The organism is Pseudomonas spelaei, assembly GCF_009724245.1.
GTDB classification, from domain to species: Bacteria; Pseudomonadota; Gammaproteobacteria; order Pseudomonadales; family Pseudomonadaceae; genus Aquipseudomonas; species Aquipseudomonas spelaei.
In genome coordinates, this window is the sequence record NZ_WNNK01000034.1 from 1 (window position 1) to 44,943 (window position 44,943).

A 44,943-nucleotide genomic window follows, 5' to 3' on the forward strand; every position below is an offset into this window, starting at 1 on the left:
GGTCAGAAAACGGCCAAATGCTGCCTTCCGCGACCGGCTGCAACCGACCCAGCGGACTGTCGCAAAAAAAAGTATAGCGGCCAATATGGAGGGGCAGCTATCGACCCGTATCGACCTTTACATCATCAATTTCAACGCACCTAGCTCCCTGAACCCCGCCTGGCGAAACGAACGATCATTCATCGTGATCATCTATCTCCAGAAAAAACTGCATCTCACGCGGAACAATAGCCTTGGTAACACCCAGCTTCCGATCACGTAAGTGATCGAAAAATTTGTCCTCTAGTTTCCCAGGTCCCTCATTCAAGTTTTCACACAAAAACATGCTGCAATAGAGAGCACGAGCAGCTAGTGATCTCGCGACCTCAACGTGTTTACCAGTAACAGAGGAAACACCAGAGTGGACTATTGAAGACCTCAAATCGTATGCTTCGCGGAGCATACGGTGCGCGTTTAGGCGTTGCTCGGCAGGGAAGCAAAGTAAAGATGAGAAGTCAGCAAGCGTTGCTTTAATTGGGGAGCTTTTGTCTCGCGAAAATATAGATTCAATGGATATAACGTAAAATAGAAAGCTTGCCACCTTGTCGTCAGCGTTGAACGCCATTGAGAAAAATTTAAATGCGTTCCGCATGCGGGAATACATGCTCTCCTTGGAAGAGTTCAAATGCTCAAAGAAAAAAACGAAATCGGGCTTTCTAAGAAATTTTAGTAGCTCTTCACTCAATTCAAAGTTGAATGACAGCGACTTTGTGGTTGGGAATCTTCTGAATTCACCTGTTGTTTTGCTAAGAAGGAAAAAATGATTAACCGCCCCTGTATGGCCGAAGCCGGCGTCGGTACCTGTGAATAGGTTGGCGAAAACCTCTATCAGTCTACTTAGGGTTCTAAATTTTGACTCCACGCTAAAACGAAGACGATCCTCATCTCCATGAGCATCCACAGTTACCAAGATTTCGCGGGCGAGTGCTTCGTGTGAGGTCCGTGCTGCATGCATAAAGTCCGTCACGCTTACAGGGGGGAAATTGTGCTTTACGATTATCTTGTTGAGGAGCTTGGCAGAGGTTGCTGGCGGAGAAAAGGTGAACTCCCCCAACTTAAATTGTCGCAAAAGAGGAGGCTTAATTAGATGAGGGAATCCAAATGGTTTTCTGAAGCCCAATGGGATGATCGCCAAATAGTCCCGCTGTCCGGTAGTCCCAATTATTGCCTCCTCAAGCTTTTGAGCGAATTGCTCGGCGCTCAGCGGGGAGTGGTGATCAATTACAGCATAAACTATTTCGAGAACATAGAGCCAGTCTAAGTGGCGAGAAACATAACTTGATTTGAATATTGCCTTGAACAGTTCCTCATCTTCTTCCCAGTTGCCTGGGCGCTCGACACTCCCATCATAGCCATTTTGGCCTAATGCCTTATAATACGCCTCAAGGGGCTTCCGGATGGCGCGCGCTACTGCTTTTTTGTCAATAGTGATTTTGTCACGACCGTCCATGATTTGCTTCCTTCATAGCTCAAAGATCTTGATATTTATCCGGAATGCCAGCCGTAGTTATCGATTTAAATGACATACTCGGTGAGCATTAAAAATGTACTAATTATTTGCTTAGGCTGGGAAAATCTCAGAACTCCGAGCCGATACGAGCTTGGGTGCGCCGAACATTTTCATAGTAATCGCTCGCGTGATGGCCAGCGAATTATACCACTTAATTGTCAAGCTTATCTGTGCATCTCTACTAGGTGCCTATGACGGTCAGTAAGCATGTCTGAACCTCCGCTCTTGTTCGTTTGCTGCCTGTTCGGAATGGCAGCAAACGATCAATGCTGGAAACTAATATTCAAATTCAGTGGCTGCGACGCAGTTCGCTGAGTTGACTGGCTAGACTGTTACTAAAGGCCAATTGCTGTTTGAATTGCCTTAGCTGCGACGGTGGCTCCAATCTTCGTTGCCACGTCAAGCGCCCACTTCCCAGCGGATTTCAAATGCTCCAATGCCCCTGCGCCATCCTGTCTCTTCGCCGCGTTCTCCGCTGCACCAATGCTAGCAACTGCCTGGTCGTGTTCGACTTCGGTAGCTTGATTACGCATTGAATTGCGAAGTGTCGCAAGCTCCGCAGTAAGCGCAGGTAGATCGAGATTGGATGCTGCTTGTTGCATTACTTGGTTAAATGTATTGTTTTCCGCTTTGGCGTTGGGCCCGATCGCACCAACCTGCCCTGTTACGTTGTACTGGTCACCCATAGAAATCTCCTGAGAAATGAACTGCTGAACAAAAACCTGATTATGTTTTGGAAACAAACGCTTATTGGCATCAATTTCTTTTGAATTGAAATCATGGACTTGATTGTAAACACTACAATCTAAAAAGTGGCAGGGAGATATAAAGCCCCACTCATATCGCCAATCGTTGGGGTTTTTTTCCCTTTCAGCAATCCTGCGCCCGCAGTCGCTATCAATTTCATCTACGTATTTCGCCAAGTAGCTTGCGTAGTAATGAAGATAAGCGAAAGTAACCTCAGGGCAAAAATTTGAAAAAACGCTCCAGTTTCCTTGAATGCCATGTATGCAAGTTTCCTCTTCAGCAATAACTGGTAGCAGCTCGGAGCTAGCCCAAAAAGCATCCAAAGACGCTTTTTTATCATCGTTTATAGAGGTGATGATTCTTGCTTCGCCAAGCATATATATGCTCGCATAGTATCTTGGGCATTTATGTACATTTGCGTAGGGGCACGAGGCGGGAGCATTTTTCTCTGAGCTTTTGCTTCTGTACCATGAAGAATCAGGGATGGTGATAGGCATTGCTAATGTCCTGGAAAAATCTAACTATAGATATTTGCTACAGATCAATTGCTGTTTGAATTGCCTTAGCCGCGACATTGGTTCCAATATTCGTTGCCACATCGAATGCCCACTTTCCAGCAGATTTCAAATGTTCCAATGCCCCTGCGCCATCTTGTTTTTTCGCCGAGCTCTCCGCAGCGCCAATGCTAGCAACCGCCTGGTCGTGTTCGATTTCGGTAGCTTGATTACGCATTGAGTTGCGAAGTATCGCAAGCTCCGTAGCAAGCGCAGGTAGGTCGAGACCGCATGCCGCTTGTTGTAAGACTTGGGTGAACGTATTGTTTACAGCTTGGGCGTTAGGGCCGATTGCTCCGACTTGTCCTGTTACGTTGTATTGATCATTGGAAATGAACTGAAAAACAACTTGTTTAGGCTGCGGAGACGAGGATTCATGAGCGCTGATGTTTTCTGAGATTGGAGTTAAGTTTAATTCGTTCCCCTGCTCTAGCTCATGTCGGATACTAAATTCGCTCGTCAATAGCCCCCACATTCGCTGAGCAGAAATGCTATCAGGTAAAAAATATTTTGCATCATTAATGATTGGTTCAATGATCTTGCCAGAGATAAAATCAGACTTTAAATCTCGTTTAATTGCGCATGCAAATTCCATTAATGAGGACGCGTTTTTAAAACGTTGAATATTCCCTTCAATTTGATTGGTACTACAGTGAGGTGGCAAGTAGGAAAGAACTCCTTGCCTATCTATTAGCACCAATGTTTTATCGATTCGATGGATCTTGTTTTTTTGGATAACCGAATCAACTATGTCTGATTCTTCGATAGTGTGACGCGTTAGGATTTCGACTAGACGATGTAACGTATCTTCCGCCTCGCTACCTAAATTCATAATTTGAATGGCTGGAAAGATTTTAGGGGGCGCGGAAAGTTTTTTTATACTAGCGGTGCCGGTAGTAGTGATCGCAAGAATTTCAGAAACGAATTTAAACAACCCATGATGGGATTTAATATCTTGCAGGCCGGCAATGGTAGCAAGGCATTCGACATCAAAAGCCTGTACTTTTACTGAAGCGCAAATGCAAGATAAATATCTTCGCAAGCTTACTGTTACTTGAAGGCGTTGTTGTACCTGCTCAAAAAAAACTGTGAAGGTAAATTGTTTTCCTTCAACACCTAGCTCGCTCTTCGACGACCGCAATGCGTGATGAAAGTTCTTTGTTGGCTCAAGTGTTGTGGGCGCGTAAGGGACGCGTGGATTGCCTCCAAGCGTACGCAAAAAAGAGCTAGCCCCTTTGATATTGAAAAGCGGGTTAGCCAGCCTAGTTTTTTCAATCCCTTGTGGGGAAAGACTGGAGAAGATTTTCCAACCTAATTCGACATGGTATGACACATTTCAAACCTTCATTGGGTTGGCGAGGGAGGAGTCGAACCTCCTTGTTCTAGCAACCTAGAATCTGTCGGCTCAATGTCTCCAAAGCGCCGTCCACACAGCCCGCCGCCGACGAGAATATCACGCCAGTATTTGTAAACAATATGAATTGTCCTCAAATTTGTTGACACATCCGGATGACAGCACTTGGCCGTCTGCTGCCTGTTACCACGGGCAGCTTTTGGCGGATTCAGCCTATTCTCTACGGTCGAATGCGCTTATGAAGGCACGGAAGAGCGCAATTTCCCCGCGTGCGCCTTTCGAATTTTTTCGAAAGGCAGTCTGAAGCTTGGCACCAATCATTGAAAACTAAAGCTCCATTTCAGCTATCCATTCCAGTGCATCAACACCAATATTGTTGACACATCAATCTTCGCCTGCTTCGGCCAATATGGGCCCTTCTAGGTCATCATCCGCGACTGGCAGAGCGGCAGGTGCCGCTGCGTCATTCGCTACCGCAGGCACCCGTCGTGCCTCAGGAGTCGGGATGCGGTTGCAAATTATCTCGTCCATAGCGGTTACCATGTCTTCCAACGCTTTAATCCATCGCTTGACCTTAACCTCGTCAATATCTTGGATGCGGTTTGCCTGATTGTAATCTCCGGCATGAACGATCTCATGGCGTCGAATGATGAGGTCCCCCACCCGGCTCTTGATGTGAGCCTGACGAGTCTTCCTGAAAGCGGCGTCAGTTAGCTTATTTAATCGATACACAAGAAATACGGAGTCGATGACGTCAAATCGCTGGGTGGTATATTGAGCGTAATATGATCGTACTAAATTGCGTATACGACGGTAGGGGCGCTCCATAGTCAGAAGGCTTAATGCTTCACGCGTATCTAGGCCTGCTTTCAAAAGCAGTTCAACCAGCGAGTCGTCGGGGCGCTGCCTTTTAAGGTACGTGGCTAGCTTTTCGACGAACACGTCGGTCACATAGGCGTCCAGAGCCGCCACTGCAAGCACGACCGCTCCGCGGATTATATCCTTGGGAGCTGACGGGACGTTTTCATCCGCCGCGTTCATCGTGTGGATCGTCGTATAGGCGTCTACTAATGTTTCGCAACGCCTGGCGGTCTTATGGAATTTTGCAAAAGCTTTCGATGCCATCCTTGCCTCAGTTACTGCTTTGAAAGGCGTCATATTGACATCATTCAAAATGCAGCCGCTAGCACAGACGTCACTCTTGTCAGGTGCCACTTCCGGCGACAACGTCGCTGATGCCTCGAAAGGCCCGGGTTCGATTCCACAGAAAGCCATAACTAGCTGATTTATTTATAGTTACTAGTTGGGGTACGCCAAATTTTCCACAGACTTCCAGACCCGCAGAAAACCTAGCCCCGCCGACCACTACCGTTCGTCTGGTGCCGCACCATACAAAACGAAGCCCTCGCAGAAATGCGGGGGCTTTGTTGTTTCTGGGGCGTGCGTTGCTGCGCTCCCCCCTCCGCGCCGCGCCTTCGTGGCGATCCGACCGCATGCTCCGTGAGCTTCGTCTTTTAGGCAGTCTTATTCTGTGCGAAAAATGAATCGGTCTCCGTTTCCCGATAGAAGTTTTCCGCGATCACACCCCGTACCGCTTATTACCACCAGAGGTGATGCAATACCGTCCACCTCGCGGGCCAATACACACACTGCCCGACGAACATGAGCATGACGCCCCATAGCTGGGTGATGCCTGCCGATACTGTTTAGGCGCGCTTGAAGGCGGAGGTGTAGGACGTTTCGAGGCAATGTAGCAAGCCGCACCATCACAAAGATTCTTAGACGACAGCCACCTAGCCGGTTGCCCGTCGGCGCTTACTCGAACCCACTCATTCTGTCTCTCGTACACATGAATTTGTTCTCCACGTTTCAGACTAGAGACCACTTTACCGGCTGGCCGGTCGCGCTGGTTGAGCTTATCTGCGTTTACAAATTGATAGCTCTCAGGCTGAGGCGAAGGCACCAAAGGTTTGGCCACAGAGGGAGCCGGAGTTGAAAGAAGCCCTTGAGAGGACGTAGCCACGCTAACAGCAGGTTCCGGCGCAGTGGGTGTCTTTTTACCGAACAGCCAAAAAACTGCGACCAGGATGATGAGTGGAAAAAACCAGGGCTGAGACTTCTTGCGCATATCCATTGCTCTCGAGTGATGGCACAAATACAAAAATGTGCCATCAAGGTAGGCGACTTTTAGCGCCTACACAAAGTGCAGATATGTCCTGCTCAGGAAAAGGCGCCGGATCCATTTTCTCAAGTTGCACCCCTCCCCCCACCACGCTAACCTCCCTCCCGTCGCTGCCAATTCAGCGACCGGGCCTGAGAACCCGACATGATGCAGGCGCACCAGCGCCCCCAACCACGATTTGCAGGCGTTTTTTTATGCCGGTAGTTTCGTGCAATGGCGGCTGTGCGTGGGAGACCTTCGGGTCTGCCGGGTTCCTGTATCTCCGGTTCTCAGCCTGCGCACAGCTGCCACCCATTCGCCTGAGAACGAACGTGGTAGCTCTCACCTGATATGGGAGTTTTACCGATGCGCGCTCCAGATCCGTCCGATAGCTGCCCAACCCGCAACAGGGGTGGCGCCCAATGACCAAACCCGAAAGCCTTACCACCCTTGGCCTTACGCCGTTCTCCTTTCACGCTGACCAACCCTTGTTCCGCGTTAACAGTGGCGTTCCCATTTCCACTGCCCTGACTCACGTTTCCGACTTGCTCCACGTCGCCAAGCTGCTCGCCGAAGACGCGGCCATGACTAAACACACCGATCGCTATGCCTGGGCTTCGCATTTCTTGCAGGAGATGAGTAAGGCGGTGATCGACGATGTGGTGAAGGTGCTGGCTTCGCCGGGCAATAGTGTCTGCGAATAGCCTTCCTTCTGGTCGCGTATGGCTTTGGCTTGCGCGACCGTCTCATGCATCAGCATGCAAAGCCGATAGCACTGGCTTGGGGGCGATAGGGTCGTGGGCGCTGTGTTTATCCCGTAGCCCTGCGTTTTCGTTGACGATCTTCGCGGGCAAGCCCGCTCCCACAGAGGGGCGGTTAAAGCCTGTTTTCCTTGATTGAGGCCATGGAAAATGCGCAGCCGGTGCAACCCTGCCCTCCTACGCTTTTCAAAAACGATGATCTTGTCGCGGCATAGACCATCGTATTTACTATGCTGTCAAAAACGCGACCGTGGAAAAAATTTTGCCCAAGTGTTTCCCCGCGTACCAAGCCGGTTTTCACGTGTATTGCCCTTAAAAACAGGTGCGAACGTTTATGACGCATGCGACGCCATCCATCAAACTCAGCACGCTTCGGCAAGTTGCTCCCTATCTGAGCATGCGAGGGGTGTCGCCGCTGGAGTTCTTTCGGCGTTTTGGTATTTCCCCTCATGTTTTTCAATACCCTGAAGCATGGGTACCGCGAGCGGCCTGTTTTCATATCGCCAATGAAATGGCTGCAACGGCGCAGGATCCTTTCGGCGGTGGGATGGTGGGGCATCTGACGGATGTGCGCTCAACGGGTGCATGGGGCGAGTTGGTATTGGGCTCGACCAGTCTCGCTCAGGCGTGTGCGGCGGCGGCGGTTCATACGGATTTGCTGCATCAGGGAAGCGAAGTAAAGATCGTCACCGAAGGCCGTACGACGAAACTGATCCAGCACTTTACCGGGCAGCACGAAGTTGACCCCAAGCAAGTCATTTTCGGCACCCTGGCGGTGCTTAGAAAAGTGCCTCTGCTGTCCGGTGCGTCTGGCGCCATTCGGGTACATCTGAAAAACCCGCGGGAAAGGGGCGACGAGGCGCTTGAGGAATACCTGGGGCCTAACCTGGTCATGAACGCTGAGTACAACATGATCGAATTCGATCGTGAGTTGCTCGAAATCCCCTTGCAGCCTGTTCGGGATGTGGCCTGGAAAACCACTCAAGCGTTGAAGTCGACCACTGCAACAGCGCACGCGCTCGCCGAGCAGATTGCGGATCAGGAACTGTCCCGGCTTGCCACTATTTCAAGAAAGATCGGACTGTCTGTTCGAACGCTGCAGCGGCGCCTCGAACATTGTGGCATCGACTTCGACGCGTTACGTGACGAGACGCGTCGCAGTGAGGCATTTCAGTTATTGGCCAGCGGCAAATACACCGCGACCGAGATTGCCTATATGGTCGGCTACAGCGATCCCGCGCACTTTACGCGTGCCTTCAAGCGCTGGACCGGGAGCCCGCCGTCGCGCTATCGCGCCATCTTGTTGAAACAAGATCGTTAACCTCTCCGCCTGACGCCTCACCTCTTCTTGCCCAGCCCGTTAGTCCCTTGCAGGGACGGCCTTCGCGTGCGCGCTCGCTGTGCTTTTGGCACCAAATGGCAAGTTTGCGTCAAGGCGTTCTTATACAGTCAAAAAATTAACGCCAACTTATAAAACCAAGAGGTTTAAATGTCCCATTCATCCACGGCCCGCCTCTTCGCCATGGCACTGGCAGCGTTTGGAAGTGCGAACGCTCAGTCGTCCCCGGACGCGGCGATACCGGTGGGTGTCGATAACTTCGTCCGGGCCGAGTCTGATCTCTACTTGGGAAAAATGGTGGCCACTGGCAGTTTGGGGCGGTTTGTTCATAGCCGCGAAGCCGTGCCCATCGACGCCCAGAATGTGGTCCGGATGAATCGGGACACGCTCTACTCGTCAGCGGTGTTCGATCTCGACGCAGGCCCCGTCACGATCACCTTGCCTGAGGCCGAAGGACGGTTCATGTCGATGGCGGTGATCAATGAAGATCACTACGTGCCCCTCGTCACTTACGGCGCCGGTCGCCGGACGCTGACGAAAGAGGCTGTCGGCACACGCTATGTGTTTGTGGCTGTGCGCACGTTCTTTGACCCCTCCGATCGCAAAGACCTCAAAAAAGTGCATGCACTGCAGGACGCAATCACGGTCAGCCAAGCCCAGGTTGGAGAGTTCGTCGTACCAAAGTGGGACCAGGCCAGCCAGGCCAAGGTACGTGAGGCCTTGGAGGTCCTGGGCTTGACCATTCCCGACTACAACCAGTCCTTTGGGCCCAAGGGCAAGGTCAATCCGATCCATCACTTGATCGGCACTGCGACAGGGTGGGGCGGGAACCCGGCCAAGGACGCTATCTACCTGGGCGGTGCGATAGCGCAGAACGATGGCAAAACCGTGTACCGGCTCAAGGTTGGGGAGGTTCCGGTGAAGAGTTTCTGGTCCGTGAGTGTTTATAACGCAGACGGTTACTTTCAGAAGAACCCCTATGACGCTTACTCGTTGAACAACCTCACCGCCCAGAAAAGTGAGGATGGCTCGATTGTCATCCAGTTCGGTGGTTGCGACGCAAAGACCGCGAATTGCCTGCCGACGACACCCGGCTGGAACTACACGGTCAGGCTTTATCAGCCGAGCGAACAAATACTGAATGGCCAATGGAGCTTCCCGAAGCCGCAGCCCGTCACGCTCTAATTAAAAATCTCGGACTTTTATCACTACGCACAAACACCAATACGTTTGGTGTTACACCATAGGAAAGCAGCAATGACAGCCATCGGTGGTTCAACCTTTCTTAAGCATCCGGTGATGCTCATTACAGGTGCGACGCTCGCACTTGCGATGGTGTTGCCGGCACACGCAGACGATTCAAGTGAGCCCTCCGTAACCGTCGGTGGCGGGCTTGCCGTCGGCCCGTTGTACGAAGGCTCTTCACACTATGCCGCGTTCCCTTCACTGAAACTCAAAGCGGTCTTGCCTACCAACGACTGGGGCACGTTTACCGCAGCGTTCCCGGACGGATTGCGTTGGGACTTGCCGGGGCTGTCACCTTTCGGGGTGGCTCTGCTGATCGGTTATGACCAGGGGCGCAAGGAAAGAATTCATACCCTGGACGGTCGTGATGACTACCTGAGGGGAATGGGCAACCTGGACAGCACTGCCTTGGTCGGAGCCGAAGCGTACTGGATCCTGCCGGCCGGCCGCCTGTTTGTTCGCGGCCTGCAAGCGAGCCAGAGCCGCAATTACGGTGGCGAGCATCTGGGGCGTACGGCGTACCTCGAGGCCGGGGTTGCTACGGCATACCCACTGTCCTCGACGTTGACCCTGGACTCGACGCTGTACGGCACCTGGAGCAATGAGAACGACATGATGGCGCGCTTCGGCGTCACGGCCCAACAAGCGGCACGTACCCGTTTCGATGAATACCGTCCAAGCGGCGGGATGCGCGACGTGACCTTGAAGCTGGGCCTCACCTGGCAATGGCAGCCACAGTTGGCACTGGAAGGCGGCCTCAAGACCTACGCCCTGGTCGGCGATGCCCGCAACAGCCCGCTGACGGGTGAGAAGGTCGGCGCAGGCGCCTATCTGAATGCTCTGTACCGGTTTTGATCCGTTGGCAATACCGGGATAGATAGGAGAACACTCGATGAAAACAGTACATAAGCAGTTGGGGCTGGCCGGCCTGCTCTGGTCGGGGCTGGTGCTTGCCGAAGATGCCGCCACCAAGGTCACGGACCCTCACTTCAAGCTGGCGCCAGGCTATCTTGACCCGGCGGACTTGCCAGTGCGCTTGGCGTTGCTCGGCGCCCCACCCAAGCCGGACTCTGCGGCGCTTGCACGGGATGAGGAAGCACGCCGCGCGGCGCTGGCACTGCGTGGTACGGCCCGGGAGAAGCTTGCCGCAACGGATGCGGAATTATCATTTCCTGGCCCGGCGAAAACATTCTCCTGTGCGCTGGGCACGCCAATCACCGAAAAAAGTACACCGCATCTTTATACCTTGATGCAGCGCACCCTGACGGATGCGGGCGGCTCCACCTATGCCGGAAAAAATGCCTACAACCGTACCCGTCCATTCGTGGTGCATGACGAAGGCACATGCCGCAAGGACATGGAGCCGCTGTTGCGCACGGACGGTTCCTGGCCATCCGGCCACTCTGCGGCCGGCTGGGCCTGGGGGTTGGTGCTGGCCGAGATTCAGCCTGCGCGAGCCACCGAACTGATGACCCGCGGGTTGTCGTACGGCCAGAGCCGTGTCATCTGCAATGCACACTGGCAGAGCGACGTGGATGCGGGCCGCATCATGGGCGCGGCCACAGTGGCGAGCCTGCATAGCAATTCGGCGTTCCTGGCGGACCTCGCGGCGGCGAAAGAGGAGGTCAAGGCGGCTCAAAAGGCAGGCCTGAGGCCTACAGAAGATTGTGCGGCCGAGGGCGTGGCGCTCTCGCTGACCCAGCACTGATCGGAGAAACACATGATTCACAGTAACAACCCACGCTCGCCGTTGCGGCATAAGCACGCCCGCCTGGTTCTGCTGGTTAGCGCCTTTACGAGCGCCGGATCCAGTTTGCCGATGGTGGCCATGGCAGCAGACGGTGATGACTGGCAGTTCAACGGCGGGCCTTATGTGTGGGGCGCCGGGATCCGTGGGCATGTGGGCCACCGTAGTACCGGGACCCAGTTTATAAAGTCCGACTTCTCGGACATCGCACGTACTGTCGATATGTCAGTGATGCTGATGGGCGAGGCTCGGCGAGGGCCGTACAGCGTACTCACCGACCTGATGTATATCGACACCGACACCCGCAACCGTCTGCCAGCAGGCGCCCCCGCGTCCAAGCTTGAGGTGGAAAGCAAGACGGCTTCCGGATTCCTGGGGGGCGGGTACACCGTGTTGGGTGATGACAATCATCGGTTGGACGTCGCCGGCGGAATACGCGTCTGGTACAGCAGCACCACCATCAGCCTGCACGGTGGGCCCGCTGGTGGCCTGTCTGGCTCCGACCAGGCTACCTGGGCGGACGCCATGGCGGGGCTGCGTGGGCACTATGCCGTGAATGACCGATTCTGGTTGTCGTCATGGGGTATGGCAGGCGCAGGGCAGTCCCGGGAAGACTGGGACCTGGCCGCGCTGGCGGGCTGGGAGTTCTTGCCCGGCTTTTCTGCGGTGGCCGGTTACCGGGCCATGGGGGTGAATTATCGCCATGATGGTTTTGTCTACGACATTGTCCAGAAAGGGCCACTGCTGGGTATCAGTGGGCGGTTCTGAGGCGTTCATGGTAAAGCGCTCACGCAGCTCAATGGGCTGTCATTCCCCACTGTAAACAGGATGGAAAGCACCGATTCATGTACCAAAGGTTCATATTCCAGGCTTTATGCTAAATTATGGATTGCCAATAATTATGGCGTATCCATAAAAAGAGGTAATTGCATGAGCAGCATATTCCAACGCCCTGAACTGGCTGAAGAGATGGCGAACCAGCTTCTCAATCCGGGTGTGCTCGATGAGGGACTGCGCTCAGGTCTATTTCTGTCTGGCCTGCGCAGGACAGGTAAAACGACATTCCTGAGAAATGACCTCATTCCAGCCCTGGAAGAAGCCGGTGCTCTGGTCATTTACGTCGACCTCTGGAGCGATACGCTGGCCAACCCGGCAACGCTCGTGCATAACGCGATACGTAAAACCTTAAAAGAGCTCCAAACGCCGGGTTCCCCCCTGCTTGAAATGCTCAAGCGGGTTAGCAGTGCAGATATAGGTGCCGCAGGATTCAAATTCGGCTTCAAACTCGACAGCATTGGCAATACCGGCGGCCCAACGTTGGCGCAGGCACTGACAGAGGTCGTCGACCAAGCGAAGACCCATTTAGTACTGATCATTGATGAAGTGCAGCACGCCATTTCCTCCGACGACGGCAATCAATTGCTCCTGGCACTCAAAGCCGCTCGTGACGCAATCAATCCGCGCCCGAACACACCGGGCTATTTCCTGTGCATTGGGACCGGATCTCACAGGGCACAAGTGAGCGAGCTGACAGCAAAACGCAACCAAGCGTTTTCAGGTGCTACCTCCGCCGCCTACCCGGTACTGAAAGGAGATTACGTTGGGTACCTACTCAACCGACTTGCAATGACGGTAAAGAAGGAAAAGTTACCGTCCCGTGAAGTGGCCATCGAGGCGTTCAACACCTTGGGTAATCGACCGGAGGAAATGCTCAAGGCGCTGCGCCAGCTCATGCAGCAAGACGGTGATCCCGACGTTTTCCTTCCGGTTATTGCCAGCACATTACGCTCGGCAGCGGCGAGTATTGAGCTTGAAAAAGTAGAGCTGTTGGGCAGCCTGGCTCAGGCTATCTTCAACAAAATCGCGTCCACGGAGGGAGATGCTCGAGGAATTTTCTCCACCGATGCTGCGGCGGAATATTCAAAGACTGTGGGTCGAGAGGTACGTGTTGAAGAAATTCAGCCTGTGGTGATTGCGCTGGTCGCAGAGAACATCATCATGCGGCGCGGGCATGGGATTTATGCGATTACCGATCAGTTTGTTCAGGAAATCTGGCTGGAAGAGCGGGCGTTGATTGAGGCTAGTTAGGAACTCAACTTGAGAATCCGTTATGACGTAAACCGCTCCTCCTACGCCTCACATTTCCTGCCGGAGATGAGCAAGGCGCTGATCGACGATGTGGTGAAGGTGCTGACTTTGCCAGGCAATAGCGTCTGCAAATAGCCTTCCTTCAGGTCGCGTATGGCTTTGTCTTGCGCGACTGTCCCCTGCATCAGCAGCAAAGCTAATAGCACTTAGCCATATTTCTAATTGACACCCCCTCCCCCGTCCTTTAAAACCCACGCTCCTTATTTATGGCTGTTGGCTTAGGGGTCGATGGATTCGTGGGCGCTGTGTTTATCCAGTGGCCCTGCGTTTTCGTTGAAGACCATCGCGGGCAAGCCCGCTCCCACAGAAAAGCCGCTGAAGCCTGTTTTCCTTTATTGAGACATGGATGTCGAAGAAGCCTCCTCTTTTCACCTTTCGCCGCTGTTGCCTCGCCCTTCTGATCGGGCTGCTGGCCATCCTCGACCCTTTCGGCCTGGCCAGTTCCAGCGACAAGGCGTCCGCCGAGTGGTTTAACCGCATGCTTTCCAGCAGCTACCCAAGCACCGGCCAGCAGCAGGTGGCGGTGGTGTTGATCGATGACGCCTATCTAATGCGCAACAACACGTCGTGGCCCATGCCCTACGGCGAGCAGAGCAAGCTGTTCAAGCGTTTGCTGGCCTATAAGCCGAAGGCGGTGTTTGTGGATTTGTTGTACAGCCACGATCACTCCCTCGGTGATCCGACGCGGGGCAGTCAGTTGTTGGCGAATGTGTTTGAGCGGTATCAGCTCCAGGGTATTGCGTTGTTCCTGGCCAATACCGGCGTGACGCGTGGAGTGGATGGGCAGGCCAATACCCTGGCGCCGTTTGCCGGGGTCAGTCGGCCGGCGGTGGTGGTGTGGGATGGGGTGGAGGATGCCTATCCGTTGGCGTTCAAGGCGCCGTTGGGCGTGATGGAGACGCCGGCCATGGCGCTTTATCGCGAGTACTGCAAGACGCAGGCGTGTGGACCATTGCCTGCGGATGCGCAGGCCGCCGTGGCGTCGCCGCCGATTGCGGTGCAGTGGGGGCTCACGTTGGCGCCGGAGCAGGCGCGCATCAAGGACCTCAGTGATTGCGCCTCGCCGTCGCACTTTCTGCCGGACTGGCTGATGCAGTTGGGCCAGGCGGTGTTCTGGAGGTTTGACGACTCGGCCCAGTCGCGCTGTGCCTATAGCTTGAAGCTGTCGGCCACGGATCTGGAGGTCAGCTCGCCCGAGGATCAGGCTTTGATTGCTGAGTTGCTGCGCGATCGCCTGGTGTTGGTCGGGGCGAATATCACCTCCACCGGCGACCTGGTGCAGTCTCCGGTTCATGGGCAGATTCCCGGGGTTTATCTGCATGCGATGGCGCTGGATAACCTGATCACCTGGGGCATGGACTATGACCGCGAGCCGGGCAGCCTGGCGCTGATCAATATCAGTTGGCTGGATGGGTTGACGCTTGGGCTGCTGGCGTTGATTGCAGTGTTCAAGGCGTTGCACGCCCGGCAGTTGGCCAAGCAACCCGCATGGACGCGCTGGCCCTCCTGGGAGCGTCGCCTTTTTTCTTCAGCGTATCCCTCGTGGCTACTGACCCTGCTCGTGCTGGGGGCGGTGTGCTGGGTACTTCGATACAACCACTACACCGCCGTCAACGTTCTGGGGATTACGTTGCTGTCATTGCTGCTGCTCAGCGATCGGTTCGACGCTTTTTTCAACCAGCCTTCTCGTCTTACTCAAGGAACTCAAGGATGAACAAAACCCTCATCGTGTTGCTCGCCGCCCTCTTCAGCCAAGCCGCGTGGGCAGACACTCACAGCATCAAGGCGTTCCTCGCCGACCCGGTGGCGGTGCTGGACGAGCAAGGCAAGCAGCAGCGCGACCTGCCGCGCAAGGACGCGCCAACCCAGCCGGTGCCGGTGTTGCAGTACAACAAGGCATTGGACCTGGTGCAGGTTGAGCTGGCGGGCCAGAAGGTCTGGCTGGACACCATGGACGTGCGCATCGAGCCACCGCTGAATATCACGGAATTACCGTGCGACAAGCTGACCAAGAGCCAGACCAAAGACAGTCACAACAACTCCACCATTGGTTTTGGTGCGGGCTGTAATCAATAAAAAAGGAGCGTCGTGGTGAAGGGATATCGATTGGCGGCCAGCCTTCTGGCCTGTGCGGTACTCAGCGGGTGCGCCACCTTGAAGGGTGCCGACCAGGCGTTCATGAACCTGGTGGGGCCGTCGACTCAGTCTCGGGTCAAGGGCCATTACGTCGACAACACCGACGTGCGCCAGTACTACAAGCTCGACCCGCAACGCCAGAGCCAGCAACGCTTGAGCTATGACGGCCATGCGGTACCCGCCGCCGAGGCACGCCAGCAGAACCTGGTGGATATCCCGATGCTGCAGGTGTACTTGCAGGGCATCGTCACGCGCTTGTCCAAGGGCTGGCCGGGTGAGTTGCCCACGTTGCAGGTGAAAATCACCGACAGTCGCAGCTTCGGGCCGTCGGCGGATCCGTACGGCAACATCTTCGTACCAATGGGGATGATGGACAACGCCGGCAGTGAAGACGAGATCGCCGCGATGCTTGGCCATGAAATGAGCCATGTACTGCTGCATCACCATGACCGCATGGCTGCCTTCCAGCAGCAGAAGGAAATGTTCACCACCGTCGCCTCCACCGTGGCGCTGGCAACGATGGCCGCCGACACCGGCGTAGACCGCAGTTCCGGCACCATGAAGCTGTTCAGCAAGGACCCGGCCGGCACCCAGAAAACCATCGGCAACACGGTGTTGTACACCGCCTTGGCCAACACCTTTTCCGATCATGTGTGGAGCACCGCTTGGGGTCGCACCCAGGAAGATCAGGCGGACTTGCTGGGTACCGACCTGATGATCCGCGCCGGTTATGCACCGCGCGGGGCCACCCATAGTCTGGAGCGGCTCAGTGACTTTCAGGGCAAGCAAAAACCGTTGCTCACCGGCTTTCTCACCGCTCGCAAAAACGCCATGCAGGACTCGCTGCAGCAGTTCAACCTCAACCGCTTTACCAAAGAGCTGGATGTGTTGGTCAAGGACGGCCTGACCACCAGCATTGCCGCCACCACCCAGTACTTCAACCGCTCGCATATGTCGACCCTGGACCGTGACCAGGAACTGCGCGAGTACCTGCAACGCGAATACCGCCAGGAACGCCGCGCCCGGATCAACACCCAGGCCTGGCAGAAGCTGCGGAGCACGCCTCAGGTGGCCAAGGCCATCCAGGGTTACAAGGATGCGTACTTCGCCACCGATGCCCTGGCGAAGCAAAAGGTGCCCGAGGCAGATGCGTTTCTGCGCCGCGCCCTGAACTCGCCGGTCAAGGATCAACCGGGCATTCGCAGCGTCGCCTATTCCGTGCGCCTGGCCCAAGGCAAAAACGGCGAGGCGCTGAAGGAGTTGCAGGCGATCAAGGACTGGTCCCTGGCCGGGCCTGCGACCTACGACTTGATGATCAGCTATCACCTCAAGCGCGGTGATGGCGAAGCCGCGCTGGCGATGATCGACAAGGCCGAGCGCCACCTGGGGTCGGAAGAACTGTTCATCACCGACAAGTTGCTGGCCAACCAGCAAATGAAAAATGCGCAGCAAGTGCAAACCGTGCTGCGCAAGTGCGAGCAATACCCGACGCGCAAGGCAAACTGCCAGAAGCTCGCGCCGGTCAAAGCCTGAAACTAAATGGGCCGGTCGCGTCTGGGCGCTGCCGGCCTTCCCTTCTCGGTATCCCGCCTCCAGGGTTTTCGGTATAAACGGCGTAATCCCTGCGTCGAGAATGGACTTCGATGAACGCCCTCAAGCTGATCCTCCTGCTGATCGTTTTTCCGTTGCTGCTGGCCGCCACCGGAGGCTGGCAGTGGCAGCGCGCCGTCGACGGGGCGCTCAAGCTCAGCGAGTTTGAGGCCAACCTGGAAATAGCCAGGCCGCAGTTGCGAGCATTAGTGGCGCAAAACCCGATGACCCCGGTGACGGTCAATGGCGAAAAACTCAGCGCACAGTTGGTGTTGTCACGGATGGACAAGGCCGCCGATGAGACCGGCACCGCGCACCGCGTCAACAATGCCTTGCAGCTACTCGCCCAGTGGGTGATTGCTGTGGGTTTGCTGGCGGCCTTGATTGGCGCGGCGGCACTGGGCGCGACCCACTGGGCCGGTGCCCGGGCGCGCAAATCCCGACAGGCGTTGTTGCAGGTGTTTTCCCTGGGCAGCCGCTTGCTGCCCTATGTGCTGGTGGGTCAGGCGATCGCCCTGGCCGCGACGGTTGCCCTGCTGCTGACCTATGAAGGCCTGGGGTTTTGGCACATCGGCCGGTTGTCCACGGGCGAGGTCAAGATCATGGCAGTGGCCGGGGTGATCGCCGCCTTTTGCCTGTATTCGATGTGGTTGCTGCTGCGGCAACTGCGCTGGATGCTGACGATGTTCGAGCCGACGCCGATCTCGATGTTTGGCCAAGTGGTGACGCTACAGCAGGCGCCCGATCTGTGGCGCCATGTGAGCGAGCTGGCAAACACACTGGGTGCATTGCCGCCGGACCATATCGTGGTGAGCCTGACAGAAGGTTTTTACGTGACCTCCAGCGACGCCACCGTCCTGCCAGCCGAAACGGCTTTGCGCGGCCGAACCCTGCATCTGCCACTGCTGTATCTGGGGGTGCTGAGTCGGGAAGAAATCGCCGCAGTGATCGGCCATGAGCTGGCGCACTTCGTGGGTGAAGACACCGAGTACAGCCTGCGTTTTGTGCCGATCTACGACGGGGTCAACCGCAGCCTCGGCGCGCTGGCCCAAGCCATGCTGGCCAGTGATGTGATTCAGGGGCGGTTGATGAGGCCTTCATTCCTGTTCGGCGTGTTTTTCATGGAGCGCTTCCATCATGCGGTCAGCCACTGGAGCCGCCAGCGCGAGCTGCTCGCCGATGCCACGGGCAGCCGGTTGGCGGGCAACGCGGCGGCGGCTTCGGCACTGATGCGGATATCGGTGCTTAACCCACAGGTGGATCGCCTGTTACGGGCGCACCTTGATGCACACCACGCTGCCATCGATGACCTGCCGACAGCGATACTCAACGAACTGCAACAGTGTGAACTGGCACTGCCACCTGACGCGCTGGAGATTCACCTGCCACATCCGACCGACTCGCACCCGTCCAACGGCGAGCGGATACGAGCGCTGCACGTGGCGCCGGAGGACGCGCTGCACAGCGGCACCCGGCCGGTGGATGCCCTGGCCGCAGGTGCGACGCTGGATGCGTACTTCTGCGAACCCCTGACGCTGCGCCAGCAACTGTCCCGTGACCTGAAGGCTGAGGTGACGTGGCAGGAGGAGGCGCACGCTCAAGTCCTTGAGTCCTTGGCTGAGTCGGTCAAAGGCGAACAGTCCTTGCACGAAGGCGGGCGCCGACGCGCTATCGCCACGGGCGCATTGGCGTTGCCATTCGTTGTGCTTGGGCTATGGATGATGATCCTGCCATGGCTGTTTCCGGAAAAAGTGAAGGGCACGCCTTTAGCCACGCTGGGTGCAGGTGCGGGCATCGCGGGTGTCGCGTTGATCTTCCTGTGGCTCGCCATACGGCGATTCAAGCGCGCGCCACAGACGGCGCTGCGACTGACACCGGAGCATTTTGTGTTTGCCAACCTGGCACAGCCGCTGCCCATCGAGCACATCGCCAGTGTCGGGTTGCAAGCCATCAATGGCCTGTGGGTGATCGTGCAATTGACACCGGAGGCGCCCTTGCCCGAAATCCGCAAAAGCGCGTTCGGTGTACCGGGGGCCAGGCTCAACAAGAAGAAACATCAGGTGCTACTGTTCATGGCGCAGTTTTGTCTCGACAACAAGCGCCTCACGTCGCAGGCAACGCTGGAACTGATCTACGACTACCTGAATGCGGCCCATGCCCGAAACGCTTTGCAGGCGCGCCACCAATAGCGTGTCCGCGTGTTGTAGCGCCCATAAAAAACGCCCCGGAGCCAAAGCCACGGGGCGTTTTTTTCAACCTGAGATCAGGCCGAAGCGTAACGCTCGATCAATTAGAAAACGTTGATCGGGTAGTCCGCGAACAGACGGATTTCGTTACCGCCTACGTTGTAGTTGCTGGCGTTGTTGGAGACGCGCAACCAGGACGCACGGGCACGCAGGCTCAGGTCTTTAGCCGGGCCGCTCTGTACCACGTATTTGAACTGGTTGAAGATCTCACGCTCGGTGCCACTGCCACGGTTGGAACCGTCGTCAATGTTGGTGCCGCGCACGTAAGCGATGTTGTACGTCAGGCCCGGTACACCGAAGGCGCCGAAGTCCAGGCCGTAGCCTGCCTGCCAGGAGCGCTCGTCCTTGCCGTTGAAGTCAGACCAGTAGGAGTTGGCCAACAGGATGGTGTTACCACCATCACCGACGCCGCCAGCGTTGCGGTAGCCGCCGTACAGGTAACCGGTGTCACCGGTGCTGCGCTGGTGAGCCAGGGTCAGGCTGTGCGGACCGAAGGCCCACGTGGCGGCCAGGCTCCAGATCTTGTTGTCACGGGCGTCGGCATCACCTTGGTTTTCCAGGGCGAAGCTGCGGTCCAGCTTGGTTTTGTAGCCGTTGAAGTCAAAGGTCAACGATTGCTTCTCTGGCAGGGCCAGTACGTAGTTGACGTTGACGTATTGCTTCTTCAGCACGTCCTGCATGTTGGAGGCATAGAGCGCAGCCGACAGGCTTTCGGTGAATTTGTAGCTACCACCGATGTAGTCGATGCTTTTCAGGCCGCCGCTGTCAGAACCCTCGGCGCTCTTACGAGCTTCCTTGGTGAAGTGACCACCTTCCAGCTTCAGACCCTTGATCTCATTGGAGACGATCGAAGTACCGGTGTAAGTTTCCGACAACAGACGGGAGTTGTCGTACTGCAGGACCGGCACGGCTGGCATCTGCTCACCGTACTTGAGCACGGTGTTGGAGAGGCGGAACTTGACAGCTGCGCCGCCCTTGGACAGGTCGTTGGCGGCTTCGCCATCGGCACCTTGCTTGAAGAAGTCGATACCGCCAGCGCCGCTTTTACCTTTACCGCCATCCAGACGAATAGCGTATTGGCCGATCACGTCCACACCTACGCCGACAGTGCCTTGGGTGAAGCCGGATTCGAATTTACCGATGAAGCCCTGGCCCCATTCGGCTTTGTCTTGCTTGCCATTTTTGTAGTCGCGGCTGATGTAAGCATTACGCGCCGCGATGTTCAGGTGGCTGTCTTCAACAAAACCCTTGGAGTCTGCTTGATCGTCAGCCATTGCCTGAGTGGCGCTCAAAATCCCCAGAGCGATCAGACCCATCCGTTTATTCAACATTTTCTTATTCCTTATTACTGGTTGAGTACGCGCTGTAACACCAGGCTCCTACAAACTTTCTGGTGCTGGCTTCCCCCGAATAAAAAAGCCCGCGGACGACTGAACATACCGCGGGCCTTTTTTTATGGAGAGTCATGGCGGTCAGCCACAGGCGTTGGGGCGAATCCTAGCCGCGCCTTTGACAGTGTGTCAATTTCGTGAATCGTCTGTATTTAGGCTAAAAAAGTCTAAGAAATGTTGAATAGCCATCATTCTGTAGGGAATGTCTCCCACTGCACTCAAGCAATTGCGGGACCTGCACAGCCGTTCACATCGCAGGACAACGCGCTCGGCGTGCTGCTCTGGGTCGAACCAGCAACGGTTTGACTCAGCCAGGCGGCAAACGCTTCGGGCTTGCCGAGCCACGGGCTGATGTCCAGCAGCGTGAAGTGGCCGCCCTGTTCCAGGGCCAACGTGGGAAAGCCCTGGCCGCCGACTTTGGCCAGCCATTGACGGCTGTCCTTTATATGGGCGGTGGTCTGTGAGCCGAGGTGTTGTTTGAACGCTGTTTCGAACGCCTGAGGTTCAAAGCCAATGGACTCGGCCAACGCCAACAGTACGTCGTTGTCAGCAATCCGGCGGCCTTCAACGTAGTGGGCGGTTTGCAAACGCCCCAACAATTCCAGACCACGCTTCTCCAACTGCTCAGCCGCCAGGACGGCGGCCGTCGGCGGCGCCGAGTCGAACACAGCACTGTGGTCGCGCAGCAGGCCTTCAAAATACGCCTCGCCAAACGGCTGACCGGTGTACTCGGCAATGCGTCGGTCGTGGGGCATTACATAGTCGCGTAGCTGCGGCGACACCCCCTGACGGTTGTTGCCGGTCATCATGCCGCCACCATGCAGTTGGATCGGTACTACCTGCCGGGCAGCGTGCAATAGCGGCTTGGCACCATAGCACCAGCCGCACAGGGGGTCGTAGATGTAATGCAGGGTGACAGCCGACATGAATAACTCCAGATGAAAACTCGATAGCAGCCGATTATTCCGACACAGGCACCCAAGAAAAACGCCGGATTGGCTTTCAGACTGTTTCGCGAATCGGTCGAATACCCCTGGAAAACACATGACGTAACATTTCACCGAGCGGATTTTGTAGGAATGAATAACGCGCGCAAATAGCAAGCATTATCATTAACGCACGTCATCTTCCTTCAAACCTTTCGGATGCACTCCCTGATGCCTGCCCTTCGCCTGACGCCCATCACCCTTGGGTTTTCTGTTCTGCTGTCCGCCGGATTTGCCTGTGCGGCGACCACATTGCCCGAAACCTCCATCAGCGCCGAAGCCGACGAAGATGATCCGCGTGTCAAGGACACCACCACCGCCACCCGCACCGCGACACCTGTGCGCTACGTGCCCCAGGCGATCGACTCGGTGAAAACCGAAAACCTCAGTTCCTACGGTACCAATGACCTTGGCCAGGCCTTAAGCGGCATCCCCAACGTCAGCAGCGGCGCCGACACGCGCTTCGACAGCTTGCGCATCCGCGGCTTCGACGCCAGCAACGACTTCTACCTGGACGGCGTGCGCGACGACAGCCAGTACGTGCGCGACCTGCACAATATCGAACGCATCGAAGTGCTCAAAGGCCCCGCAGCCGTGCTGTACGGGCGCGGCGGCCAAGGCGGCATCGTCAATCGCGTGAGTAAACTGCCCCAGGCCGGCCACGCGTCCAGCATCGAAGCCCAAGGCGGCAGCAATGACCTGCGCAGCCTGTACGCCGACCTCAGCACCGACCCCACCGACACCATCAGCCTGCGCCTGAACATGGGCAACCAGGACAACAACAGCTTCCGCGACGGCGTCAGTGGCAACCGCCAACTGTTCGCACCGTCCATGAGTTGGCAACTGGCGCCGGATCTGAACTGGTTGGTGCAGTACGAATACAGCCGCTACAACCGCACGCCGGATCGTGGCATTCCCGGGATCAACGGCCGCCCAGGTGATGTAGGGCGCGACACCACTTATGGCGACAAGCGCGACTATATCGACGACAAGTCCCAGTCGCTGCGCTCCAAACTCGCCTATGAGCTCAATGACAACTGGCAACTGCGTCACACCCTCAGCCTGTTCAAACTCGACAGCGATTTCGACAACACCTACGTGGTCAGCTTCGACCCCAAGACCAACAAGGTCGGGCGTCAACGCTGGCAACAAGACCTGAGCACCCGCAACCTCTTCAACAACGTCGAGCTGGAAGGCGGCTTCAGCACCTTCGGCCTGGAACACCGCGTGCTGACTGGCGTGGAACTGGGCGACCAGCGCCGCGACCCGAAACTCTATCGCGCGCCCCTCAATGCCGTGCCGAGCCTGGATGCGTACAACCCCGACCGAAATCTGCGCCACACCGGCCGCCTGCCGGCGTTCAGCAGCAGCCATACCGAAGCGAAAAGCCAGGGCGTGTATGTGCAGGATCAACTGCGCCTCAATGACCAATGGCAACTGCTCGCCGGCTTGCGTTATGACCGCTTCGACGTGGAATCCACCAACAAGCTGATCAACACGTCAGAGCAAGTGGTCAGCCACAGCACCAGCCCGCGGGTAGGCGTGGTCTGGACGCCACTGGAACACCACTCGTTCTACGCCTCCTGGAGCAAGACCTTCTCCCCCACCGGCGGCGGCTTGATCGGCATCACGCCGAACGCTAATGGCAACGCCAATGACCTGAGCCCCGAACTGACCCGGCAGAAAGAAATCGGCGTGAAAAGCGACTGGCTCGATGACCGCTTCAGCACCACCCTCGCCGTGTACGAACTGGAACTCTACAACCGCCGCACCCGCGACCCGCTGGACCCGACCATCACCTTGCTCAGCGGCATGCAACGCTCTCGCGGTGTGGAACTGACCGCCACCGGGAAAATCGTCGGCAACTGGTACATGCGCGGTGGCATCGGCCTGCAGGACGCCAAGGTCGTGAAGGACAACAACGGCTTTGAAGGCAAGCGCATCAATGACGTGGCCAAGCGCAATGCCAGCCTGTTCGTCACGTGGAAACCGGAGATGGGCTGGTACGCGGAAACCGGGCTGACCCTGGTAGGCGATCGTTATGCCGATAACGCCAACACCGTGGTACTGCCGGGTTATGGCCGCTGGGACGCGTTGGCCGGGTTCCGGCAGAAGGAATGGGATGTGCGGGCAGCGCTGACCAATATCAGCGACAAGACGTACTACGCGTCGGCGACCAGCGCTGCGCAGATTCAAGTGGGTGAGCCGCGTAGTTTGGTGGTGACGGGGACTTATAGCTTCTAACTGCCTGGTCAAACAGGAAGAACGCAGTTCATGTGGGAGCTGGCTTGCCTGCGATAGCGATGGGTCAGGTAACAAATCAGTGCCTGACAGACCGCTATCGCAGGCAAGCCAGCTCCCACATTTGATCTCCATGTTCTTTAGCGTTGTATCAGCTCACACAACACCTGCAACTCATCCTCGCTGAGCAACCCCGCCGGGTAACGCTCACTCATCACCTGCCGTGGATCAGGCGTCCTGATCTGTCGCGAACCGTTGCTCTTCAGCCAGAGTGCCAGCGCATGAATCGCGTCACCGTTCACCATCACGGGGTGGGGCGTGCGCTTGTAGATCATGTTGATATCCGCGTTCATTTCAGCGCTCTCTCCTGCTGCGTGAGCGGCTAACTTACTCAAGGTTTATGACAGAACATCGCCACTCTGCGCCTTGCCAACCGTTACAGCGCTGATACAAGAGCTATGCCAATGCGCCCGGTTTACAGGCGTGCGGACACAAAAAAGCCCAAGACCCTTGCGGGCCATGGGCTGGTTGCGAGCGCTAAAACTGAATGCCGCTCGGTAGCCGTTCAGTCCGGCCTATACGGCTGTTACAACTGCACTCAGTTTTTGTGCGGCGCCGGCTGTTGTTGGGTCAAGCAATGAATATTGCCGCCGCCCAGTAACAGCTCACGGCCAGGCACCATCACCACTTCGTGCTGCGGGAACAGGCCCTGGAGGATTTCCTTGGCACGGCTGTCCAGCGGGTCCTCGAAACTCGGCGCGATGATGCCGCCGTTGACGATCAGGAAGTTGACGTAGGAACCCGCCAACCGCACGGTCGGATTACGTTCCTGAGTGCCGTCCACCGGATCGACACCGGCACACTCTTCCTCGGTGGCATACAGCGGCCCCGGGATCGGCATTTTATGCACTGTGAACGAGCGCCCCTTGGCGTCGGTGCTGCTTTGCAGGACGTCCATGGCTGCGTGGCAGCGGGCATAGTTCGGATCTTGCGGATCGTCAGTCCAGGCCAGCAACACCTCACCGGGGCGCACGTAGCAGCAGAAGTTATCCACATGGCCGTCGGTTTCGTCGTTGAACAGACCGTCCGGCAGCCAGATGATCTTATCCACAGCCAGGTTGGCGCTGAGCACCGCTTCGATCTCGCCGCGATTCAGGTGCGGGTTACGATTGCGGTTGAGCAGGCATTCTTCGGTGGTGATCAGGGTGCCTTCACCATCGACGTGGATCGAACCGCCTTCCAGCACAAAACCCTCGGTGCGATAACGCGGGCTGCGCTCGATCTCAAGGATCTTGCCGCCGACCTGGGCATCACGGTTCCACGGCGAATACAGGCCACCGTCAAAACCGCCCCAGGCGTTGAAGTCCCAGTTCACACCACGGACTTCACCGCTGTTATTGATCACGAAGGTCGGCCCGGTGTCCCGTACCCACGCATCGTCACTGGACATCTCGACCAGGCGGATATTCGGCACGTCCAGGCGCGCCCGTGCGTTTTCGTACTGACCTGCCGAAACCGCCACCGTCACCGGCTCAAAACGCGCGATGGCCTTGGCCACCGCCACGTGAGCGGCCTGCGCCGGCTTGCCGCCCAGGCGCCAGTTGTCCGGGCGCTCGGGCCAGATCATCCAGGCCTGGGTCTGTGGCGCCCACTCGGCCGGCATGTAGAAGCCGTCGGCGCGAGGCGTGCTGTGCAAGGTGGTCATGGCGGTCAGGACTCCAGGGAACCGTCGAGGGTCTTCAGCGCGCCGTACAGGTTCGGGCGGCGATCACGGAACGAACCCCAGGCGCTGCGGATATGCTCCAACTCGTCGAGGTCGAAGCTGTGCACCAGGATGCCTTCTTCGGTTTCGTTGAGTTCTGCCACCTTCTCGCCAAACTGGTTGGCGATGAACGAGGAGCCGTAGAAGTCGATGTCGTAGCCGTCCTGCTCTTCGTTGCCAATGCGGTTGCTGGCGATCAGCGGCATCAAGTTGGCACCGGCATGGCCTTGTTGCACGCGCTGCCAGTGGTCACGGGACGAGATGGTCTTGTCGTGTGGCTCGCTGCCGATGGCGGTCGGGTAGAACAGGATTTCTGCACCTTGCAACGCCATGCTGCGAGCGCACTCCGGGAACCACTGATCCCAGCAGATGCCCACGCCGATTTTCGCGTAGCGGGTGTTCCACACCTTGAAGCCGGTGTCGCCCGGGTTGAAGTAGTACTTCTCGTGGTAGCCAGGGCCGTCCGGGATGTGGCTTTTACGATAAATCCCGAGGTTGGAGCCGTCGGCATCGATGATCGCGATGCTGTTGAAACGCGCGCGGCCCGCCAGTTCGAAGAAACTGATCGGCAGAACCACCTGCAGCTCCTTGGCGATTTTCTGGAAGTGCTTGATGGCAACGTTGTCTTCAACCGGCGTGGCCAGTTGCAGGTAATCCGGGTTCGGCTTCTGGCAGAAGTACGGGCTCTCGAACAGCTCCTGGATCAGGATGATCTGCGCGCCTTTGGCAGCGGCCTCACGGACCAGCTTTTCAGCGGTCTCGATGTTGGCTTCGAGGTCCCAGGAACAGGCCATCTGGGTAGCGGCGACGGTAACGATACGGCTCATGAATCATCTCCTGGGCGGTGGTCAGCGGTCAGGATAGCCGTGACCGATGACAGAAAAGGGAATGCTGGACGCAGTGTATCGCGTCAGGGACGTGAGCGACTTTATAACGGATAAAAATCGGCTTTAGAAGCATGCCTTCATCCATTCATCGAAAAATTCTAAAAAAATCCCGATAACAATCGAGTTTAAATCTGAAACACCCTCACCTGTGGGAGCTGGCTTGCCTACGATAGCGGTGTATCAGGCCCCATAAATGTCAACAGTGAGGCCCTGATCGCGGGCAAGCCCGCTCCCACACTGACGGTGTTTCAATTCCAGGATTGGGGTTAGAGCCCCTCATCCAACACCTTCGACAGCATGTCGACAAAGAAATCCACACTCTGCCGGGAGGTGACCATCGGCGGCTTGATCTTGAGGATGTTCAGGTAATCCCCGGTCGGCTGCATGAAAATCCCCAGCTCCCGCAGGCGATCACACAGCAACGTGGTTTCTTCGGTCGCGGGCTCCAGGGTTTCGTGGTTACGGATCAGCTCCAGCCCCAGATAAAACCCGGAACCGTGCACCGCCCCCACCAATGGATGCCGTTCGATCAGCGCCTCCAGCCGCGCCTTGAAATGCCCACCCACCACCTGGGCGTTTTCCCAGAGTTTCTCCTCCTCCATGACATCCAGCACCGCCATGCCAATCCGGCAACTGACCGGGCTGCCGCCTGATGAGGAGAAGAAGTAACCCTCGGCCTCCAGGGCCTCGGCGATTTCCCGACGGGTGATCACCGCCCCCAAAGGCTGGCCATTGCCCATGCCCTTGGCCATGGTGATGATGTCCGGCACCACGCCTTGCTCTTCAAAGCCCCAGAAGAAGTGCCCCATGCGCCCGTAGCCGACTTGCACCTCATCGGCGATACACACTCCGCCTTGCGCCCGAACCAGGCCATACACCTGCTGCAAATAGCCCGGCGGCAGGGAAATCCCACCGGCATTGCCATACACCGGCTCGCAGATGAAGCCCGCCAGTTGGCGGTTCTGCGCGGCAATTTTTGCCAGGTTGTGCTCGACGCTACGCACGTAGTCCGGTGCGCTGTCCGGGCCACGGAACTCACCGCGATAGGTATTGGGCGCGGTCACCGGATGCACCCAGTCCGGACGGCTGCTCAAGGCCTGGGGGTTGTCGGCAATCGAGGTGGAGACTGCATCAGCGGCCACCGACCAGCCGTGATACGCCTCCAGCACACTGAGCATGTCGCGCCCGCCGCTGTAGGCCCAGGCCAGGCGGATCGCCAGGTCATTGGCCTCGGTGCCGCTGTTGACCAGGAACACCCGGTCCATGGAGTCCGGCGCCAGCGCCAGCAGCCGCTCGGAAAACTCGGCAATCGCCGCATAGTGGAAACGCGAGTTGGTGTTGAGCAACGACCATTGCCGCGCTGCCACCGCCGCCATGCGCGGATGGCCATGGCCAAGCACCGCGACGTTATTGAGCATGTCCAGGTAGGAACGGCCCTGCATGTCGATCAGGTGGTTGCGCCAGCCACGTTCGATACGCGGCGGGTCAACGTAATAGTGTTTCTGTGAGCGGGCAAAGCTGGCATCACGCCGGGCCAGCAAGGCCTCGGGGTCCAACTCGGGCTGCGCATCGCAGGCCAGCCCCAGCAACGCCGCTGGCGACGGGCACAGCGCTTGCCACGCCAGCGCGCGGGACGGCGTGCAGAATAACGGTGGCATCACATCGGCACGACACAGCTGCACCGTCAGGGCACCGCCAGTCTCGCCCAGCACCTGGCCTTTAAGCACCGCCGCACCCGACTGCAACAAGCCTTTGACACCCCACAACCGCACGCTCAACTGTGCGCTGTGCAGGTTTAACGCACCATCAGCGCCAGTGTGCAGTGTGCCGGCGAATGGCGCCTCAACCGTGGTGCCCTGCGGCACCCGCAGCTCCACATGCAGCGGGAACGTCTCGGGCGCTTCAAAACTGTCCACCTGGGTGCGGGACAAACGATATTGCCCATACCGGCTGGCCGCCAGCCCGTGAGCCACCGCAGCCTCCTGCAGCAACTGCTGATCGATCCCGGCCTGCTCCCAGTTGCCCGCTTCAAAATGCGGACTCAGTACCCCCAGATCGATCAACGCAAACTCGCGCCCCACCAAGCCCGGCAACAACGGCGCAAAGCCCTCACTGGCAACAGGCGGCAAACCGCTGCCAACGCAGGTCAGGATCGCGGCTTCCATCAACTCAAAGGGAACAGAAGTGGCAACGTGGAAAATTTCCCACTCATGCTCGGCGTTTTTCAGCAGGTACGGGCTGGCAGGATCCAGACGCTGCTGCTGTTCGCTGCTGAGCACCAGCACCACCGCCCGGGCGACAATCAACGGCCACAGCACCTGCAACTCTTCCGGTTGCAGTGGATTGACGGCGTGATAGGCCTGGATCGCCGGCAAGATCGCAAACGGGTCACCTTCGGCATGGTGCAGCAGCGCGGCGCACGTCACGGACAAGTCAGCAACCCGCCAAGTGTGTACCAGATCACCAAAGTCGATCACACCCTGGATTTGCCAGTGGCGCTGCTCGTCACGCTGCCAGACTACGTTGTCATCGGTGATGTCCATGTGCACCGCCTGCCGGGGCAGCCGTTCGGCCAACGGGCGTACCCGTTGCTCAGCCTGCGCCGCCATCTGCTCGATCAATGCCCGGTGCGGCAGGTTTTCGAGGGTCGACAATAAGTAGTGAATCAACTCGTTGGCGTGGCGCGGGTCCCATTGCAGGGTGCGTTCAAGGCCCGGATGAGTGAAGTTGGCCAGCGCCAGGTTCATCTGCCCGCAGAGCCGCCCAAAACCCGCGATCACCTCACGCCCCAGATGCGGCAGGTGGGTCAGCGGCTGGCCGTCGATATAGTCAAGCAACCGCAAGTGCACGGTTTGCCCGTCAACCGCCACCGTCAGCAGTTCTTCGCCATTGAGGGCAGGCATCACTTTGGGCACCCGCGTGCGTGGTTGCCCTTGCAGGTGCTTGAGGGCGGCGTGCTGGGCCTGAAGCTCGACCGCGTCGTAGTCACCCCGGCAGATCTTCAGGACAAACCGGCCACGGTCACTGTCGACCCGATAATTGAGGTCTTGCTGGCTACCCAAAGACTGCAACGCCCCGGTGAGGTCGTAATGCTGCTCAAGCAACTGTAACGCCAGCTCAGGCCCGATTTTCGGGCACGGCAGACTGGCGCGGTGAATCAACGTGGCGAGCAACATGTGACGACCCCTTGGTGTTTTTATCAGGCGCTTATATCGCCACTGTTGCCAGGTGTTGCGCAACCCCCCTTGCACCGCTCCGCCCCACCACTCAAGCTATGCACCATTCACTTACTGCCCGTCCAAGGAAAAAGGCCTCTGACATGCGCATTCTCATTACCGGCGGCGCCGGATTTATCGGCTCGGCACTGGTCCGTCACCTGATTGAAAACACCGAGCATGAAGTGCTCAACCTCGACAAGCTGACCTACGCCGGCAACCTTGAGTCGCTGGCCAGCATCGCGACCAATACCCGCTATGAGTTCGTCCAGGCCGATATTATCGACCAGGCCGCCGTCAGCGCCGTGTTGGCGCGCTTTGAGCCTCACGCGATCATGCACCTGGCGGCCGAGTCCCATGTCGACCGTTCCATCGATGGTCCATCGGACTTCATCCAGACCAACATTGTCGGCACCTACAGCCTGTTGGAGGCCACACGCGCCTACTGGCAGACGCTGGAAGAACCGGCGAAAAGCGCGTTCCGCTTCCACCACATCTCCACCGATGAGGTGTACGGCGACCTGCACGGCGTCGACGACCTGTTCACCGAAACCACGCCTTATGCGCCAAGCTCGCCGTACTCCGCCAGCAAGGCGGCGTCCGACCACCTGGTCCGCGCCTGGCAGCGCACTTATGGTCTGCCGGTGCTGCTGACCAACTGCTCGAACAACTACGGGCCATTCCACTTCCCGGAGAAGTTGATTCCCCTGGTGATCCTCAACGCCCTGGCCGGCAAACCGCTGCCGGTCTACGGTGATGGCCTGCAGGTACGTGATTGGCTGTTCGTCGAAGATCACGCCCGCGCGCTGTTCAAAGTCGTGACTGAAGGTGTAGTGGGCGAGACCTACAATATCGGCGGCCACAACGAGCAGAAGAACATCGACGTGGTTCGTGGTATCTGCGCCCTGCTGGAGGAACTGGCACCTCAGCGCCCGGCCGGCGTTGCGCAATTTTCTGACCTGATCACCTTCGTCAAGGATCGCCCGGGCCACGACCAGCGCTACGCGATCGATGCCAGCAAGATCGAGCGGGAATTGGGCTGGGTGCCTGAGGAAACGTTTGAAACAGGGCTGCGCAAAACCGTGCAGTGGTACCTCGATAACCTCGAATGGTGCAACCGGGTTCAGGACGGCAGCTATCAAGGCGAGCGATTGGGCGCCAGCGATTCGAAAGATCTGATCGCCTGACGAAACCGGCAGTTCCGATACCTGCCCAGGCCTGGGCATAATGCGCCTGTACCCACAGGCGCATGACTCTGATGACTCCACCCCTTCCGCGAAGACCCCGCTGGCGCAGCCTGGCGTTGCTGGCCCTGTGCCTGGCGCCGCTGCTGTGGCCACTGGAGCACTTGGCCGAGCGCTATTACCGCAGTGAACTGGCCGGGCAGAACCGCCAGACCCTCGACCTGTACGTCGCCAACCTGCTGGGCACCCTGCACCGCTACGAAGTACTGCCACAAATCCTGGGGGATCTGCCGGCGCTGCGCACCGCCCTGGACGCCCCCTCCGTCAGCACCAACCTGGCCAACGCCAACCTGTTGCTCAAAGACGTTGCCGCCCAGGCCGGCGTGGAAGTGATGTACCTGATGGACACCACCGGCAAGACCCTGGCCGCGTCCAACTGGGACAAACAAGACAGTTTCGTGGGGCGTAATTTTTCCTTCCGTCCCTATTTCAGCGAAGCCATGGCCGGGCGTCTGGGGCGCTTCTTTGGCCTGGGGACCACCTCGGCCAAACGCGGCTACTTCTTTGCCGCCGCAGTGCGTGACGGCGACAAGATCATTGGAGTGCTGGTGGTCAAGGTCGACCTGGATCACACCGAAAGCCTGTGGGGTAAAACCCCGGAACAGTTGCTGGTGACCGACCATAACGGCGTGGTGATCCTGACTTCGCGTGCGCAATGGCGGTTCCGCGCCACCCGGCCGCTGACCGAAGAAGAACGCCAAGCCATCATCGCCATCCAGCCCTACCCGACCCGCGATCCGCAGCCGTTGAACCTCAGCACCACGGCCTGGCTGCGCCAATCCACGGAAATTGCGGAAACCGGCTGGAACGTCGAGATTCTCGCGCCACGCACCTTGATCAACCGCCCGGTACGCACGGTGGTCGCCGTCGGCGGTGCAGCCCTGCTGGTGGTAATGCTGTTGCTCGGCCTGATGATGCAGCGCCGTCGCCACTACCTGGAGCGCATCGCCTTCGAAGCCAAGGCCCGGCGCGAGCTGGAAATGCGTGTGGCCGAACGGACCAGCGATCTGGAAGGCCTGAACCGCCGCTTGAAGCAGGAAGTGCTGGAGCGCGAAACGGCCCAGCAGGAATTGGTGCGAGCCCAGGACGACCTGGTGCAGGCGGGCAAACTGTCGGCCCTGGGCACCATGTCGGCGAGTATCAGCCACGAACTCAATCAACCGCTGGCCGCGATCCGCAGCTACGCGGAAAACGCCGAAATTCTCCTCGACCACCAACGGACCGACGACGCCCGGGGCAACCTCAAGTTGATCAGCGAGTTGACCGGGCGCATGGCTTCAATCATCGCCCACTTGCGCGCCTTTGCCCGGCGCGACCGCCATGCGCCGGAAAGTGTCGCCCTACAACCTGCCCTGGACGATGCCCTGGCCCTGCTGGCCAAACGTCGGCGGGCCATGGAAGTCGAGTTGATCCGCGACTTGCCGGAGGCGACCTTGTGGGTGGCGGCCGGCGAAACCCGTCTGCGCCAAGTGCTGGGCAACCTGCTGGCCAATGCGCTCGACGCGCTGACCGAAAAAGGCCCGCCGCGTAAACTCTGGCTGAGTGCCGAAACCACCGAACAAGGCGTCAACCTGTACATTCGCGACAACGGACCAGGCTTTTGCATGGAAGCCCTGGGCCGTGCCAGTGAGCCGTTCTACACCACCAAGACCCGCACCCAGGGCCTGGGGTTGGGCCTGGCGATCTGCGACACCTTGATGCGCGCCTTTGGCGGTGAACTGCTGTTCTCCAACCACCGCGAAGGCGGCGCGCTGTTAACCTTGAAACTGCGCGCCGGGGCACCGGGCGTCAGTCTGCAACCGTCCGAGGACCGCAGTGTATGAGTATCGATTACCAGATTCAGGTGGTGTTGATCGACGACGATCCACACCTGCGTCAGGCCCTGTGCCAGACCCTGGACCTGGCCGGGCTGAAAGTCCTCCCCCTTGGCGAAGCCCAGGGCCTGACCGCACGCCTGTCCCGGGATTGGCCGGGGGTGGTGGTCAGCGATATCCGTATGCCCGGCATGGACGGCCTGGAACTGCTGGCCGAACTGCATGGCCAGGACCCGGAGTTGCCGGTGCTGCTGATCACCGGCCACGGCGATGTGCCGTTGGCGGTGCAGGCGATGCGTGCCGGTGCCTACGACTTCCTGGAGAAACCCTTCGCCAGCGACGCCCTGCTCGACAGCGTGCGCCGTGCCCTGGCCTTGCGCCGCCTGGTGCTGGACAACCGCAGCCTGCGCCTGGCCCTGAGTGATCGCCAGCAACTGAGCACGCGTCTGGTGGGGCAATCCGCGCCGATGCTGCGCCTGCGTGAGCAGATTGGCGCCCTGGCGGCGACCAAGGCCGACGTGCTGATCCTCGGTGAAACCGGCGCCGGCAAAGAAGTGGTGGCTCGCGCCCTGCACGACTTGTCGAACCGACGCACAGGCCCGTTCGTGGCGATCAACGCTGGCGCCCTGGCGGAGTCGGTCGTGGAAAGCGAGTTGTTCGGCCACGAGCCAGGGGCCTTTACCGGCGCCCAGAAACGGCGGATCGGCAAGTTCGAGTTTGCCAACGGCGGTACCCTGTTCCTCGATGAAATCGAAAGCATGAGCCTGGATGTGCAGGTCAAATTGCTGCGCCTGCTACAAGAGCGGGTGGTGGAGCGCCTGGGGGGCAATCAGTTGATCCCGCTGGACATCCGTATCATCGCCGCCACCAAGGAAGACCTGCGTCAGTCCGCCGACCAGGGACGCTTCCGGGCCGACTTGTACTACCGCCTGAACGTCGCGCCGCTGCGTATTCCGCCTCTGCGTGAACGGGGCGAAGATGCGTTGATGCTGTTCCAGCACTTCGCCGACGAGGCCAGTACTCGCCATGGCCTGCCGCTCCATGAGCTGCAACCGGGCCAGCGCGCGTTGCTGTTACGTCACAGTTGGCCGGGCAATGTGCGGGAACTGCAAAATGCCGCTGAGCGCTTTGCCCTGGGCCTGGAGTTGGCCCTGGACAATATGCCGGACGACCCAACAGCTGGCGTCCCGGCCTCCAGCGGCGGCTTGAGCGAGCAAGTCGAACACTTTGAAAAAAGCCTGATCGCTGCCGAGCTGGCCCGCCCCCACGGTTCCATGCGCAGCCTCGCTGAAGCCTTGGGCCTGCCACGCAAAACCCTGCACGACAAACTGCGCAAACACGGGCTGAACTTCGCCGACAGCGGCAGCAGCAACACGGACGACGAATGACGCCCGTCCCTTTCACCCTGCCAAGAGGCCACCATGAGTCGCGATAGCCGTTACCTGGAATCGATTCTTCACCACGACATCCCCCTCACCCGGGACATGGGCCTCAAGGTACTCGACTGGCAGGAGCGGCAACTGCGCCTGCACTTGCCGCTTCAGGCCAATATCAACCACAAAAGCACGATGTTCGGCGGCAGCCTCTACTGTGGCGCGGTGCTCGGAGGTTGGGGCTGGCTTCACTTGCAACTGCGTGAAGAAGGGATTGAAGACGGGCACATCGTGATTCAGGAAGGGCAGATCAGTTATCCATTGCCGGTCACCCAGGATGCCACGGTGATTTGCCAGGCGCCGGAAGACAAGGTCTGGAAACGTTTTTTGGCGACGTATCGGCGGTATGGACGGGCGCGGTTGACCCTGGAGACGTGGGTCGTGAATGACGGCAGTGAAGAACAGGCCGTAGCGTTTACCGGGCAGTATGTCTTGCACCGCTAAAAATATGGGACTCGCTCGTTGTAGCCGCTGCCGAGGCACGAGGCTGCGATGGGCTTGGTGCGGCACTCCGACGTAGCGGCCCCAAGGGCGGTCCTACGGACACGCATCGCAGCCTCGTGCCTCGGCAGCGGCTACAATCGGGCTAGGTTCAGCAGTCGCTCACGCCACGCCGCCTTGGCCGGCAGCGCCAGGAAAAACGGGTTCAACAACGACTCCCGCGCTGGATAACTGAACGGTTCTCCATTCAACTCCAACACTTCGCCACCTGCGCCTTCCAGCACGCCCTGCGCCGCAGCAGTGTCCCACTGCGACGTCGGTGCCAGACGCGGGTAGCAATCAGCGCTGCCTTCGGCCAACAGGCAAAACTTCAGCGAGCTGCCTATATTGGCCAGTTTCAACTCGCCCAACCCTTCGCTCAACCCGGCCAGCAGGCGCTCTTGCTCGGGGCTGGAATGGCGACGGCTGGCGACCACGGTAAAGGCTTCTCCGGCAGCGGGTTTCTCACGCACCTGGATCTGCTTGGGCGCTTCATTCACATCTGAACGCCAGGCCCCAAGGCCCGCGCCACCAAAGTAGCAACGGCCACTGGTGGGCATCGACACCACGCCAAACACCACTCGGCCTTGCTCGATCAGCGCGACGTTGACCGTGAACTCCTCGCTGCCGGAGATGAATTCCTTGGTGCCATCCAGCGGGTCGACCAACCACCAGCGCTGCCAGCCGGCACGCACGCTCTGGTCGATATCGGCATCCTCTTCCGAAAGCACGGGAATGCTCGGGTCCAATGCGGTCAGCCCCGCAAGGATCAGATGGTGGGCCGCAAGGTCGGCGGCGGTGACCGGCGATTCATCCGACTTGGTCGTCACGGCCACATCGGCGCGCCAATACGGCAGGATGACTTCTCCGGCCTGGCGAGCCAACTCAATCACAGGGGCAATCAACGGGTGACCCAGGAACAGTTCACTCATGGCTGAAACGCTCCACGCTGGGTCAACAAGTCCCGCACCAGATACAGCGCCGCCAACGCACGCCCCTCACTGAACTGCTCGTTTTGCGCCAACTGCGACAGCTCTCGCAGGTTGACCCGATCGACTCGCATCGGCTCGGGCTCGTCGCCTTCCAGGCGCTCCTCATAGAGGTCCGTGGCCAGCACCACCTGGATTTTCTGACTCATGTAGCCAGGGGACAGTGACAGCTCGGTCAGGTGCTCCAACTGACGCGCACCATAACCGGCCTCTTCCTTGAGCTCACGGTCCGCCGCCGCCAGCACATCCTCGCCAGGCTCGATCAAGCCCTTGGGCAAAGACAGTTCATACGCATCGGTACCACCGCAATATTCTTCAATCAATAGCGCGTGATCCGCGTCGATCATCGCCACGATCATCACCGCACCGTAACCTGCACCTCTGCCGACCAGGCGCTCGTAGGTCCGCTCCACGCCGTTGGAAAAGCGCAATTGCACTTCCTCCACGCGGAACAAACGACTACTGGCGACTATTTCTCGGGCGAGGACGGTGGGTTTCTGGCGCATAAGCGGCTCCTTGGCGTGATCGGGTTACTATACCGTGGCTTTTCCGATTGTCTGTGTCGGATATATTTTCTTATATGGGAGTTATCCATGCCTTCACTGCCCTGGCATGCCATCGACACCGTCCTGCTGGACATGGATGGCACCTTGCTCGACCTGCATTTCGACAACCATTTCTGGATGGAACACCTGCCCCAGCGCTACGCCGAACTGCATGGCGTGAGCCGGCCCATGGCCGAGATGGAATTGCAGCCGTTGTTCGAGCGTAACGCCGGTCAGTTGCAATGGTATTGCCTGGACTTCTGGAGCACCGAACTGAAGATTCCGGTACGTGAGCTCAAGCTGGAGACGGCTCACCTGATCGCCCTGCGCCCGGATGCCGATACCTTTCTGGCCGCGATCAAACAGGCCGGCAAGCGCGTGATCCTGATCACCAACGCCCACCGCGATTCGTTGTCGCTGAAGCTGGAACGTATCGAATTGGCCCCTTACTTCGAACGGCTGATCAGTTCTCACGACTATGGTTTTGCCAAGGAGAACCCGCAGTTCTGGGATGCGCTGCAAGCGGATATCGATTTCGACCCAACCCGCAGCCTGTTTATCGACGATACCTTGCCCATCCTGCGCAGCGCTCGGGATTTTGGCGTGGGGCATTTACTGGCGGTAAAAGAGCCGGACAGCCGGAAGGGGCCGAAGGATACGGCGGAGTTTTCAGCGGTGGAGGATTACAGAGAATTGATCGTGGGACTGTAGGAGCGAGAAACCTCGCTCCTACAACAAGCTGACGCTTACTCAGGAATACGCAGTGTCTGCCCTGGGTAGATTTTGTTCACATCCTTGAGCATCGGCTTGTTGGCCTCAAAGATTTTGTTGTACTGGTTGGCATTGCCATAGACCGCCAGGGAGATGGCGCTCAGGGTGTCACCGCTTTTCACAACCACGAAGCGAGCGGCGGCTGTCGCGGTACCGGTAACCTTAATCTGGTCATCCACGCTGGCAACGCCAGCGATATTACCTGCGGCCAGGAGGATTTTTTCTTTCTCTTCCTGAGTGGCAACTTCACCAGTGATAGTGACCTTATCGCCATCAACGGTAGCGGTCACATTCGGGTTACCCAACCCAACAGCCTCAATGTGCTTCTTCAGTTCATCACTTGCGTTCGCATTACCCGGCGTCAACAGATCAATCAGCTTTTCGCCTGCTTCTTTAACAAAGCTAAAAATACTCATGGTGCGCTCTCCTTGGGATTTGATTTCCAGATGCCCAAGACTAGACCAGTCCTACAGATCTTGGTTCCAGTTCGGTAAATAACCTTGAGAGGCCAGCTGCCGCAGGCGTGATCGACGCCATCTATCAATAGATCAGTACAGCCGATTAGACGCGACCCTTTGTCGCGCCTAGTCTTAGAGCTGAATACTCCGCCGGTGGTAATGCCCCATGAACGCCAAGCGCCCAGCCTGCGCGGCGCCCGCCCTCGAAACGCCCGCGCCCGTCGCCAGTCACAGCTACCAGTTTTGCAATCTTGAACACACGGAATTCGCCAGCACGGCGTTGGCCGAAGAAGTGGCGTTGGCGATTGCCTATAACGACATCAGCCAGGCAGTGATGCTGGTGACGCCAACCGACCTTGAAGACTTCATTGTCGGTTTCAGTATCGGTAGCGGCATTATCACCGACGTTAGCGACATCTATGACCTGAAACTCAGCGGAGCGGGTTCGACCCAGTACGCTCAGGTAGAAATCTCCAGCCGCGCCTTCTGGAACCTCAAACAGCAACGCCGGCAACTGGCCGGTACCAGTGGCTGTGGCTTGTGTGGCGTGGAAGCGGTGGAACAGGCATTGCCCGACCTCAAGATTCTGCCAGGCGCCCCTTTGCCTCCAGCCGAATGGCTCGATGGCCTGCGCCAACGTATCAGCGCCTTCCAGCCATTGGGCCAATACAGCGGTGCGGTCCATGCGGCGGTGTTCATGAATGGCCAGGGCGAGTTGCTGCTGGGCCGTGAAGACATCGGCCGGCACAACGCCCTCGACAAGCTGATCGGCGCGCTGATCCGCCAGCAGATTCCGACCGATGGCGGCCTGGCGATTGTCACCAGTCGTTGCAGCCTCGAACTGATCCAGAAAGTCCTGCGCGCCGGTATCCAGACCCTGGTCAGCCTGTCGTCCCCCACCGGCCTGGCCTTGCAATGGGCCCGCCGGCACAACCTCAATCTCATCCACCTGCCGCAGAAAAGTGCGCCGCGGGTCTACAGCCCTGCGATGGAGAATCAAGCGTGAGTACTCATCACCAAGCCGACGATAAACCGACACCGCGCTACAAGCCCTACAAAGGGCCCGCCGGTGGCTGGGGCGCGCTGATCAGCGTGGCGCAAGCCTGGCTGACCAGTGACAACGCGCTGAAAAACATCCGCATGATGCTCAAGACCAACCAGAACGGCGGTTTTGACTGCCCGGGCTGCGCCTGGGGCGACTCGCCGGAAAGCGGCATGGTCAAGTTCTGCGAAAACGGCGCCAAGGCGGTCAACTGGGAAGCCACCAAGCGCCGGGTGGACGCTGCGTTCTTCGCCAAGCACAGCGTCAGCTCGCTGCTGGAACAGAGCGATTACTGGCTGGAGTATCAGGGCCGCCTGACCGAGCCCATGAGCTACGACGCCGAAACCGACCGTTACAAACCCATCAGTTGGGAGTCGGCCTTCGACCTGATCGGCAAGCACCTCAATACACTGCCGAACCCGGACATGGCCGAGTTCTATACTTCGGGCCGGGCCAGCAACGAAGCGGCGTACCTGTACCAGCTGTTCGTGCGCGCCTATGGCACCAACAACTTCCCGGATTGTTCAAACATGTGTCACGAGGCCAGCGGCGTGGCCCTGGCGCAAAGCGTGGGCGTCGGCAAAGGCACCGTGACCTTCGACGACTTCGAACACGCCGACGCGATTTTCGTCCTTGGCCAGAACCCTGGTACCAACCATCCACGGATGTTGGAGCCCCTGCGTGAAGCGGTGAAACGCGGCGCCCAAGTGGTGTGCATCAACCCGCTGAAGGAACGCGGCCTGGAACGTTTCCAGCACCCGCAACACCCGCTGGAAATGCTGACCAACGGTGACAAACCGACCAATACTGCGTATTTCCGCCCTGCATTGGGTGGCGACATGGCCATCCTGCGAGGCATGGCCAAGTTCCTGCTGCTGTGGGAACGCCAGGCCCAGGCGGAAGGCAAGGAGGCCGTGTTCGACCACAACTTCCTTAATGAACACACCGCCAACGTCCTTGATTACCTGGGCCGCATCGATGACACCACCTGGGATGAGATCGTTGAGCAATCCGGCCTGACCCTGGTAGAGATCGAACAAGCGGCGCGCATGTACGCCAAAGGCAAGAACGTGATCATGTGCTGGGCCATGGGCATCACCCAGCACCGCCACTCGGTGCCGACCATCCAGGAAATCGCCAACCTGATGATGTTGCGCGGCAACATCGGCCGGCCGGGCGCCGGCCTGTGCCCGGTGCGCGGCCACAGCAACGTGCAGGGCGATCGCACCATGGGCATCAACGAACGGCCACCGGTGGCATTCCTCGATGCCCTAGAGCGTCGCTTCCAGTTCAAAGTGCCTCGCGAAAACGGCCACAACGTGGTGGAAGCGATTCACGCCATGCTGGAAGGCCGCTCCAAAGTGTTTATCGGACTGGGCGGCAACTTCGCTCAAGCCACACCTGACAGCCCGCGCACTTTCGAAGCGTTGAGCAATTGCGACCTGACCGTACAAATCAGTACCAAGCTCAACCGCAGCCACCTGGCTCACGGTAAAGCAGCGCTGATCCTGCCGTGCCTGGGCCGTACCGACATCGACCTGCAAACCGAAGGCGCGCAAGCAGTGACGGTGGAGGACTCCTTCAGCATGGTCCACGCGTCCAATGGCCAATTGCAGCCACTGTCGAAACAGATGAAATCCGAGCCTGCAATCCTCGCCGGTATTGCCGCCGCCACACTGGGCAGCAAGCCGGTGGACTGGAACTGGCTGGTAGCCGATTACGACCGCATCCGCGACCTGATCGCCGACACCATTCCAGGCTTCAAGGACTTCAACGAGCGGGTGAAAAATCCAGGGGGGTTCTACCTCGGCAACGCTGCCGGTGCCCGTCGCTGGAACACACCATCAGGTCGCGCCAACTTCCGCGCCAATGCCTTGCCCAAGGACCTGGTACACGAGCGCACCCGCGCTACCGGGCAGTTGCCGGACCTGATCATGCAGTCGATGCGCTCCCACGATCAGTACAACACCACCATCTATGGCCTGGACGATCGTTATCGTGGGGTCAAGGGCCAGCGGGATGTGCTGTTCGTCAACGAAGCCGACATTATTCGCCTGGGCTTCAAGCCGGGGCAGAAGGCTGACATCGTGTCGATCTGGGATGACGGCCGTGAGCGTCGCGTGAAGGGCTTTACGTTGCTGGCGTTTGATATTCCGGCCGGGCAAGCGGCGGCTTACTACCCGGAAGTGAACCCGCTGGTGCCGCTGGAAAGCACCGGGGATGGCAGCCATACGCCAACGTCGAAATTCGTGGCGATTCGTTTGGAAGCGGCCAGTGACAGCGGATTGATCATGGCCAGATCCGCATAAGGCAATGCCACGCGAGGCCGGATTTCAGGCAAAAAAAGGCCGCTTTTACATAAAAGCGGCCGTTCCGAAGTAACTAAAGACTCGCAAAATCAACTTAAGTTCCCGATACAAAACAGTAACTTAGAGAATTGTATACAACCCGTGTCATTGGTCGGATTTCCATTGTCACAATCCCGATACAGCCTCAGGATCGCGCCGTCATCCTCTTGAGGTTCCCCTATGAAGTTCTCCTCGATTCTCTTGTTGTCCCTTGGCCTGGTCAGTGGCGCAGCCATGGCCGGTGGCACCGCCGAAGCCGGTGTGGGCGGCGCATTGGGCGGGGTTCTAGGTTCGGTCGTTGGTCAACAGTTGGGCGGCAACACCGGTTCGACAATCGGCGCAGCCCTCGGCGGCGCGGGCGGTAGTGCCGTCGGCGCGAACAAACACAGCCGCGGCGAAGCGGCTATTGGCGGTGCGCTGGGCGCAGCGGGCGGCAACGTGGTGGGCCGCAGTGTCGGCGGCAGCACCGGCAGCCTGATCGGCGCAGCAGCCGGCGGTGGCGCCGGTGGCGCGCTGGGCAACTACATGGGCAACCAGAGCAATGACGACGATCGCCGTTATCGTGGACGCGATAACCGCCGTTATGACCGTGATGATCATCGTGGTCGGGGCCATGCCTATGGCCATCGCAAACATCGTCATCATTACGACGATTGATCCGTTGAAGGCGCTGCCGCAGTCTGCGGCAGCGCCTCAATCAAGTCACAGCACCAGTCGTTGCAGAGCCTCGCGCAAGTGCTCCGGAATCGTCACCGGCTGATTCAACCCTCGATCCACAAACACATGCACAAACCTTCCTGCAGCACAGGCGTCCTCTTCGCCAGCCTTGAACACCGCCAATTCATATTGCACTGAACTGTTCCCCAACTTGCCCACCCGCAAACCGATTTCAATACGCTCGGGAAAGGCAATCGAGGCGAAGTAGTCACAGGCGGAACTCACCACAAACCCCACCACGTCACCGTCATGGATATCCAGCCCGCCCTCTTCGATCAGGTAGGTATTTACGGCTGTGTCGAAGAAGCTGTAGTAGGTGACGTTATTCACATGACCATACACATCATTGTCGTGCCAGCGGGTAGTGATCGGCTGGAAGTGACGGTAATCCGTGCGCTGTGGCATTGAATCAGGCATGGGCAAGTCTCGTTAAAATGGATTTACAGGCTGTTCAAATGAGCGTCGGCCCATTCACGCACCTCGGCATAGGGATATTCCTCCAGCATGGCAAAGCCTGGGATCCCTCGGGCCTTCAGCTTGGTAAACAACGGCACGCTGATACCACATAAAAACCGCGTAAGCCGCTCAGCGCTGGGCAGCCTGGCGCTGTACTCATGGTGCCTGTGGATAAAATCACCGCACAGTCCCTGAAAGTTTTTATCCACAAGCCCCGGCAAACTTGGCGGCGACGGCAAATGCGCGACATTCCCGTGGCAGACTGAACAATGCCCGCATTGTTGGGGGGCGTTTTCATCACCGAAATAGTGCGCCAGGCGATAGCCCAGGCAGCGATCAGTCGCGAAAAGGTCCAACATGGCGTGGATCCGCGCAACTTCTGTCACCTCATGCAGCTTGAAGCCCGCATGCAGTTCGACGCTCAGGACCTGTGGATCAAAATCGGTACTCAGCAGACTGTAGACCTCGGTCATCTGCTTGCTTTCCAGCTCGATCAAGCCTTGCTCCTGGAAGTAATCCAAGGCCTTCACCACCCGACTGCGCTCGGCTTGGTGCTGTTGGTAGAGCGCATCGAAATCCACCGTCGCCCAGGTTTTCGCCCTTTTGCAGACCTGGATAATCGCCGAGACAAACTGCTGCCGCTCGCCGGAAAACCGCGTCAGCAATGCCTCGGGCTCCACCAGGTACTTGAAACGATATTCGGCGTAGAAGGCATAGCGCGGCGCGATCACACCTTTGAGCTCCAGTTGCACCAGCAAGGTCTTGAGCGGTAATTCGCGGATGTTGCTGTGGTCCGACAACGACCTGAGTAGAAACTCCCACTGCCCGTCGCTTCGGGCCGCCAATATTTCTTCCAGGACACGACGAATACCTTCCTGCTCCGGCGTGTCACCGTACACGAAGTTTTCCAGCACGTTGAGGCTGTCGCGATTGGCCAATACCAGGCAATCGGACGGCTGCCCGTCACGCCCGGCGCGGCCGATTTCCTGGCTGTAGTTCTCGATGGATTTGGGCAGATCGAAATGCACGACATTACGGATATCGCTCTTGTCGATGCCCATGCCGAAGGCAATGGTGGCAACGATGCAATTGGACTCACCGCCCATAAATCGTTTTTGGATGCCCTCGCGTTTATCGTGGGGCAAGCCGGCGTGATACGCCTCGGCCTGGATACCATTGCGATTCAAATGCTCGGCAATCTGCTCAGCGGTTTTCTGCAAGGTGACGTAGACGATGCTCGGCTGATTGGCCCGCGCGTTCATCCAGGCCACCAGTCGCCGGCGCTTGTCCTGGCCGCTGACCGGCTCCACCAGCAAGTTGAGATTGGGCCGGTAGAAGCCCGTGGTAATCACATCGTCAGGCGCAATGGCGAACTTGGCCTGCATGTCGGCGATCACCTTCGGCGTGGCCGTCGCAGTCAACAACAGCGCTTGAGGGATACGAAACTGGCGCTGGTAGTCGGGTAGCTTCAAGTAGTCCGGGCGAAAGTTGTGACCCCATTCGGAAATACAGTGAGCCTCATCCACCACCAACAGTGAGATCGGTACCGTTTGCAGGAAATTGCGAAAGCGCTCGTTCTTCAGGCGCTCCACGGAAATCATCAGGATCTTCAACTCCCCGGAGCGTGCCCGAGCCATCACCTCATTGGCGTCATCACGGCTCTGGGCCGAGTCGATACTGCCCGCCGAGATACCGTGACGCCGCAGGAAACCAAGCTGGTCCTGCATCAAGGCCAACAAAGGCGATACCACCAACGTCAGATGCGGCAGTAACACAGCAGACAACTGGTAACAAAGGGATTTGCCAGACCCGGTAGGGAAAATCGCCGCTGCCGAACGACCGGCCAGCACGGCGCTGACGGCTGCCTCCTGGCCCAAACGAAACTGTGGATAACCAAAGACCTGCTGGAGGGTGTTGTGCATAAGCTGTCACTCCATTGACCGCTGAACGAGCTCAAAACATAGTCCAGCACGTTCGGCGAATCGAGAAAGGTCGCAAGGAAAAAAGAGACAGGATGATACACAGCATGAGCAATCGAGCATGGCCTGAATAGGTACCCGCAGGAGGATCCCTACCCTCGGAGCATCAATTCAGCGACCTGTGTTTATGAGGCGCTGGAAGCGTTTTTTGAGCGGTGTATCAATAGGCCGTGCCAACCCACTAGGAAGTATCCGTAAGAAGTTTCAACAATCCCGGCGGCCCTTTTCCGAAACCGCTCCCGTAACCCGCCAAGCCCCCTATAGCCTCACCAAAACCTGACCGATACTGGCCCCACCTCAAACCTGCGCCCCAGCACTCCTTCCAATGTCTTCCTCACCAAGAGGGGAGCAGCCGCCGGAAATCAACGCCGACCACGGGCAATCCATTTCAAGGTGAAATAGTGTGATGAGCGAATATATCCAATGGGGTCTTATTGTCGTTCTCGCCATCCTGCTCGACAAAAAAATGAAATCTTACCGACTGCGCAAATGGATTGGCCTGCTTCTCGTGGCGAGCGGCCTGGCGCTTACGGGCTGGGCATCCCGCTGGGCCCACGACCTACCCTTTGAAAGCCTCCCGGCAGGCTCTTTTTTAATAGGACTGGGGC

The 44,943-nt window shown here is 58.2% G+C and carries 37 protein-coding genes and 1 pseudogene; 22 read left to right on the forward strand and 16 right to left on the reverse strand.

From position 1 onward, the window contains the following. Positions 1-175: 175 nt before the first annotated feature. The 5 genes from GNF76_RS26500 to GNF76_RS29840 all read right to left on the reverse strand — a co-directional run bounded on the left by GNF76_RS26500 (position 176) and on the right by GNF76_RS29840 (position 6,338). A complete protein-coding gene (locus GNF76_RS26500; protein WP_155586023.1) occupies positions 176-1,489 on the reverse strand; it encodes a HEPN domain-containing protein in 1,314 nt (437 codons plus the stop codon). A gap of 395 nt (positions 1,490-1,884) precedes the next feature. Then, entirely contained in the window at positions 1,885-2,793 is a 909-nt protein-coding gene (locus GNF76_RS26505) for a hypothetical protein (RefSeq protein WP_155586024.1), read from the reverse strand. A 37-nt stretch (positions 2,794-2,830) separates the two neighbouring features. After that, on the reverse strand, positions 2,831-4,183 hold the full coding sequence (locus GNF76_RS26510; protein ID WP_155586025.1) for a hypothetical protein: 1,353 nt from the start codon (positions 4,181-4,183) through the stop codon (positions 2,831-2,833). Positions 4,184-4,588: 405 nt separating this feature from the next. Beyond that, positions 4,589-5,362, reverse strand: coding sequence for a HEPN domain-containing protein (locus GNF76_RS26515; RefSeq protein ID WP_155586026.1), 774 nt, complete (start codon positions 5,360-5,362; stop codon positions 4,589-4,591). A 421-nt stretch (positions 5,363-5,783) separates the two neighbouring features. Then, the gene (locus GNF76_RS29840; RefSeq protein ID WP_343037852.1) at positions 5,784-6,338 is read right to left on the reverse strand and encodes an SH3 domain-containing protein; all 555 of its coding nucleotides are present in this window, start codon (positions 6,336-6,338) and stop codon (positions 5,784-5,786) included. Between the two features lie 449 nt (positions 6,339-6,787). On the opposite strand from GNF76_RS29840, the gene GNF76_RS26520 reads away from it, so the two are divergent. The 12 genes from GNF76_RS26520 to GNF76_RS26575 all read left to right on the forward strand — a co-directional run bounded on the left by GNF76_RS26520 (position 6,788) and on the right by GNF76_RS26575 (position 19,520). Then, the gene (locus tag GNF76_RS26520; protein WP_155586027.1) at positions 6,788-7,069 is read left to right on the forward strand and encodes a DUF3077 domain-containing protein; all 282 of its coding nucleotides are present in this window, start codon (positions 6,788-6,790) and stop codon (positions 7,067-7,069) included. 391 nt (positions 7,070-7,460) lie between these two features. Continuing rightward, on the forward strand, positions 7,461-8,447 hold the full coding sequence (locus tag GNF76_RS26525; RefSeq protein ID WP_155586028.1) for an AraC family transcriptional regulator: 987 nt from the start codon (positions 7,461-7,463) through the stop codon (positions 8,445-8,447). 168 nt (positions 8,448-8,615) lie between these two features. Further along, a complete protein-coding gene (locus GNF76_RS26530) occupies positions 8,616-9,650 on the forward strand; it encodes a DUF1254 domain-containing protein (RefSeq protein WP_155586029.1) in 1,035 nt (344 codons plus the stop codon). Positions 9,651-9,722: 72 nt separating this feature from the next. Next, on the forward strand, positions 9,723-10,565 hold the full coding sequence (locus tag GNF76_RS26535; protein WP_155586030.1) for a MipA/OmpV family protein: 843 nt from the start codon (positions 9,723-9,725) through the stop codon (positions 10,563-10,565). A gap of 37 nt (positions 10,566-10,602) precedes the next feature. Next, positions 10,603-11,418, forward strand: a complete 816-nt coding sequence (locus GNF76_RS26540) for an acid phosphatase (RefSeq protein ID WP_155586031.1) — start codon at positions 10,603-10,605, stop codon at positions 11,416-11,418. Between the two features lie 12 nt (positions 11,419-11,430). Continuing rightward, positions 11,431-12,225, forward strand: coding sequence for a hypothetical protein (locus tag GNF76_RS26545; RefSeq protein ID WP_155586032.1), 795 nt, complete (start codon positions 11,431-11,433; stop codon positions 12,223-12,225). A gap of 162 nt (positions 12,226-12,387) precedes the next feature. After that, on the forward strand, positions 12,388-13,545 hold the full coding sequence (locus GNF76_RS26550) for an ATP-binding protein (protein WP_155586033.1): 1,158 nt from the start codon (positions 12,388-12,390) through the stop codon (positions 13,543-13,545). Positions 13,546-13,554: 9 nt separating this feature from the next. Further along, entirely contained in the window at positions 13,555-13,680 is a 126-nt protein-coding gene (locus GNF76_RS26555) for a DUF3077 domain-containing protein (protein WP_155586034.1), read from the forward strand. Positions 13,681-13,951: 271 nt separating this feature from the next. Continuing rightward, positions 13,952-15,319 carry a CHASE2 domain-containing protein gene (locus GNF76_RS26560; RefSeq protein WP_155586035.1) on the forward strand — a complete coding sequence of 456 codons (1,368 nt, stop codon included), beginning with the start codon at positions 13,952-13,954 and terminating at the stop codon, positions 15,317-15,319. Next, positions 15,316-15,681: a hypothetical protein gene (locus GNF76_RS26565; RefSeq protein ID WP_155586036.1), complete on the forward strand. Its 366-nt coding sequence runs from the start codon at positions 15,316-15,318 to the stop codon at positions 15,679-15,681. The genes GNF76_RS26560 and GNF76_RS26565 overlap by 4 nt, the downstream gene beginning before the upstream one ends. 15 nt (positions 15,682-15,696) lie before the next feature. After that, positions 15,697-17,274, forward strand: coding sequence for a M48 family metallopeptidase (locus tag GNF76_RS26570; RefSeq protein WP_178123606.1), 1,578 nt, complete (start codon positions 15,697-15,699; stop codon positions 17,272-17,274). Positions 17,275-17,384: 110 nt separating this feature from the next. Then, positions 17,385-19,520, forward strand: coding sequence for a M48 family metallopeptidase (locus GNF76_RS26575; protein ID WP_155586037.1), 2,136 nt, complete (start codon positions 17,385-17,387; stop codon positions 19,518-19,520). A gap of 101 nt (positions 19,521-19,621) precedes the next feature. Here GNF76_RS26575 and GNF76_RS26580 read toward each other — a convergent pair whose 3' ends face one another. Further along, positions 19,622-20,908 (reverse strand): OprD family porin, encoded by a 1,287-nt coding sequence (locus GNF76_RS26580; RefSeq protein ID WP_155586038.1) that lies wholly within the window; start codon positions 20,906-20,908, stop codon positions 19,622-19,624. Between the two features lie 278 nt (positions 20,909-21,186). Next, a complete protein-coding gene (locus GNF76_RS26585; RefSeq protein ID WP_155586039.1) occupies positions 21,187-21,894 on the reverse strand; it encodes a DsbA family protein in 708 nt (235 codons plus the stop codon). A gap of 231 nt (positions 21,895-22,125) precedes the next feature. Here GNF76_RS26585 and GNF76_RS26590 point away from each other — a divergent pair, with 231 nt between their 5' ends. Then, on the forward strand, positions 22,126-24,198 hold the full coding sequence (locus tag GNF76_RS26590; protein WP_155586040.1) for a TonB-dependent receptor: 2,073 nt from the start codon (positions 22,126-22,128) through the stop codon (positions 24,196-24,198). Positions 24,199-24,335: 137 nt separating this feature from the next. Here GNF76_RS26590 and GNF76_RS26595 read toward each other — a convergent pair whose 3' ends face one another. From GNF76_RS26595 to GNF76_RS26610, 4 genes are all read right to left on the reverse strand, one after another. Continuing rightward, complete coding sequence (locus GNF76_RS26595; RefSeq protein WP_155586041.1) at positions 24,336-24,548, reverse strand: hypothetical protein; 213 nt, start codon at positions 24,546-24,548, stop codon at positions 24,336-24,338. Between the two features lie 245 nt (positions 24,549-24,793). Next, positions 24,794-25,900 carry an agmatine deiminase gene (gene aguA, locus GNF76_RS26600; protein WP_155586042.1) on the reverse strand — a complete coding sequence of 369 codons (1,107 nt, stop codon included), beginning with the start codon at positions 25,898-25,900 and terminating at the stop codon, positions 24,794-24,796. Positions 25,901-25,905: 5 nt separating this feature from the next. After that, a complete protein-coding gene (gene aguB / locus GNF76_RS26605) occupies positions 25,906-26,784 on the reverse strand; it encodes an N-carbamoylputrescine amidase (protein WP_155586043.1) in 879 nt (292 codons plus the stop codon). Positions 26,785-27,110: 326 nt separating this feature from the next. Continuing rightward, positions 27,111-30,020, reverse strand: coding sequence for an aminotransferase (locus tag GNF76_RS26610; RefSeq protein WP_155586044.1), 2,910 nt, complete (start codon positions 30,018-30,020; stop codon positions 27,111-27,113). A gap of 143 nt (positions 30,021-30,163) precedes the next feature. Between GNF76_RS26610 and rfbB the strand changes: the two genes are divergently transcribed. The 4 genes from rfbB to GNF76_RS26630 all read left to right on the forward strand — a co-directional run bounded on the left by rfbB (position 30,164) and on the right by GNF76_RS26630 (position 34,994). Next, complete coding sequence (rfbB, locus tag GNF76_RS26615) at positions 30,164-31,246, forward strand: dTDP-glucose 4,6-dehydratase (RefSeq protein ID WP_155586045.1); 1,083 nt, start codon at positions 30,164-30,166, stop codon at positions 31,244-31,246. A gap of 71 nt (positions 31,247-31,317) precedes the next feature. Beyond that, entirely contained in the window at positions 31,318-33,126 is a 1,809-nt protein-coding gene (locus GNF76_RS26620) for a sensor histidine kinase (RefSeq protein WP_155586046.1), read from the forward strand. Further along, positions 33,123-34,505 carry a sigma-54-dependent transcriptional regulator gene (locus tag GNF76_RS26625; protein ID WP_155586047.1) on the forward strand — a complete coding sequence of 461 codons (1,383 nt, stop codon included), beginning with the start codon at positions 33,123-33,125 and terminating at the stop codon, positions 34,503-34,505. The genes GNF76_RS26620 and GNF76_RS26625 overlap by 4 nt, the downstream gene beginning before the upstream one ends. A 33-nt stretch (positions 34,506-34,538) precedes the next feature. Continuing rightward, positions 34,539-34,994: a YiiD C-terminal domain-containing protein gene (locus tag GNF76_RS26630; protein ID WP_155586048.1), complete on the forward strand. Its 456-nt coding sequence runs from the start codon at positions 34,539-34,541 to the stop codon at positions 34,992-34,994. 131 nt (positions 34,995-35,125) lie between these two features. Here GNF76_RS26630 and cysQ read toward each other — a convergent pair whose 3' ends face one another. Both cysQ and nudE read right to left on the reverse strand, forming a co-directional pair. Continuing rightward, entirely contained in the window at positions 35,126-35,962 is an 837-nt protein-coding gene (cysQ, locus tag GNF76_RS26635) for a 3'(2'),5'-bisphosphate nucleotidase CysQ (RefSeq protein ID WP_155586049.1), read from the reverse strand. Beyond that, the gene (gene nudE / locus GNF76_RS26640) at positions 35,959-36,525 is read right to left on the reverse strand and encodes an ADP compounds hydrolase NudE (protein ID WP_155586050.1); all 567 of its coding nucleotides are present in this window, start codon (positions 36,523-36,525) and stop codon (positions 35,959-35,961) included. The genes cysQ and nudE overlap by 4 nt, the downstream gene beginning before the upstream one ends. An 87-nt stretch (positions 36,526-36,612) precedes the next feature. Between nudE and yrfG the strand changes: the two genes are divergently transcribed. Beyond that, the gene (gene yrfG / locus GNF76_RS26645; protein WP_155586051.1) at positions 36,613-37,275 is read left to right on the forward strand and encodes a GMP/IMP nucleotidase; all 663 of its coding nucleotides are present in this window, start codon (positions 36,613-36,615) and stop codon (positions 37,273-37,275) included. A gap of 35 nt (positions 37,276-37,310) precedes the next feature. Here yrfG and lysM read toward each other — a convergent pair whose 3' ends face one another. Then, the gene (gene lysM / locus GNF76_RS26650) at positions 37,311-37,751 is read right to left on the reverse strand and encodes a peptidoglycan-binding protein LysM (protein ID WP_155586052.1); all 441 of its coding nucleotides are present in this window, start codon (positions 37,749-37,751) and stop codon (positions 37,311-37,313) included. A 208-nt stretch (positions 37,752-37,959) separates the two neighbouring features. Between lysM and fdhD the strand changes: the two genes are divergently transcribed. The 3 genes from fdhD (at position 37,960) to GNF76_RS26665 (ending at position 41,840) form a co-directional block, all read left to right on the forward strand. After that, positions 37,960-38,799, forward strand: coding sequence for a formate dehydrogenase accessory sulfurtransferase FdhD (fdhD, locus tag GNF76_RS26655; RefSeq protein ID WP_155586053.1), 840 nt, complete (start codon positions 37,960-37,962; stop codon positions 38,797-38,799). Further along, positions 38,796-41,144 (forward strand): FdhF/YdeP family oxidoreductase, encoded by a 2,349-nt coding sequence (locus GNF76_RS26660; RefSeq protein ID WP_178123607.1) that lies wholly within the window; start codon positions 38,796-38,798, stop codon positions 41,142-41,144. The genes fdhD and GNF76_RS26660 overlap by 4 nt, the downstream gene beginning before the upstream one ends. Positions 41,145-41,363: 219 nt before the next feature. Continuing rightward, positions 41,364-41,840, forward strand: a complete 477-nt coding sequence (locus GNF76_RS26665; protein WP_155586054.1) for a glycine zipper domain-containing protein — start codon at positions 41,364-41,366, stop codon at positions 41,838-41,840. A 45-nt stretch (positions 41,841-41,885) separates the two neighbouring features. Here GNF76_RS26665 and GNF76_RS26670 read toward each other — a convergent pair whose 3' ends face one another. Further along, positions 41,886-42,317 carry an acyl-CoA thioesterase gene (locus tag GNF76_RS26670; RefSeq protein WP_155586055.1) on the reverse strand — a complete coding sequence of 144 codons (432 nt, stop codon included), beginning with the start codon at positions 42,315-42,317 and terminating at the stop codon, positions 41,886-41,888. A 23-nt stretch (positions 42,318-42,340) separates the two neighbouring features. Beyond that, positions 42,341-44,278, reverse strand: coding sequence for a RecQ family ATP-dependent DNA helicase (locus GNF76_RS26675; protein WP_155586056.1), 1,938 nt, complete (start codon positions 44,276-44,278; stop codon positions 42,341-42,343). Positions 44,279-44,741: 463 nt separating this feature from the next. On the opposite strand from GNF76_RS26675, the pseudogene GNF76_RS29480 reads away from it, so the two are divergent. Next, positions 44,742-44,943: pseudogene (locus GNF76_RS29480) on the forward strand (DUF1493 family protein); the annotation flags it as partial.

Coding starts and splice junctions, on each gene's coding strand:
- GNF76_RS26585 (WP_155586039.1), bottom strand. CDS start 21,894: ATGTCGGCTGTCACCCTGCATTACATCTACGACCCCCTGTGCGGCTGG.
- GNF76_RS26515 (WP_155586026.1), bottom strand. CDS start 5,362: ATGACGCCTTTCAAAGCAGTAACTGAGGCAAGGATGGCATCGAAAGCT.
- lysM (WP_155586052.1), bottom strand. CDS start 37,751: ATGAGTATTTTTAGCTTTGTTAAAGAAGCAGGCGAAAAGCTGATTGAT.
- GNF76_RS26620 (WP_155586046.1), top strand. CDS start 31,318: ATGACTCCACCCCTTCCGCGAAGACCCCGCTGGCGCAGCCTGGCGTTG.
- GNF76_RS26525 (WP_155586028.1), top strand. CDS start 7,461: ATGACGCATGCGACGCCATCCATCAAACTCAGCACGCTTCGGCAAGTT.
- GNF76_RS26560 (WP_155586035.1), top strand. CDS start 13,952: ATGTCGAAGAAGCCTCCTCTTTTCACCTTTCGCCGCTGTTGCCTCGCC.
- GNF76_RS26550 (WP_155586033.1), top strand. CDS start 12,388: ATGAGCAGCATATTCCAACGCCCTGAACTGGCTGAAGAGATGGCGAAC.
- GNF76_RS26575 (WP_155586037.1), top strand. CDS start 17,385: ATGAACGCCCTCAAGCTGATCCTCCTGCTGATCGTTTTTCCGTTGCTG.
- GNF76_RS26520 (WP_155586027.1), top strand. CDS start 6,788: ATGACCAAACCCGAAAGCCTTACCACCCTTGGCCTTACGCCGTTCTCC.
- aguA (WP_155586042.1), bottom strand. CDS start 25,900: ATGACCACCTTGCACAGCACGCCTCGCGCCGACGGCTTCTACATGCCG.
- GNF76_RS26505 (WP_155586024.1), bottom strand. CDS start 2,793: ATGCCTATCACCATCCCTGATTCTTCATGGTACAGAAGCAAAAGCTCA.
- GNF76_RS26595 (WP_155586041.1), bottom strand. CDS start 24,548: ATGAACGCGGATATCAACATGATCTACAAGCGCACGCCCCACCCCGTG.
- GNF76_RS26530 (WP_155586029.1), top strand. CDS start 8,616: ATGTCCCATTCATCCACGGCCCGCCTCTTCGCCATGGCACTGGCAGCG.
- GNF76_RS26630 (WP_155586048.1), top strand. CDS start 34,539: ATGAGTCGCGATAGCCGTTACCTGGAATCGATTCTTCACCACGACATC.
- cysQ (WP_155586049.1), bottom strand. CDS start 35,962: ATGAGTGAACTGTTCCTGGGTCACCCGTTGATTGCCCCTGTGATTGAG.
- fdhD (WP_155586053.1), top strand. CDS start 37,960: ATGAACGCCAAGCGCCCAGCCTGCGCGGCGCCCGCCCTCGAAACGCCC.
- GNF76_RS26545 (WP_155586032.1), top strand. CDS start 11,431: ATGATTCACAGTAACAACCCACGCTCGCCGTTGCGGCATAAGCACGCC.
- GNF76_RS26580 (WP_155586038.1), bottom strand. CDS start 20,908: ATGTTGAATAAACGGATGGGTCTGATCGCTCTGGGGATTTTGAGCGCC.
- GNF76_RS26500 (WP_155586023.1), bottom strand. CDS start 1,489: ATGGACGGTCGTGACAAAATCACTATTGACAAAAAAGCAGTAGCGCGC.
- GNF76_RS26610 (WP_155586044.1), bottom strand. CDS start 30,020: ATGTTGCTCGCCACGTTGATTCACCGCGCCAGTCTGCCGTGCCCGAAA.
- GNF76_RS26565 (WP_155586036.1), top strand. CDS start 15,316: ATGAACAAAACCCTCATCGTGTTGCTCGCCGCCCTCTTCAGCCAAGCC.
- yrfG (WP_155586051.1), top strand. CDS start 36,613: ATGCCTTCACTGCCCTGGCATGCCATCGACACCGTCCTGCTGGACATG.
- GNF76_RS26665 (WP_155586054.1), top strand. CDS start 41,364: ATGAAGTTCTCCTCGATTCTCTTGTTGTCCCTTGGCCTGGTCAGTGGC.
- GNF76_RS26535 (WP_155586030.1), top strand. CDS start 9,723: ATGACAGCCATCGGTGGTTCAACCTTTCTTAAGCATCCGGTGATGCTC.
- GNF76_RS26670 (WP_155586055.1), bottom strand. CDS start 42,317: ATGCCTGATTCAATGCCACAGCGCACGGATTACCGTCACTTCCAGCCG.
- GNF76_RS29840 (WP_343037852.1), bottom strand. CDS start 6,338: ATGGATATGCGCAAGAAGTCTCAGCCCTGGTTTTTTCCACTCATCATC.
- rfbB (WP_155586045.1), top strand. CDS start 30,164: ATGCGCATTCTCATTACCGGCGGCGCCGGATTTATCGGCTCGGCACTG.
- GNF76_RS26625 (WP_155586047.1), top strand. CDS start 33,123: ATGAGTATCGATTACCAGATTCAGGTGGTGTTGATCGACGACGATCCA.
- GNF76_RS26590 (WP_155586040.1), top strand. CDS start 22,126: ATGCCTGCCCTTCGCCTGACGCCCATCACCCTTGGGTTTTCTGTTCTG.
- GNF76_RS26540 (WP_155586031.1), top strand. CDS start 10,603: ATGAAAACAGTACATAAGCAGTTGGGGCTGGCCGGCCTGCTCTGGTCG.
- GNF76_RS26675 (WP_155586056.1), bottom strand. CDS start 44,278: ATGCACAACACCCTCCAGCAGGTCTTTGGTTATCCACAGTTTCGTTTG.
- nudE (WP_155586050.1), bottom strand. CDS start 36,525: ATGCGCCAGAAACCCACCGTCCTCGCCCGAGAAATAGTCGCCAGTAGT.
- aguB (WP_155586043.1), bottom strand. CDS start 26,784: ATGAGCCGTATCGTTACCGTCGCCGCTACCCAGATGGCCTGTTCCTGG.